This window comes from Arthrobacter sp. SLBN-83 (genome assembly GCF_006715285.1).
In the GTDB taxonomy this organism is placed as follows: domain Bacteria; phylum Actinomycetota; class Actinomycetes; order Actinomycetales; family Micrococcaceae; genus Arthrobacter.
Genome location: NZ_VFMX01000001.1, coordinates 229,123 through 285,891, shown reverse-complemented (window position 1 = coordinate 285,891; position 56,769 = coordinate 229,123). Strand labels below are relative to the sequence as shown.

Genomic DNA, 56,769 nt, shown 5'->3' with positions numbered 1-56,769 from the left:
CATTCAGCACGCAGGGCAATCGAGTGAATATTCTCTCTGCCATCTCGGCTGCGACTGCCTCCCTCGGTGTCGGTGGGCTGCGTCCGGTATCGGCTCGGAACCTCCGGAACGAGACCGTGCTTGCCGTTGCAGCGCCCCTACTCAATCTCGTGCGAAGCATGCCTACTTTCACCAAACGCACTAGCAGCCTGTCGAGGCGGGCACTTGCTGTGCGATCTGCTCTGCTCGACGCACGTGAACCCGATCGACTGTTGCTGGTCGAACTTCCGAGAGCCTGTGGGTTCGAAGCTGCGGAGTGGCAGAATCCAACGCCGGAGACCATTGCGAGGTTCAAGGAGGCCCTCCAGGCCTCCTTGGAGGAGCTGCGGGGTGCCTACGAGGGGCAACTTTTGGAGATCCGAGATCTTCTGGCTGTCGCTTTCGATCGGCCGGCGGACGTGTCGGCGTTGCGGAAGGCTCTCCAAGTTAGGTCCGAACCGCTGGAAGGTCGGGTGCTCAATCCTAAGCTGCAGGCCTTCATCTTCAACGCGGCGGACGAGTCCCCGGACGATGCAGGCTGGTTGGGCCGTATGGGGCTGACTTTGACTGGTAAGCCGGTCGAACTGTGGCTTGACGATGATCGGAAACGATTCCGGTCCCTTTTGACTGAGACGGTCGGTGCCTTTCACCGCGTTGAGGCACTCCACTTCGATGCGAAGGCCAGTTCGACGGAAGCTCCTTTCACTGCGAGGCGCTTGTCCTTTACTACTCCAGAGGGAGACGAGAATAGTCGTGTGGTGTTCTATGACGACGGTACGGCGGAAGCGCTCACCGGTCTTGTCGAGGAAGTATTGGCGCGCGCGGAGGAACTTGTAGGAGGTCCGCACGGACGGGATGGTCTGACGGCGCTCCTCGTCGAACGAGTCCTTCGAAGCACACCGGAGTTGAAAGCTAGTTTGGATCATGGTGTCGACAAGGCACTGGACAGGAAGGCTCAGAATGGCTACTGACAAGCTGAATATCACAAGCGCTACAGTCGACGAGGCTATGGCCGACGCCGGTGCTCGTCACGTTTTGGGTATCAGCGGCGGTAAGGACAGTGCGGCCCTCGCAATTTATCTCAAGGACCGAATCCCGAACCTAGAGTATTTTTTCACGGATACGGGCGCTGAGTTGCCGGAGACTTATGAGTACCTATCAGCTCTGGAGGCTGTGCTTGGCAAACCCATCGCGCGGCTCAACTCCGAGCGCGGTTTTGATCACTGGTTGAAGGTTTATGGTGGTGCGCTCCCCAGCCCTCAGATGCGCTGGTGTACGAAAATGCTCAAAATCAAGCCGCTTGAGGCCTGGCTAGGGGACTCGCCGACGTACACCTATATTGGGATTCGGGCTGATGAGAACCGAAGTGGATACATAAGCACTAAGTCGACCATCCGCCCGGTGTTCCCCTTCAAAGAAGACGGCATTAACAAGGAGCAGGTCTTCAAAATCCTCGACGACGCAGGCGTCGGATTGCCTGAGTACTATGAATGGCGTACACGCAGCGGCTGCTCGTTTTGTTTTTTCCAGCGTAAGTCGGAATGGATCGGTCTCTCAGAGCGCCATCCGGACTTGTACGAAGAGGCAATAGCTTATGAAAACAAGCAAGGCTTCGAAGACACGGCGATGAAGGACCGGCAATACACGTGGTCGCAGGGGGAGACTCTATCCGAGTTGCGGGATCGGGCTGATGAAATTAAGGAAAAGCATGCCGCTGCCATGGAAAAAGCTGCCCGCCGGCGGACAAACTTGCCGCTCGTTGACCTTCTCGATGACGTGCTAGCAGAGGACGGCGGGGACGATGCTTGCATGGTTTGCCATATCTAGAATGAATGTATTGATGAGTATCAGCGCACTTCGTCACGGCCATCAGACCTAATCGGGAAACCAGAAGGCCTTAAGCCGGTTGCAACCTTTACGTATGGAGGGGCGAATTTTGCCGTAGCCATAGAATTCGGTGCAGAGTCGCGGAGGATCCTACCCGCTTTATGGAGGAGTTAGAGGACGACTAATAGACGTCTACAGGCCTTTTCACGGTTTATCGAAGAATCACACTTCCGCGGTAGCTGAGAAGAGGCGCCTATGGAGACTGCAGCCAGGGGAGTGGCAATTACGCCGACCCCGGAGCAGCCACGAACTCGTGGCCACTCCCCCGGAAAGCCGGTCCACCGCGGGTCGGACCGTCTACGTGACGCCGTCACAGGGATATAGAAGTACCACGATGGCACCAGGCGTATATGGCCTGGAATTGGATCCCAAGGCGAGCGTGACTTGTTTTGCCTTTGCCCTTGGGCGCCCGCGGACGGCGGGCGCCCAAGGAACTTTTGGCGCCTACTCCTCGACTTCTAGGCCCACCCACGACGCAATGGAATCATGAGCAAGGCTCAACAAATTTTCAGAACGCAACTGCACGAAATCCGGGGTCCAGTCGATATCTACGGCACCGACGGATTTGAGCATGGGCAGAAACGTATTACCCTGGGCGGCTATGGCGGTGAGTGATTGCTTTTCCGCTTCGTTTAAAGCAACTGCTTCCAGGATGCTCGCGGCCTCCTCCTTGGTCTCTGCGCTGAGAGCCTTATACATGACACGCTTGGCCGACCAAGGTTTGTTGCTGAGGCTGGAGTTCAACTCACCTGGCAAAAGAGTCAAGTTCCCGATGCAATCGACAAGCCGGTTTTCGCTAAGACCACTTGCCCACGTAGTGCCATCGGCCTTCTGTGGATAGACGTGTTCAATGGTCTTGAAGTGGTTCGACATCCACGCGGACTTGTTGAATACTTCATGAACGCCATTCTTCGCTTTGCGGAGAAGTCCCGGAGCTGCGGCGTCACAGACTGCGTTATTAGAGGCCGCCAACAACAGAAATCGTGTCAATGGCTTGCTGGCGGAGTACGTCGGTACGTGGCTGGCCTGCGAGATCCAGCTATGACGGGCCAGCACGCCCAAAGCTTCCAGTTTGGACTGAAGTATTGTTTGCAATTCGCTAATGTCGGGCACATCAGTAATGCTGCTGTTTTTGAGCGAGAACGTTGACGATCCCATGACTTCTCGCCACACGGAATCTATGTTGTTCGTCCCAATCGAGGCCGCTCTGTATAGAGCGAAGAACCCGGCGCAAGCCTTGATTGCCAGTGCCAGTGCATGTTCCGCTTCCTCCTTGTCCTCCGCAAACCGGACAGCCGCGTGATAGCGAGAAAGCAGAGGTATAACAATTTCGTGGTTAGCTGTTGAGAGGAAGGCAAGACCGAGATCGGCATGCCCGCTGTCGGCCGTGGAATATCTCCACTGCACCTTACCGTCAGTCCAATAGCGGCCGTGGATTTGAGAGACCGAAGAAAGTAAGGCGAGGTATTCACGCTTTGCACCGATCTCCGGGGTTTCTTCGTAGGACTGGTGCAGGAATCTCCGTTGCTCACTGACGCGGGTGCCTAGCTTTTGCCCTTGCTGTGCGAGTGCAAAAGGAATTACGAGCTTGCTCGTTCGCTTTTGTCGTTCCACGCTTCCACTCTTTTGGCCAATGTAGCTTTCGATTTCCTCGAAGTATGACTTCGAGACCGACTGTGGCCATTCGTTTACCTTCTCCGCCAGAATTACTTTCGGTTTGAAGGTCTCCAGCACCGTTAGTGGTTCCCCAGTGGTATTTAGCGCTTCAAACATATCGAATCCGTACTGCTCGCGTTTTGCCGTTACGCGCGTGACTGTGACTCTTTTCATGAAATATGCTGCGTAGGCCATAAGGCTAAGCAGTTCAGCGTCAACTTTCTCGGTGATTACTCCAGCTGTCGTAGAGTCATCCATTTCACTCTGAAAAAGCGCAATCTGCATATGCTGTGATTTTACAACTTCATCGACTCCCACAATGCGCGTATCATCGTTGTTCTTTAGTAGAGTCCTCAGATGCTTGAACATATGTTCTCGGAGAGCGAGGAGGTGATTAGCATCATTTTCGTGAGCGGGACCCATATCCTTCAACACCATCTTGGTATCAAACTTTGCTTTAAGGTTGGTGTTGGCTCGCGAGTGTGATCCATACTGGAATAGTAGACTTGCAATTGGCGATTTGTACTGCGCCTGGCTGGAATGTCTCGACCACCCGTCGACGTAGGCGCGAATCATCCGTGGGTAGTATCGTAGTTCTCCGGTCCTCATGTCTAGGCTGAAGATCTCTTCTAGCTCTGCCATAAGAATCTCGGCCCGCGACTTGAGCCAAGCTGAAGCGGAACTGGTAGGTTTCACCTTAGCCAGGCGAGTTGAAATAGACTCATGAAGAACGGTAGCCAGCACGAGTAGCGTGCTCAATCGTTGTTGACCGTCGATAATGTGCACCACGCTCGGGGGTAGATGCTCTTTGAATTGCGGCTGAATTGTGCTCTGGTCATTGTCTTTCAGGGTGATGATCGAGCCGAGAAACTTGATGCTGTCGTCAGTCACCAGAAGCTGTTCAAGTCCTGCTGCAACGTCGTCAAGAAGGCGCTCTATTTTCTCTTTATCCCATGAATACGGTCGTTGGTAATTGGGAACGTACAGACCGAGTCCGGGCTCTATAAAAAGCTCAAATACGGAGTAAGGCTGAGCGCTAAATATTTCTTTGATTTCCAATGTTTTCCCCTGCTGGCCGTGAACACACCTGGAGCTCTTCCAGGCCTAATCCTTTGTTTCTTCAAGGAACTATCTCGCCTAGGATAAGCGCTCATTAGCCTGATTGCTGACTATGTCTATCGGCGATTCCATCGTGAAGTTGTCCATCGGCCGGGGTAGATGTTCGGAAGCATTGGTACGCATGAGCGACTGTGATTTGCCCTGAATGCGTTGGCTCTGCCGAGGTTGCGTTCGGGTCGTTCACTAACCAATGTGTGTTTCGATGCACTACCCCATGCCGGGAACCGGGGTGCAGCAAGACCGTCCGCCCACAATCGTGCTTGCGGTATCCGAAGCCACGTGCCATACCTGCGACCAGGTCATACTGCCCCTGGCGGTTCCGGGACAGTTGGGGTGTTGCCTGAGCATCCCGGCAACGGACCAGAAGACGCCGGTGGACCGCAAACGGCAGTTCGTTGTGCCGGCGCAACGCAGCAGCCGGAGTTTGATTTAACTGCGGCTGACAGCAAGGCATGCGCCAACGAGCCTTGAGTATCTGACGGGTCTGCAGTCGGCTCCGTGTGACCACTACCTAGATCCTCCTGTTTGTCATTCTCGTGGTGATGCTAGTCATCGCCATCGAATGGTCGCTGGGACGAAGGAACCGCAGCCACCTCAACCTGAACCCCCACGTCCCGAAACTTCTGCACTTGGCCCGGGTCGGCGCCGTCGTCTGTCACCAGCGTCCATGGCAGCGCGAGCCGCGCCCAGGCGTGGAAGGGCCGCAAACCAAGCTTTGAAAAGTCCGCCAGAACATAAACGGATCGGCCGCGCCGGGCCATGAGCTCCTTCAGCCGGGTCTGGGCGTGGTCGGCCTCGCAGATGCCGTCCTCGGCGGTGACGGCGTCGGCGCCCAGGAACACCCGGTCAAAGCTCATCCGCTCCACCGTCGCCTCGGGCGGTGGTCCCACAAGGCACTCTGACGGGCCCGGCTGCGGGCAGACCCTAAGCGACATGCGCGGGCTGTACGCGGGCTACCCGGAGGTGAAGGGCGCGTGGCGCCGCGTGGTCCTCTCGCTGGATGAGGAGTTCGCCCCGCACCTGGTGGCGACGCTGCTGGGGCACTTCTCGGTGGTTGAGCCTGTCGAAACCACGACGGCGGCACTCGCCGAAGCAGGTTCACTCACCTGACCCGGATGGCGGGACCATGGCCTCTACACCTCGGGTGCACGTTTCGCGAGGCTGGCGGCGATACCACGGGAAGCAGGGAGGTGGCGGGCCGTGGATCGCTGGGACTTGGGAATCGCCGGGCTGGGACTGCTCGCGGCGGATGTCAGTGGTCTTCGGCCTGGTGGCCCACTTAATCGTAGGTAGGGGCATATCACGCTGGCTGTGGCTCTATGCAGCGGCCGGGTACTTCGTGGCGAGGCCAGCGCCGGCCAGGTCGGCGCCTGGTTCACCGGGCGCAACGAGCTCCCGCACCGGACCTGGGAGACCCGGTCGCAGGTGGTGTCAGCCGCGCGCGGCTGCGAGTTCGCCTGGGTGGTCGGTGGGCGTTTTGTCCGTTGGGGGCTTCATCATGACCCCGGCAGATAACGGGACGACGCTGACCGAGACATGGGAATTCCTGCCGGACGGAATCGCGATGTTCGGGGAGAAATACGGCGACGAGGCAGACGCCCAAATCGCCGACCGCACCCAGCAGGCCCTCGACGGCATCCCGAAAAACACTCGCGGCGATCAAGCGGATCGCCGAATCCAACGTTCCAACCGAACCTGCCCGGCACTAGGACAGGAAATGCCCGGTGAAGGCGCCACCCTTTTCCGTGCCCGAGCGCCCGCTGTAGTGTCATGGGCGTGATCGTCCCCGATATCCCACAGGACGCCGTGGCGGTGGCGGACCACTATGACGACCTTGATCCCATTTACCGAAGTGTGTGGGGAGACCATGTCCACCACGGGCTGTGGGCCACAGGTCGGGAGACTCCCGGCGCAGCGGTCGAGGCGCTGGTGGACACCGTCGGGGACCGGCTGGGCCTGATGGCGGGCCAGGAGTGTGTGGACATCGGCTGCGGCTACGGCTCCACGGCAAGGCGGCTCGCGGTGACACGCAGCGTCCGGGTCACGGGGTTCACTCTTTCTGCTGAGCAGGCCCACTACGCCGCGGCGCATCCGGTACCCGGCGTGGGCATCCAGGTCCAGGACTGGCTCGCCAACAGCCTGCCCGACGCCTCGGCGGATGCCGCGTGGGCAATTGAGTCGAGCGAACATATGGTGGACAAGCCCGCGTTCTTCGCCGAAGCGCATCGCGTGCTGGCTCCGGGCGGCCGGTTCGTTGTCTGTGCATGGCTCGCCGAGACTAATGCCAGCCGGTGGAAGGTCCGCCACCTGCTCGAACCGATCTGCCGCGAGGGGCGCCTGCCCTCGATGGGCACGCGCGAGGACTATGAGGCCATGGCAACGGCGGCAGGCTTCACTGTCGCCGCCTACGAGGATGTCAGCCGCCGGGTGTCCCGCACCTGGCCCATCTGCGCCGTCCGGCTGCTGAAGGCCCTGCTCGTTGATCCCCGGACACGGCGCCTTGCCCTTGGCGCACGCAATCGCGGCGCCATTCTCAGCATTCCCCGCCTGATCCTGGCGTACCGCATCGGCGCGATGCGCTACGGGATCTTCACGCTGTCAAAGGCATAGCAGGTGCTGGGGAAATCCCGCGCCAGGGGAGCGGCTGGCTTCACCCGCGCTGAGAGAGGACGACGGCGGGAGGCACCTTCCGCCGTCGTCCTCCCATCATGCCCTCCCGGCCCGGAGGCGGGACGCAGCAGGGCGTGGTGTGCGCCTGACTTTTGACCCTTGTTTCTGTCTGTCGGTAGGGCCCTTACTGAGGGGAGGAGCGGAATCCTGCCGCCCCCATGTGCGCCCCGAGGGAGAAAGACCATGTTCGCCAGAATCAGCACCTACAGGACCGGCCCCGAGACCCGCAGGGACAACCCGGCCGACGACGTCGTGAACAGCGTGCTCCGGCTTCCGGGATGCAAGGGCGTCTACTACCTTAACGGGAGGGACACGGACAACGCCCTGTCCATCACGCTGTGGGACACCGAGGAAGCGATGGTGGACAGCCGCCAGGTAGCCAGCAGGATCCGGGAGGAGAGCAGCCAGGCGGACAGGACGCAGGTCGTCGCCGTGGAGGAATTTGAAGTCACGGCCAGCAGGCTTCAGGACTGAGCCGCAGACGGTCTGGCTGCACTGCCAGGTTCAAGGGCCGCGGCTTCAGTGCAAAACTGCGTGCAACAATGGCGCCATGACTCACGAGCCTCAGTCCATGGTGCCCGAACTGGACAGTGCCGACCTTCCTGCTTTCGAGGCCGCCTATCAGGCCGCGCAAAAGAGCCTAGCCGAAGGCGGCATCCCCATCGGTGCTGCGAGAGCCCGCGACGGCGCGGTGCTTGCCAGCGGACACAACGAGCGCGTCCAGAACGCTGATCCGATCGCGCACGGGGAAATGTCGGCCCTGCGCGCCGCGGGCCGACAAAGGAGCTACCGGGACACCACGCTGGCCCCATGTGCCATGTGCGCTGGGACCATCATCCAATTCAAGATCCCCCGCGTGGTGGTGGGGGGAGGCCCGGACGTTCGACGGCGAGCTGAAGCTGTTGAGGTCACGCGGAGTTGAAGTGGTGGTGCTGGACGATCAGCGTTGCGTGGACATGATGGTTGCATTCAAGGCAGACAAGCCGGAGCTGTGGGCGGAGGACATCGCCGAGTAACCCAGTCCAATGATGGTGAGCGGCGCCTACGGACGGACCGGTGTGGCGGCCTCGTTGCCCAACACCGTGGTCCACGGGCTGGCGGTCCACGACGTCACGACGCCGTTGAGGACGTAGGGGTCCGCGGCTGCAAAGGCTTTGGCGGCTTGGACTGGGTTTTCGCCGGTGAAGATCAGCAGCCCCTTGAACGGTCCTTCGCCAATGGCCCCGCCGAGCAGAAGCTCGCCGCGTTCGACTGACTCCCACCCCGCCCGAAGGTGGTCTGCGCGGTATTGTTCGCGGGACTCGAGGTAGTTGTCGGCGTAGGTGTATTCGAGCACGGCGTGCATACGTCTCTCCGTATCGTTCAGGGTTTCATTCGTTGTAGAAGTAGCCTACCCAGCGGAACCTACCCGGAAACCGCCGGCACCTCGACCTAGACCCCCGCGTCGCAGAACTTCTGTACCTGTCCGTGGTCCGCTTCGCAGATGCCGTCCTCGGCAGTAACTGTGTGGCCCCGACAACCCCATCGGAACATTCACCGTCAGGTGCTCCTGGCCGTCGTACATCAATTCCACTATGGCGCAGCACTCCGGGTTAGCCAAGAAGGACGATGCATGGGCCTAGATACTTGAGACCCTTACTATTCTCGTCTTTCTGCTTAATGCCCTTGGGCGCGACCTCGCTGCGATTTTGCTGTTCGGTGCGAAAATATCCTCCCGTAGATGTCCGCTCCTACTCCGAGAACTTCAATGTTCCAGTCGGCGTTGGGAAGCTTATCTACGGCGAGCTGTACAAGTTCTAGGTCGGCCTTGACGGCCGCATGCGCCTGATCACCGGATATTGTTTCAAATAGGAGGCCATGTGTAAGTCGGTTTCTGAGATCTCTCGCATTCTTTGTCCAAAGGCTGATCTTGTGACTTCCGGTGAACCTGAGTTCTCTAGCAACGTGGTTGACAACTCCAGGCCTTGCATTCTTTCCCCGCGTGAAGAGATTTTGGTTGTCCACGATGTCATTAGGACTGAGAGAGGAGATACGACTGGCCACGAGCCGTAGGGCAAGTTCGGCGAACCTTCCGCTGTCCAAGACTGCACCGTCATGATCCTGCAGGCATAACTTGGTGATACAAATCCTCATCAAGTCGGCAAGGTAGCGCTCTGCAGGACGAAGCGGGAGTTCCTCGGAATACTTTCTAAAGCGCTGCAGTTCATCAACGTCGATTAGCAGTCGTTTCGAGATTCGATCAGCTATATCTTGTCCATTTGGCGCTGCCGCCCCTACGGATTTTATAGTTACAGTATCAACAGCATTTATTTCATAAACTCGTATATGGCTCGGGAGAGTGCCCAAGGTAAGGGTATGAATGCCGTGGTCATGGCGGGCGAGACTATAGGCTCGAAGGATATCATTGGCATATTCAATACCGCGATTGAGCGCGCCAAGCGCATTAAGAGGTGTCGGTCGCAAGCCGAATACACACACAATGATGAAACAATGTCCTGTTCGTGCGGCTGAGCTTCCTGCGTAAAGGGTTGTCGAGAAGTTCAAAAATTGCACCATTCGGACTTCCTGTTTTTGAACAGAAATCCGGTTGCTGCTGTAGCCCGGAGGCAAAGGAACCAGGCTCTCATATGGAAATACAAAGGCCACGCCATTCTGAAGACCAAAGCCTGTTCCCATATCGTCGAACTGACGGAGCATGCTCTCGATTTGACTCTCGATATCGAAGTCATCGATCAACGCAGCCAGAGCGTCGATCACTTTCGCATGAATAATCTCGTCCTCAACGTGCATGTAGATGCCATAGCGCGTCATCCACTGCTGATTGGTCAACAGGTTGATGCCGGGATGTGGGGAGGTCACAACCAAACCCCGGGCTCATCGGGATGCTTCTCTTCTGCTGTTCCTCCTGGCGGTTGGCTCATAACCGCATCAATTCTCGCCATCCAAACTTCCTCGTAAGTCCTACCTTGCGCGTCCGCCCAAAGACGTGCGGCTTGCTGAGGTTTCCCAGTTAAGAGCAAAGCTGAGTCATCAGGCACGGAGAATAGGTAGTCCGCCAGGAATCTATTTTCTTTTTCATCGTCAGCAAGGACCTCAGCTTCGATAAGTCGTCGCCGGAGAGCTTTCCCGGGGCCACCCGTCTTATACCTGGGCACCGGCAGTCGCGAACCTTTGAAAACGACCAAGCCCTCGGGGCCGAAGTCTCCATGGGCCGTGGAACCAGGTCCGTTGACGAAGTATCCCCACGGCGTGGTACTTCCGGTGCCGGGTGGGAAGGGGCCGAAAATCGGCTCGAGTACAGGTTGACCGAGCGTAGCGAGGAGAACCGCGACTGTATCAAAATGAAGGTCACAAATAGCCGCAATCGTATCTGGAACGTTTCTTTTGGAGCCGTTGTCGGAATTTTCAATCGAGTAACGCTTCATCTTCCTGGCTGCCAGAATTGCCTCATGTTCCAAGTAAGTCACGTGGGTAGATGCCCAAGTGTCGTCGGTTGATATCGCTACGAGCGCCCGACTCCAAAAACTCTTGCCAGCTTCATGCTCACCTAGTCGACGGCGAGCGTTGTCTGTTTGTCCTATGTAGCAGCGAGGGAGCGACCCGGCCTTGTCAGCAATAAGAAAATACAAGGCCGGAGATTGGGAGCTTGGATTCGTTAGAAATAACCCTAATTGACTCCTCGGGATGTCATATACTGCGATGTTCTGTGTCGGAAACTTTGCACGTCGTAGGGACTTTGGATCACCCTGTGGCAAAAATATCTCAATTACCTGTGGTTGGAAACGGCTTGAGGTATCACGCATCTCCGGTCACTCTCGGGCTCCTACTAGTCAAAGGACCACTAATTCCGCCGCTTTTCGCTGGTCGGGCTGCACTCTCTGATAAGGATACTTTTGTCCGCCCATTCTGCCCGAGAAAATTCGAGATAGCCTGCCAAGTCATGAAGTGGCGGTCCCTGCTACCCACTGCGCTCGGCTGGTGCAGCCACCTCAACCAGCACTCCCGCGTCCCGGAACTTCTGCACCTGGGCGGGGTCGGCGCCGTCGTCCGTCACCAGCGTCCACGGCAGCGCCAAGCGCGCCCACGCGTGAAAGGGCCGAAGCCCGAGCTTGGACGAGTCAGCCAGGACGTAAACCAAACGCCCGCGCCGGGCCATGAGCTCCTTGAGCCGGGTCTGGGCGTGGTCGGCCTCGCAGATCCCGTCCTCGGCGGTGACGGCGTCGGCGCCGAGGAAGACCCGGTCAAAGCTCATCCGCTCCAGCGCCGCCTCGGCCAGCGGCCCCACGAAACTCTGCGAAACACCGCGGAGCCGCCCGCCCAGGCAGTCCACCTCGATGCCCTCCGAATCGGCCAGCTCCTGCAGGGTATTCAGGCCCGGCGTCGTCACGGACAGCTTCTCGAACCCGCGCAGTTCGTGGGCCAGGGCACCGGCGGTGGAGCCGGCGTCGAGCAGGATGTTCTCGCCGGGCTGGATCACGGACGCCGCCCACCGGGCGATCGCCTGCTTCTGCTCGAACGCCTCGCCGGTGCGCTGCCGCAGCGACGCCTCCGGGTGCGCGCCCAGCGCCATCGCCCCGCCGTACGTGCGGGCCAGTCGGCCCTGCGAATTCAGCAGCGCCAGGTCGCGGCGGATGGTGGAGGCCGTCACCTCGAACTTCGCGGAGAGCTCCTCCACGGAGGCCAGGCCGGTGGTCACGGCAAGGTGGTAGATCTCCTCGCGCCGCGCGTTTGCGCTGAGCATTCCCGGTCTCCTTCCCGCGGGCATGGCGGTGGCAGTGCTACCCATGCTAGTGCTCGCCAGGGACGGCAATGGCCGGCCAGCTTTGCTGACCGGCCGTCCGTCGTGAGGAGCTTACGCAGCCTCGTCCCGTGCCGGTGCCAGGTCCACTGCCTGCCGCAGTGCCTCGAGCAGCGACTCGTGGTCGGCAATGTTCTTGCCGGCGATGTCGAAGGCAGTGCCGTGGTCAACGGACGTTCGCACCACGGGGAGCCCCACGGTGATGTTGACGCCGTTCTCCAGGCCCAGGACCTTCACGGGGCCGTGGCCCTGGTCGTGGTACTGGGCCACCACCAGGTCGAAGTCGCCGCGGCCGGCCAGGAAGAACAGGGTGTCCGCCGGGAGGGGGCCGAAGGCGTTGATGCCGTCCGCCTGCGCCTTCTCGATGCCCGGCTGGATCTTCTCCGCCTCCTCGCCGTAGCCGAACAGCCCGTTCTCACCGGCATGCGGGTTGATGGCGCACACCGCGATCCGCGGGTTCTCAATCCCGGAGGTGCGCAGCAGCTCATACCCGCGCTTGATGGTCCGGTACACCAGGTCGCCGTTGATCTTGGCGATGGCATCGATGAGGCCGATGTGGGTGGTCACGTGGATGACGCGCATCTTCGGCGCCGTCAGCATCATGGACACCTCCTCGGTGCCGGTCAATTCGGCGAGGAGTTCGGTGTGGCCGGGGAACTTGTGCCCGGCCGCGTGCAGCGCCGCCTTGTTCAGCGGGCCCGTGCAGATGGCATCCACCTGGCGGTCCATCGCCAGCTGCACGGCCTTTTCGATGAACAGGTACGAACCGTGGCCGGCGGCGGCGGACAGCTCACCCCAGGCGAGGTCCTCCGGGATGCAGTCGATGTCCAGGACGTCGATGGTGCCTTCCTGGAACAGCGCTTCGGACGGTTCCGCCACCTTGCGCATGGCCAGCGGGCTGGACACGATGTCCGCGGCGAGCTGCAGCCGGCGGAGATCGCCGATGACCAGCATCCGCGCCTTGGACCGGAGTTCGTTGTCCGCCAGGGCCTTGACGATGATTTCCGGGCCAATGCCGGCGGCGTCACCCATGGTGATGGCTACGATCGGGCGTCCCATTACTTGGTACTCATTTCAGTCGTTGTGCTAGAGAAAAACTGTGTGGTCCTGGCCAGCGTGCCGGCATCGCCGAAAGCGCCGGCCTTGGTGACCAGGAGGGGGAGGGGCTCCGGCAGCCGGCTCATCACCACGCCGGGCTCCACCTCGCCCAGGACGGTGAAGCTCCCGGCGCCGAGCGCCTTCAGGACCGCCGTCGCCGTTTCGCCGCCCGTCAGGATCAGCGCCTCGCAGTTCCCAATGCCGGCGGCAGTGGCCCGCGCCAGCGCTTCGGCCACCACCAACGCCTGCGACTTGTCCACGGCGCCCATGGGATCCGGTGTCAGCACGACGTCGGTCCGCAGCATCGCGGCAGCCACCTTCCGGGCAACCGCCGGGTCCTCGAGCGCCCCGTGGTCCAGCGTGATGTGCTCCGCGCCTGCCGCGACCAATGCCTCGGTCTGCTGCCGGGCGAGGCCGGAATAGCTGCCGATCACGGTCAGGGTCCGCTTCACGTGCCGCGCGTGCTCATGAAGAACACTCCCTCCTTCTTCCCGTGCGGCAATGTGCCCGGCCAGCCCGCCGGAGCCCGCCAGGAGCGCGGGGAAGTCCAGCAGCGCAGCCGCGGCGGCGATCTGCCGAAGGTCATCGTCAGAGACCGCGTCAAGTACGACGGCGTCCGTCCCGCGGTCCTGCACGTTGCGCAGGTGCGCGGCCAGGTCCTCCGGGGTGCGGTGCGCTTCCCGGCCCACCAGTTCAGTCGAAAGGCCGCCGGCGGCAAGGGCTCCCGCGACGTCGCCGTCGAACCTTGTCTGCGCGTTCCGCGCACCGTTGACGTGGACGATGCCGCCCACGGTGGTCCGTCCCGTGGCCGGAAAGGCCGGAGCGACAAGGGCCAAACCCCGCCCGCGGCCGTCACTGACGGCAGCCAGCGCTGCGGCAACCTCGGCACCGACATTGCCGCGGAGCAGCGAGTCGATCTTTTTGAAGACCTGCCGGTCCTGATCCATTGCTCGCACGACGGCGGCAGTGACGGCCGCCGCTGAATCTTCGGCGGAAAGGTAGCGGCTCTCGGTGTTGACCGACAGGATGTCCGCTTCCGGCCATGCGGAGTCGAGGTCGAGGATCACGGAACTGCTGTGGGTGGGTCCGTAGGCTGCGGCCGCATCTGCCGCTCCCGTCAGGTCGTCGGCGATGATGGCCCAGCGCTTGGCTGCGGTGGTGTTCATACTGCTGGGGTTACCTCGCGGGTTTCCACGGGCTGCTTGGCTTTCAGGCGCTTAGCGTACCAAGCGACCATGAGCGGGCAGCCGATGGCGGTGACCACCACGGAGGCTGCCACCAAAACGGTGGCTGGGCCGGCGGCGGCGGAGTAGGCCGGGTTGGCTGCGGCCACCAGCATGGGGACGGTGGCTGCGTTGCCTGCGGTGGTGGCTGCTGCGAGCCCTGCGATGCCGGAACCGCCGGTCAGCTTGTCCGCGAAGAACAGGACGGCGCCGCCACCGATGAGCACGAACAGGCCCAGGGCCACGCCGAGCAGTCCGGCGTTGAGGACCTGGCCCAGGTTCAGGCCGAAGCCCAGGGCCAGGGCGAAGAAGGGAATCAGCACCGGTGCCGCGGAGGAGAGGAACTTGCGCATGGCCGGGTCCAGGGCGCCCAGGATGGCGCCGAGGAGCAGCGGGATGATGGCGCCCACCAGGGCCTGCCACGGGAAGGCTGACAAACCGGCGACGCCGAGGGTCACCATGGTCAGGAAGGGGCCGGATTCCAGCGTCATCACGGAGTAGGCGGCGACGTCCTTGGGCTTGCCGTACTGGCCCATAAGCGCCATGTACATGCCGCCGTTGGTGTCGTTGAGGGCGGCCAGGATGGCCAGGACGGAGAGGCCCGAGAGCAGCCCGCCGTCGATGGGAAGTTCACCCATGAACCGGCCGGCGACGACCCCGATGATGATGGCGAACAGGACCTTGCTGCCGAAGAGGACGCCGCCCTTTTTCAGGATGTAGGGGGTGGCCTTGATATCGATGCTCGCGCCCATGCAGACGTAGAACACCGCGAGGATGGTGGTGCCGCCGGTGAAGAGTGCGCCGGTGAAGGAGCCGAAGAACTTGGCGGAATCCGGTGCGAAGGTGCCAAGAATGGCGCCGATGAGCAGGGGGATCAGCATCATGCCGCCAGGAACCTTTTCCATGGTGGCCTTGATTGGGACAGACATAAAGCAACCTCATTGTTGTCTGGGGGAGGGGGAGGCCGAGCGCGCAGCTCGAAGCATGATCTAGATCATAGCTACTGCTGCGCGTTTAGCGCAAGCCATTCTGCGCAAAACGCGCAAGCGGGCTTTTTGCTCGCGCAACCTGCCGCCCGCCGTCGCATTGTCAGAGGGCTGTCCTACCTTGAGTCTGTGCCAAACTTTCCCGTTAGCCGTGCCTGCGCGAACCGGGCAGTTCCCGCCGGCCGGGTCGGCTACGACCTGAACGCCGACCGCCTCCTGCTTCACACCTTCCAGCCCGAGGAGGCGTTGGAGGAGCTCCTTTCCACCGGGCAGCTCATCCCGGATCCGAGCCGGGCGGAGCCGCTGTTCGCCGATGCCTACGACTGGATGCTCCGGGAGATGGACCGCCGCCTTCCCACCAGCGGCGACGGGGCTCTTTGGTTCTGGGCACGCATTACCCGTGAGTACCTGGTGGACAGCTGCAGGCAGCACCGCGGCGACGTCCTGCTGACCTGCCGGATCCCGCGGGAAAGGGTTCTGCTGTCCCACTTCTCGGACTGGCACCGCGCCCTGGGCGGCACACCCCACGTGCTTGAATTGCCGGGCGAGAGCGACGATGACTATGGGGCACGGCTGGACCGGATCTGGGACGAACTCAACGAGCGCAAGCGGGCGGCCGGTGTGCTCGGCAAGGGATTCCGGGAGTGGCCCGAGGATCTGCGCAGGGATCTCGAACGGAGCTGGGAGCAGTTCCTCGACCCGTCAACCTACGGCAGGTGGGACACCGTGCAGGCAACCGCGCACGTCCTCCGCGCCGAAGACGTCATCGAAGCTGTGCGAATCGGCTAGAGGCCGCCGAAAGCAACCTCAGTGCTGTCTGGGGAGGGGGTGGCCGGGAGGCTGCGCGAGTTGCGGCCGCCAGGCAGTAGCCGCCCGCTCCCGCCCGGGCTCAGTTGCGGGGTCAGTCGCGGGCCAGCGAGGGACTCTCTGACCCGGCCTTGACCTCTGCCGCCGCCCGGCGATGTGCAATGTGCCCTGTCACCGTGACTGCCGTAGCGATCACCGCTGCCAGTGCCAGTGCAAGTGCCAGGTGCACATGCAGTGCTGCCGCCCCTGCCAGCGCGCCCAGCATGATGAGCACGATGGCCAGTGCGCGCCGCTGCCAGAACGTGCCCTTGCCGCCTGCCAGCCGGGAGTCGGAGGCGAGTCCGGTGATGGTGGATGTGACCACTACGGTGGTGATCTCCGCAACCTTCAGGCGTTTCGCCGTGGCGGCCTGGGTTCCCATGAGCAGGGCGAGCGCGCTGGTGACCGTGCTCCCGAGGGCAGGATCGGCCTGCACCGGAGCCAGGAGCACGAAGACCGTCAGTACCCACAGGCCCAGCGATACCGCGAGCAGGGCTGCGGAGGTCTGCGGCGACCAGCCTTCGCCATTGCGCCGGAGGAGCCGCCCGGCCAAAGCTGCGCCCAGCATGAAGAAGGCCAGCGCCAGCGCCGGCCGAAGGATGGGGAGGCTGGTTCCGCCGGCCATGGCCATGCCCAGCAGCACCACGTTGCCGGTCATGTTCCCGGTGAAGACGCGGTCCAGGCCGAGGTAGCCCATTGCGTCCACCACGCCGGTGGAAAACGTCAGGGCCAACATCAGCACCAGGTGCAGCCGCTCAGCTGAACCAAAAAAATGTTTCCTCACCGTAAATTCTCCAATACACCCTTGAATCGAAACGTATACCAAGGATATGTTCGTTCAGCGATTGTATTCAATCTCACATTCCGTGCTCGATCATAGGACTTGTATGAGACTCCCGTTCCGCCCCCGGGCCCTTCCGGACGGCACTCCATTCCGGGCGAAAAACGTTGTTGTGGGCGGCGGCGTGGCCGCCCTGGCGCTGGCGATGACCGCCTGCGCCCCCATCCAGCCCCTGCCCGAGGCGGTAGTGCATAACGACGTGACGTCCGCCCCCATCGGCAACCAGAAAGTGGTGGAGGGCGGGGACCTGGTGATGGCCCTCTCGGCTGAACCCGACCGCCTGGACCCGACAACGTCGTCGTCCCTTTACACCCGGTACGTCATGCAGACGATGTGCCAGAAGCTTTACGACATCGACGCCCAGGGCAAGATCGTGCCGCAGCTCGCCACCAAGCTTCCCGAGGTGAGCAACAACGGGCAGACGGTGACCATCCAGGTGCGGGACGACGCCGTGTTCGCCGACGGCACCAAGTTCGACGCCGAGGCCGTCCGCGCCACCCTGGACCGGGACCTGACCATGAAAGGTTCCGCCCGCAAGAGCGAACTAGGGCCGATCAGCGGCATTACAGCCCCGAACCCCACCACCGTCCAGATCAGCTACAAGAAGCCGTTCGCCCCGCTGACCGCGGCGCTCGCGGACCGGGCCGGCATGATCCTCTCGCCCACCGCGGTTGCCGCGGCAGGGGATGCCTTCGGCGACCACCCCGTATGCGTTGGACCGTTCAAGTTCAAGCAGCGCATCCCGCAGACCTCCATCCAGGTGGAACGGGACCCGCTCTACTACGACGCCAAGAACGTCCACCTGGACACCGTGACGTACCGGATCATGACGGACTCCAACATCAGGACCGCCAACCTGCGCTCCGGCGACGTCCAGGTGGCCGACTCCATCGCACCCCAGGACGTGGACGCACTGGCAAAGGAACACGGGGTAGGGGTGCTCCAAGTGGGATCCCTGGGCTACCAGGGCCTGACCATCAACCTGGGCAACACCAACGGCGTGGGCAAGCCGGTGGGGGACCTCAACACGCCGCTGGCCAAGAACGCCACCATCCGCCAGGCGCTGTCCATGTCCATCGACCGCAAAGCCCTGGTGAGCACGCTCTTCAACAACTGGTACGAGCCCGCTTGTTCCCCGGTGGCACCCTCCAGCCCCTTCTCCTCCGACGCCAGCCAAGGCTGCCCGGACTACGATCCGGCGAAGGCGAAGCAGATGCTGAAGGACGCCGGGGTTCCGGTGCCCTTCCCCATCAAGGTCCAGGTCACCAACTCGCCGGACTCGCTGCGGTACGCGCAGGCGCTCCAGGCGTCGGCAGCGGACGGTGGATTCGCCCTGACCATCGCGCCGGTTGAATACTCAACGCTCCTGGACGTGCAGAGCCACGGCAGCTTCGAAGCCCTGCTGCTGGGCTGGTCCGGGCGCGTGGACCCGCACGGCAACATGTACAACTTCCTGGCCACCGGCGGCGGCAACAACTACTCCGGCTACAGCAACCCGGCCGTGGACAAGCTCCTCACCGACGCCTCCACCTCCACCGACCAGGCGGCCCGGGCGACCCTCTACGGGAAGGCCGTCCAGCAGGTGCAGGCGGACAACCCGATCATCTACCTCTACCGGATCCACAGCCTCACGGCCTACTCCAACACAGTGGCCGGAGTGGAAACGTTCGCCGATGGTGTGGTCCACCTCAGCAACGCGGCCTTCGTGAAGAAATAAGGACTCCACCATGATCCGATACCTCTCGACCCGTCTCTGGCACTCAGCCATCACCCTGGTGCTCGCCTCCGTGGTCATCTTCATTGGCATCCGCCAACTCCCCGGTGATCCGGCCATTGCCATGGCGGGGGAGGAAGCCAGCCCCGAACAGCTGGACGCCATCCGGTCCAAGCTCGGCCTGGACCAGCCCCTTCCCGTCCAGTACTTCTCCTTCATCGGCCGGTTGCTCCAAGGAGACCTGGGCAAGTCCACCCGCACCGGAACGCCCGTCACGGACCTGCTCGCCGGCACCCTGCCCGTGACGCTGTGGCTCGCCGCCTACGCAATCGTGGTGGCCGTCGTCGTCGGCGTCCTGCTCGGCGTGGTGGCAGAGCGGTTCCGCGGCCGCTGGCCGGAATGGCTCTCCAACGGCTTTGCCCTCATCGGCCTGTCCGTCCCCAGCTTCTGGCTTGGCCTGCTGGCCATCCTCTACCTGGCCGTCAACCTTGGCTGGTTCCCGGCGTCAGGCTATGTCGACGTCGGAACGAACCCCGTGCGCGGCCTCTACTACCTGACGCTCCCGGCGGTGATCCTGGGCACCGGCCTGGCCGCCGTCATCCTGCGGCAGACGCGGGCATCCATGATTGAGACCATGAGCACGGACTACGTCCGCACCGCCCGAGCCAAGGGCCTGGGCGGCGGCCGCATCCTGTTCCGCTACGGGCTCCGGAACTCCCTGATCGTGGTGGTCACCATCGTGGGCCTGCAACTGGGCGGACTGATCTCCGGCGCCGTGGTCACGGAGCGCATCTTCGCCCTGCCCGGCTTCGGCAAGCTCACCCTGGCCTCCGTCTTCACCCGCGACTACCCCGTGATCCAGGCCGTGGTGCTGGTCATCACCCTTGGGTACATCCTCATTAACCTTGCGGTGGACATCCTGTACTCCGTGATCAACCCGCGAATCCGAGTAGGAAGCAACTGATGGCCGTCACCGACATCCGCCCTGCAGCCCCGGGCGCAACCAGCCTGGGCTCCGGCCGCGGACGCATCTGGAAGTCGCTCCGGCGCAACCCCCTGGGCCTGGCCGGCGGAATCCTGCTGGCCCTCGTGGTCCTGGTGGCCCTGCTGGCACCGCTGCTGGCCCCGTACGATCCGGCGCAGGTCCACTTCGCCACCCCGTTCCAGAAACCCGGCACGGTGGGCTTCCTTCTGGGCACCGATGACCTGGGCCGGGACATCTTCTCCCGGCTGGTTTTCGGCATCCGGTCCTCCCTTGAGGTCGGGGTGCTGGCGGTCCTGCTCTCGGTGGTCATCGGCACGCCGCTGGGGCTGCTCGCCGGCTACTGGCGGTGGCTCGACGCCATCATTTCCCGGCTCAACGACGTGACCCTGGCCTTCCCGTTCCTGATCATCGCGGTGGGGCTCGTGGCCATCAGCGGCCCCAGCCTGGGCAACGCCGCGGTGGCGATCGGCATCGCGCACATCCCGGCAATGATCCGCATCATCCGCGGTGAAACCCTGCGGATCAAGGAAAGCGACTTCGTCATGGGCGCCAAGACCATGGATGCCTCCGGCGGGCGGATCATCTTCCAGCACATCCTGCCCAACACCGCCTCCGCACTCATCGTGCAGGCCACCGTGATCATGCCCGCGGCCGTCATCGGCGAAGCCGTGCTGTCCTTCCTGGGCCTGGGCATCCAGCCGCCCGCACCCAGCCTGGGCATCATGCTCTCCGACGCCCAGCAATACCTCTTCCGCTCACCCACAGCGGCCATCGTCCCCGGCCTCGGCATCGCCGCAATCTGCCTGGCCTTCAACCTGTTCGGCGACGCCCTGCGCGACGCCCTGGACCCCGCCGCCACCACCCGAAAGAAATAGACAATGACGTACACGCCTGCAGACAGCTTCACCACCCGCCCCACCCTCCAGGGCACGTTCGGCATGACCGCCTCCACCCACTGGCTCGCCACCGCCTCCGCCCAGGCGGTACTGGAACGCGGCGGCAACGCCTTCGACGCCGCCGTGGCCGGCGCCTTCGTCCTGCACGTGGTGGAACCCCACCTGAACGGCCCGGGCGGGGACATGACCGGCGTGTTCGTCACGGCGGAAAACCCGTCCGAACCTGTGGTGCTGATGGGCCAGGGCCCCGCCCCGGCCGCAGCCACCCGCGAGCACTACCTGGCCGAAGGACTGGAGCTCGTACCCGGCGCCGGCGCGCTCGCCGCCGCCGTGCCCGCCGCCGTCGACGCCTGGCTGCTGCTCCTCCGGGACCACGGCACCTGGGAGCTGGCGGACGTGCTGGCCTTCGCCATCGGCTATGCCCGCAACGGGCACCCGATCGTGGGCCGCGTGGGGACCACCATCGAAACCGTCGCCGACCTCTTCACCGAGCACTGGCCGACGTCGGCCGCCCTCTGGATGCCGGACGGGAAGATCCCCGCCGCCGGAGACATCGTCAAGAACCCTGCGTACGCCGACGTCCTGGACCGGCTCGTCGCCGCAGGGGAGTCGGAGGCCTCGCGGGAAGCACGCGTCGACGCGGCCCGCCGGGAGTGGGGCGAGGGATTTGTGGCCAAGGCAGCGGTCAAATTCCTCGCCACCCCCCACCGCCACTCGTCCGGCGCCGACCACGCCGGCGTCATGACCGAAGCGGACTTCGCCGGATTCTCCGCCGGCTACGAACCCGCCACCACCATCCAGTTCCGCGGCCACACCATCGCCAAGACCGGGCCCTGGGGGCAGGGGCCGGCACTGCTGCAGACCCTCGCCACCCTGGAAGGGTTCGACGACGACCGGCTGGACCCGTCCACGGCCATCGGAGCGCACACCATCCTTGAGGCGCAGAAGCTGGCCATCGCGGACCGCGAGGCCTACTACGGCGACGCCGAGGTGCCGATGGATTACCTGCTCAGCCCCGAGTACGCGGCGGAGCGCCGGAAACTGATCGGCGAAAAAGCCTCGCACGAGTTCCGGCCCGGCAACGTCCCCGGCCACGAACCCTTCGTTCCGCCGCTGCGCACGGAGTACCTCCCGCCGTCGCTCGCGGAAAACGGCGAGCTTGCCTTCGCCGGTGTGGGGGAACCAACCGTCATGCCCACGGGGGAAACCCGCGGTGATACCTGCCACATCGACGTCGTGGACCAATGGGGAAACATGGTGTCCGCAACGCCGTCCGGCGGGTGGCTCCAGTCCTCCCCGGCCATCCCCGAACTCGGCTTCTGCCTCGGTTCCAGGCTGCAGATGACCTGGCTGGAGGAGGGCGCACCGTCCACCTTGACCCCCGGAAAGCGCCCCCGGACCACCCTGACGCCCACGCTGGTGCTGAAGGACGGCAAAGCGGTAACCGCCCTCGGGTCCCCGGGCGGGGACCAGCAGGACCAATGGCAGCTGCTGTACCTGCTGCGGACCATTGTGGGCGGTTACGAGCCCCAGCAGGCCGTGGACGCACCCTCCCTCCACACCACCTCCATCCCGGGATCCTTCTGGCCCCGGACCTGGACGCCGGGTGGCGCAGTCGTTGAAGACCGCCTCGGCGAGGACGTGATCGCTGAACTGGAAGAGCGAGGCCACGTGGTCACCCGGGCCGGGGACTGGGCACTCGGCCGCCTGTCATCGGTGGTGAGCGACCCCGAAACAGGTGTCCTCAAGGCCGCCGCCAACCCGAGGGGAGCGCAGGGCTATGCTGCAGGACGCTAGGAACGACTCAAACATCCTGCTCTCCGTCCGCGAGCTGGAGGTCAGCTACGGCGGAACCCCGGTCCTGGACAAGGTCTCCTTCGACCTGAAGAAGGGCGAGCGGGTGGCGATCGTGGGCCAGTCGGGATCGGGCAAGTCCACCGTGGTGGGCGCCATCCTGGGCCTGCTGTCCGGCGCCGGCCGGGTCACCCACGGGTCCATCCTGCTCGACGGGGAAGACCTCGCGGATGCCACCCAAAAGGAACTGCGCGGCATCCGGGGCAAGTAGATCGGCTTGGTCCCCCAGGACCCCATGTCCAACCTCAACCCCTCCATGAAGGTGGGAGCGCAAATCGCCGACGCATTGGCCAGCAACGGCATGCGCGGCCGGGATGCCATCAAGCAGCGTGCCGTGGAACTCATGACCGAAGCCGGCATCCGGGACGCCGAACGCCGGTACAACCAGTACCCGCACGAGTTCTCCGGCGGCATGCGCCAGCGCGTGCTAATCGCCATCTCCCTGGCGGGGGAGCCGGACCTGCTGATCGCGGACGAGCCGACGTCGGCCCTGGACGTCACGGTCCAGCGGCAGATCCTGAACCACCTCCAGACCCTGGTAGACGCCCGCGGCACCTCGCTGCTGTTCGTCACGCACGACCTGGGGCTCGCAGGGGACCGCACCGACCGCATCATCGTCATGGCCGAAGGGCGGATTGTGGAGACCGGCACGCCGTGGGAGGTGCTGTTGAATCCGCAGGAGGACTACACGCGGCGGCTGGTGGCCGCGGCGCCGTCGTCGAGCCTTTCCGCCGACGCGCCTTCCGATCCGGTGCTTGCTGAACTTGACCGGCCCGCTCCCGTGCTCTCGGTCAAGAACCTGGCCAAGGAGTTCAAGCTGCGTGGCCAGGGCGGGCGCAGGATCCAGGCCGTGGACGACGTCTCGTTCGACGTGCACAGGGGAACCACCACAGCGGTGGTGGGTGAATCCGGCTCCGGCAAGTCAACGGTTGCGCGGATCATCCTGGGCCTGGAGACACCCACCTCGGGCTCGGCGCTGATCAAGGGCGAGAGCATCGCCACCAGCAATCCCCGGACGCGCCGCTCCTTGCGCCGCATCGCGCAGCCCGTCTTCCAGGACCCGTATGGGTCCCTGGACCCGACCTTCAGTATCGAGCGGTTGATCGATGAGCCACTGCGGATCTTCAAGATAGGGACGCGCGAGAGCCGGCGCGAACGCGTGGCCGAGCTGCTGGACCAGGTGGCGCTGCCGCGCATCGTGGCACAGCGCAGGCCCCATGAGCTGTCGGGCGGGCAGCGCCAGCGGGTGGCCATCGCCCGGGCCCTGGCGCTGGAACCGGAGTTGCTGATCCTGGACGAGGCCGTCTCAGCCCTGGATGTCCTGGTGCAGGAGCAGATCCTCACCCTGTTGGGGGACCTGCAGGATAGGCTGGGCCTGACCTACCTCTTCATCACGCATGACCTGGCCGTTGTCCGCCAGATCGCGCACAACGTGGTGGTCATGAAAACAGGAAAAGTGGTTGAAACCGGCAGCGTGGAGCAGGTCTTCATGGCACCGTCGGCCGACTACACCAGAGAACTACTTGGAGCGATACCCGGTGCAGCCTTCGCTAGCTAGCGGCGATCCCACCCCACGGGCCCGCGTCCAGGACGAGATCCGGCGGGACATCATCTTCGGGAAGCTCCCCGCGGGGACCCGGATCACGGAAGCGTCCCTGGCCGCGAAGTACGGGATCTCCCGGGTTCCGGTGCGGGAAGCGCTGCGGGCCCTTGAGGTGGAGGGCTTCGTTGAGTCGAAGCCTTTCGCCGGGTCCACGGTGTCAGAGATCCCTGTGGACGACGCCGATGACCTCTTCGCGGTGCGCGAGGCCTTGGAAGCTGCCACCGCCCGCCGGGCTGCCCGGCGGGCGGCCGCCCAGTTCTCCGCGGGCGGTCCCGATAACCAGTGGTGGGAGACGCGGCGGGAACTGGCCGCCATTCTGGACGAGGGCGATGAAGCGGTGGCAAACGGGCGCGTTGAACTCTTGCCCGAGCTGAATATCCGGTTCCATCTGGGGGTTGCTGAACTGAGCCGCAGCGCGTCCCTCACGGCGCTGCTCCGCCAGATTTCCGGCAAGATCGAGTGGCTCTACGCCTCCGACGTGGACTCCCGCGGCATCCGGTCCTGGGCCGAGCACCGCGGCATCATGGCAGCGATCGACGCCGGCAACGCCGAGGCCGCCGAGCAGGGGATGGCGGCACACGTCCACGGGTCCAGGTCGGGTTACCTGAGCCGGTTCACGGACGCTTCACCTGAAACGCCGGTGGCACCCTCAGGTGGCCACCCCGCGGATACCAGGAATTGATTCCGGGCCTGCCTCCTTCCGATGCCTCCGGGTGGCTTCACCGGGCCCCAAACCGCCGGATGGGTGACCGGCTCGCCGGAACGTTCCGGCGGTTTCGAGCCGTTCCGGCGTCTTCGCGAGGGCCAAGCTCTCCTACCTCGCGGTTGAGGTAGCGTCCGACCGGCCGCGGCATGCACATTCGTGCAAGGGGTTCGTGGGAAGCCGACCAAAGCCGGCCCGTGCAAAATTACCTACTCACCAGTAACAACTCTGTGCTCCGCGTCACAATCAGGTGGCGCCGGCCTTACCTCTCCGCACCCGTTTTTGCCGCACATCCGTGCAGTTCCGCTGCGAAGGAGCGGCAGCACTGCCAGCATGGGAAACCCCGGCCGGAACTGATGGACGCCCCCAAGACCATCAGCTCGGGCCGCCCCAAAGACAGACGAACAAAGAGGTTTCCATGTCATTCCTTTCCCGGGCCCTGTCCGTTGCCGCCGCCGCAGTCCTGGCCTCATCCTTGGTGGCAGTCCCCGCCCAAGCCGTCGACATATCGCCACCAGGTGCCAATGACTGGTCCTGCAAACCGTCAGCAGCGCATCCGTATCCCGTGGTCCTGGTGCCCGGAACGTTCGAGAGCATGGAGAAGAACTGGTCCACCCTGTCGCCATACCTCAAGAGCGAGGGGTACTGCGTCTTCGCCCTTAACTACGGCGAGACCAACGGCGTCTATGCCACGGCGCCCGTCAAAGACTCCGCCAAGGAACTCGCACCCTTCGTTGACGCCGTCCGGTCAGCCACCGGTGCCAAGCAGGTGGATCTGGTGGGACACAGCCAGGGCGGCATGATGCCCCGGTACTACATGGGCTTCCTTGGCGGAGCGAAGTATGTCCATCAGCTTGTCGGCATCGCCCCGTCCAACCATGGAACGGAGGGAGTGATCCTTCCGCCGCCGGACCTGGTGCCCACGCCCGATTACACCGCCGCAGGCTGTGCCGCCTGTGCAGACCAGCAGGCGGGATCGCCCTTCATGCAGGAACTGAACTCCATTGGCGGTACCGTTGCCGGCCCCGCCTACACCGTCATTTCCACCACCCACGACGAGGTGGTCATCCCGTACAACAGCCAGTTCCTCAACGGCTCTGCGCGGCAGGTCACCAACATCACCATCCAGGACAAGTGCCCGGCCGACGTGATCGAGCATGACCAGGCGCCCAACGATCCCGTGGTGCACCAACTCGTCGGCAACGCCCTGGCCCAGCCGTCCGGCCCCGCGGACCTTGCCTTCCAGCCCGTCTGCCTGTAGCGCCCGGACGCGGAAACATCAGCAGTACGACGGCGGGTGGCTGGCTTCGAAAAGCCAGCCACCCGCCGTCGTACTTCTAGAGCTTCTAAAGCGTCTCCGGCACCGGCCGCCCCGGGAACAGCGTGGCGTGCTGCTTCCGGTAAATCCGCCGTCCCACCAGCTTGTACGCGAGCCGGACCGGGGGAGGGATCTCCTTGAACAGCTCCTTCCGGTCCGCCGGGGGATTCGTGGCCAGCACCATGCCCAGGTACCCCACCATGAACTTCTTATCGAGTGCCTTGACTCCGTGCTGCCCCACCGCCGCGGCTTCCTTCCCGCTCATCACCCGGTCCGCCACGGGCATCAGCTCGGTGACCTCGCGCCGCAGGTGCACGTTGAGGACGGCGGCCAGGTCCTCGTAGCGGGCGGCCAGTTCCGACGCTGACTCCTCATCCGCTGTCGACATCCAGCGCATCCGCACCGGCTCAATGGCATCCAGCCGCTGCGTCACCTGCCGATGCTGCTCCAGCATCTGCCCCACATGCAGCGCACATGCCGGCGCCCGCTCCTTCAGTTGCGGGTACATCAGCAGGTCCTCGCCCTCGTGGTGGACGTGGAGCACCTTGTCGAAGTTCCCCAGCACTTCCCCCACATATGCGGCGCGGGCCGTGTCACCCGCCGCGGCCGAACGCACCAGTCCGGGCGCCTCGCCGTAGGCCCAGAGGAAGAAGCGGTGGATGCGCTGCATGGCAGCAGTCCCCGTGCACAGGACGGGTCCCGCCGGGAGGGGAGGCGCGGTTTCGCCGGGCTGCATGGTGAAGAAGTCGGTCATTGTGGGCCCCTATTTTTGCCAGTCAGTGAGACGAAGGACCCTCCCCGCGAGCATCGTAGCCCTGGCCCCCACGGCGCACAACGGCCTGTGGAAAGTACGACGGCGGCCCTTGGCCAGGTGCGCGGCGTCGCCCTGGTCAGGGAAACCGGGAGCCGGCCCGCACCAGCGCCTGGTCTTCGCGCACCCGCTCAATCCATTCGGCGAGGAAGGCCTGGACGAGCGCGGCCTGCTCGTGCAGCAGGGCGTGGCCGGCCCGGTCAAGCACGGCAAAGGTGCCGCGGGGGTAGTCCCGCGCCAGTGCCCACCCATCCGCGTAGCCGGCGGTGGCGTCCTGCCTACCCGCCAGAACCAGCACGGGGTGCGGATACCGCGCTGCCGATTCCGGCCGGTCCCGCAGTTCCCAGCGCGAAAAGATGCGGGCCAACCCCTGCTCGTCAACAAGGGCTGCCGCAGGAGCCACGAGCTGCTGGAACCTGTGCAGCGTTTCGTCCGTCTGGACCACGAAATAGCTGCGGAAACTCGCCTCGCTTTCCGCGTCGAGGCCGGCAGGACTTACCGACGACACGAGGACCTCATGCTTGGGCACGCTGCCGGCATGCGCGCCGACCGGGCAGACCAGGGCAAGCCCGGCTGCCTGGGGGTGCATGTGGGCTACCGCGCGGGCCAGATACCCGCCGTACGACTGGCCGATGAGAAGGAACGGTTCATCCCCGATCGTGCTGTCGATGAAGCCGAGCAGGAGGTCCAGCACGTCGTCGTTGCTGTTGAGCGACGCGTGAGCCGGAGTGCGGCCCATCCCCGGCAGGTCCGGATACAGGCGGCGGAACCCGGGGATGCTGCCGAACACCGGTTCCAGGCCGCCGGCAATCTCCCGGTGGTCCACGCCCGCGCCGTGCAGCGCAAGGACGGGTGTTCCGCTGCCATGCTCAACGAAATGGACGGGCACGCCGCTGACCACCGCTTCCATCCCGCCAGTGTAAATTCGGCCGGGACTGTGGGGCCAGGGTCCTCGTTGCCCGGAAGAGGAGCATGTTGGGTGCTCCTGCCCCTACCGCGTCCCGGCCCGTGGGGCCAAGATGGCCCGCATGAGAAAACTCTTTACCGCGGGCTTCACCGCAGCACTGCTGGTGCTCGGCCCCGTCCCGCTTGCCCTTCCCGCCAATGCTGCAGGAGGCACGTCACCTCAGCCCGGGCACGTCCTCGTAAAGTTTTACGACGACGGCGCTGCCGCCGGTTCGCTGCACAGGCGCGGCTTGGAGGGCGTGGACGTCGGCGGTACGGGCGCCAGGTTGGTCAGCGTGCCTGCCGGCAGCGAGGACCGGCTCATCGAGGCACTCAGCCGGGACCCCGCCGTCGAATACGCCGAAGCGGACCAGCCCGTGTCCGCCTTCACCTCCGACCAGTACTTCCCGCGCCAGTACGCGCTGCAGAACGATGGGCAGTCGTTCACCAACACCGCAGGCGATCTCACCATCCCTGCCGGCACGCCTGATGCGGACGTGGACGCCGTTGAAGCCTGGAACGTGACCACCGGCAACGGCATCAAGGTGGCGGTGCTGGATTCCGGTGTGGCCAGTGACAACCCGGACATCGCCCCCAAGGTGGTGGCCCGCGCCAATTTCAGCGGCTCGGCCACCAAGGCAGGGGACCCCGTGGCCGAGGACTACTACGGCCACGGCACCCACGTGGCCGGCAGCGTCGCCGCCACCACCGACAACACCATTGGTGTGGCAGGGGTCTGCCCGGGCTGCACCATCCTGGCCGGAAAGGTCCTGGACGACAACGGTGTCGGCTCCAGCTCGGCCCTTGCCAACGGAATCAACTGGGCGGTCAGCAACGGCGCCAAGGTGATCAACATGAGCTTGGGCGTGCGGGCGTCGCGGACCCTGGAAACCGCGGTCAACAACGCCTGGAGCAAGGGCGTGGTGCTGGTGGCAGCTGCCGGCAACGGCGGGAACCAGACCAAGATCTACCCGGGCGCGTACACCCATGTCATAGCCGTAGGTGCCACCGACAACAACGACGCCAAAGCATCGTTCTCCACGTATGGCGCGAGCTGGGTGGATATCGCTGCTCCCGGCGTGAACGTCTACTCCACCTTCCCCAACCACCCCTTCGTGCTGGGCTCCCAGAACAACCGGTCCCAGGGCTACGACGTGGGCAACGGAAGCTCGATGTCCGCAGCCATCGTCTCAGGAGCGGCGGCGCTCGCGTGGAGCTCGCATCCGGGCGCCACGAACACCTCCATCCGGGCAGACGTGGAATCCACCGCGGACAAAGTCGACGGCACCGGCACGTACTGGGCCTACGGCCGGGTCAACGCTGCCGGCGCTGCTAAGTAGCCTCAGTTAGCCCCGCTCGGCGGCCGGTGCCCTACCCGGCCGGCTTCAGGGCGACCTGCCAGGCGGCAACTGCACGCGCACCACTCAGGGTCCAGGTAGCTGTTCCGCCGGTTCCGGCGGTTGCCTGCACCTTGTCCGCGAGTTCGGCGATCTGGCCCCCGGCGGCCTGCCACTGCTGGGTCCAGCCGGCCGGAGCGGAGGAAACCACCGGGGCCGCGCAGTCACATCCCACGCCACCGACCAGCATGGCGCCGTTGGTGGCGGTTGTGACGCTCGGGGCGGTGATGCTGGTGGCGTTGTAGGTGGCGTCCACGGCTGTGGCTACAGAGGAATCAAGCGGCGTGGTGTTGTTCACGCCCCGATAGCCCGTGATGCCGCCGCCCCACTTCACGGCGGTGCTGAGGGTCCACGCGTAGCTGGCAGGATCCGAGGCGCCCACCACGTGGTAGTAGGCAAAGACCCTGGCACCGGAGGTGGAGGTGCTGTTGATGCCCAGGCCGTTGACCAGCGGAGTCCAGCCCGCCGGGACGGAGGCCATGGTGGGGTTCAGGTCCGTGGTGATGGAGGCGACCAGCACGTCGCCTGCCGCGGTGCCGGCGGGGGCACCGATGGAGACTGCGGAAGCGGCCGTTCCCGCATAGGTGGTTGAGGAGCCGACGACGCCCACCCCTGTGGCCGGCGGCGGTGTGGAGGAGGAGCTGACGGTGATCGTGGTGCTGGCCGAGCTGGACCCGCCGCTGTTCGTGGCCGTGAGTTTGGCGGTGTACGTGCCGGCCGCCGCGTAGCTGTGGGCGGGGTTCTGCGCGGTGGAGGTGCCGCCGTCGCCGAAGTCCCAGGCCCAGGATGTGGGAGTGCCGGTGGACGTGTCAGTGAAGGCGACGTTCAGCGGCGCCGTGCCGGAGGTGGGGGAGGCCGTGAAGGAAGCCACCGGTGCTGCGACGGCAGGGCCCAGCGGACGGTCCGAGTACCAGTAGCGCTTGGCCACGTCGTCACTGGCCATGACCACGATGCCCGTGGAACTGTCCACGCCCTGCTTGGTGGTGGTCACATTGTTCATGTTGGACGACGACGCGCTCTGGATGACGGGGGTCCCGCGCCCGCTGCCGAACGCGGGGTTGTCCATGGACGCCGTCTTCTCGTAGATGCTGCCGGCAACCCCGGAGTAGGCGCAGCCACTCACGGACGTGGGCGGGGCGGTCTGGAACGCGTGGACCAGGTTGTTCTGGGTGTCCAGGACTATCTGCGGCCTGCTGACGCAGTCGCCGGTGGTGGAGATGGTCGATTGCGTGAAGGATCCCGTGCCCGGCTTGAAGACGAGCAGCAGCAGCTGCGGCAGCGTGGGGTCACTGGAGACGTCGTTCAGGCTGGTCTTCACCGCGGCGAAGACGCGGCCGCTGGTATCTGACTGCAGGGACTTGATGTTCAGGTGGTCGTCGGCCTGCCCTTGGCCCCGGATGGCCGGCTGGAAGTTCCAGGACGATGAAGCCGTGGGGGAGGTCCCGTCCGTGCGCGAGGCCCACCATACCGAGCCGGTGAGCTGGTCGCTCCACATCACGCCGATCTTGTTCTTGTTGTAGGACACCACGGCGGAGATGTCGTCCGGTGCAGGGTGCGGGTTGGAGACCGGGAGGACGAACGGCGCAGCCCAGCTGGAGCCGCCGGGCGCCGAGTTGTTGACGTAGACGGTGTTGGTGAAACCGCTGGTGCTGTTGCCCGCCACCTGCGTCCACGTTGCCCAGATGGCGCCGGTGCTGTCCTCGTCGATGGTCATCGATTCGCTGCTGTTGTTGGCAATCACCGTGGGGAACCCGGAGTCGAGCGTGTACTTGCCGCCGGAGTAGCTGTAGCGGTAAAGGTAGGCGGGCTGTCCGGCGACCGAGGGTTTCGGGTTTGCATCGGTGGAGATGGTCACCACGTGCGAGGCGATGTAGAGGTGGCTGCCGTCCCACATGGTGTCTGCCAGGGTGCTGCCGCGGCTGTCATTGACCACGCCCGTGTTTACCCACGTGGCGCTGGGCCGGTCCAGCCGGTAGATGCTCCAGCCGCTGCCGCTGGTCCACATGTCCGCCCACCAGGAGCCGTCGTTCCACCAGAGCTTGCTCTGCGGCTTGTCCGACGTGGGCGGATTGGCGACGCCGGAGTAGGCGATGCTCTGGGTCCCGTAGACGGGATCTGCGGAAGCCGGTGGGGCTCCCACAAGGGCGGCGGCCGCTATCAGGGCCAGCACCAATGCCTGCCGTAACCAAGCTGGGAAAACTTCGATCTTCATGGCCGGCTCCTGGGACCTGATGCCGCAGTGGCATATTTATTTGCCGGAGTCCTGCCGCCGGCCCAGCCCGACGCAACCCCTAGGGGACTTAGGGTAGGCCCCTAATTGATCCCCTAACAAGAGCCCCTGGTACCTGTTTTTGTTGCCTAGGGCTACGGGTTTGTTCAAGTGCTGGACTCCGCGCGCTGCCGCCACAGGAGATAAGCCACCAGCTGCCCGAAGAGCGACACCGCCAGGAGCAGCCAGCGCCGGCGGACCGCCCTTGCAGATTGTCGTTGTCCGGACATAGCCGCCAAATTGCCATGGGACCCCCGGCACCAGAAGTGCCGAGGGTCCCACTGGCCCGCCGCGGAAGGTCAGGCGCGTGCCTGAAGCCCCGGGACGCCGTCGCGGATCTCGAAGGAGGCCTTGGTGGCAACCGGGGCGCCCGGCGTCGTGACGTGGTCCAGCACGCGGAAGTCGGCCGTCATCGCGTCGCGGGTGATGCGGGTGTTCACGTAGCCGCGGTTGTCGTTGTAGAACTTCAGGTGCGGGTTCCAGGCCGTGGTGGCGTCCGTGGTGGAGCCGCTGCCGTCGCCGGTGGAGGTGATGGACGTGCACACCAGCTCCGAGCCCACCACGGGGGAGGCGGGATCCTTGTAGTCCACCTTGACGTCGTTGGCCCAGTGCCGGTGCACATCGCCGGTGAGGACGACGGCGTTGCGGACGTTCGCGTCCACCCAGCCCTGGGTGATGCGGCGGCGAGAGGCCGCGTAGCCGTCCCAGCCGTCCATGGAGACGTCGTCGATCTCCGGCGCCTTGTTGCGGTCCCGCTCGGCGAAGAAGACCTGCTGGCCCAGGATGTCCCAGCGCTGCATGGAGTTGCGGAAGCCGTCCAGCAGCCACCTTTCCTGCTCGGCGCCGGTGATGGTCCGGTCCTCCGCCAGCCGCTCGGTGACGTTCTCCTTCCACCCGTCGCCGGCCAGCTGGTCGTCGCGGTACTGCCGGGTGTCCATCATGTGGAAGTTGGCCAGCTGGCCCCACTGGATCCTGCGGTAGATCTTCATGTCCGGGCCGGCCGGCAGCGACGACGGGCGCAGCGGCATGTTCTCGTAGTAGGCCTGGAATGCGGCGGCGCGGCGCTGCCGGAAGTGCTCCACGCTGTCGTTGAGCTGCCCGGCGTCCTTGTTCTCGGGCACGTCGTCCGCCCAGTTGTTGTCCACCTCGTGGTCATCCCACACCACTGCCCACGGTGCGATGGCATGCGCAGCCTGCAGGTCGGCGTCGGCCTTGTACTGCGCGTGCCGCTGCCGGTAGCTCTCCAGCGTGACGGTCTCCGGGCCCTCGTGGTCGCGCGGGTTGCCGCCACCGATCACGTAGCTGTCCTTCTTGTATTCGTACAGGTAGTCGCCCAGGTGCAGCACCAGGTCCGGGTGGTCCTCGGCCAGGTGGCGGTAGGCGGTGAAGTAGCCGTGCTCATACTGGGCGCAGCTGGCGAACGCCATGGCCAGCGCGGCGGGCGTCTCGTGCAGGGCCGGGCTGGTCAGGGTGCGGCCCACCGGGCTCAGGTGCTTGCCGGCGCGGAAACGATAGAAGTACTCGCGGCCGGCCTTCAGCCCGCGCAGCTCCACGTGCACCGAATGCGCGGCCTCAGGACGGGCCTGCTCAACCCCGCGGGCCACCACCTTCCGCATGCTTTCGTCCTCGGCCACCTCCCACTGCACCGCCACGGGACGGGACGGCATGCCGCCCAACCCGTCCTCCGCCACGGGGTTCAGTGCGAGGCGTGTCCAGAGGACGAAGCCGTCGGGCCACGGCTCGCCTGAGGCGACGCCGAGCATGAAGGGATCCGCCCGGAGGCCGGCGTCATCAGCGGTGGAAACCGCGACGGCGGCGCTCGGCAGTGCGGCGACCAGGCCGGCGCCGAGGCCGGCGGAGATAAGGGTTCTGCGGGAGATATTGTCCATGGCTCCCAAGCTATTTCCAGCTTCTGTACAGGCTTTGAGGAGGATATGAACACCGCGTTAATGGCATGACAAGAACTGTCGTGCTGAATCGGCCCTGTGCAATAAGTGATTGTTGAGTCCGGGCAAGGGCCGGGTCCAGAATCCACCCACCATCCGCCACGGTGGCGGAGGCTGTGTTCAAAGGAAGAAAGCCATGGAATCCGAAGAAGCAGGGCACAAAACGCCGGCGGCATCGACCGGGGCAGCGCACGTTTCGGCGAAGGAACTGGCCGGAGCCGAGGATGCCCGCCGCATCCTGCTGCCCATGATCAGCGCCATGTCATCCCTCGCGGCAAATCCCGCCGCGGCTGCCAAGTTCGCCGAAGGCATCCACACGCAGAACAATGAGCTGGTGCGGGCCGCCCTCCGGGAAGTGCACACTGACCTGGCCGTGGAAGTGGGGCCGGGGCCGGACGATGGGCAGGTTACGGACCGGGCCATCGCGCGCACCACCAGCGTTTCGATCCACATCAGCTGGAACCACGGCTTGAGCATCGATGTCAAGGTCACCAAGAAGAAGTAGCGCGGCCGCCACTAAGCCCGGGCAGCAGTAGGACTGGGCTCAACACGCGGCCCGGGCGTGGAACGTCAGGTACCGCGGATCGCTGCGCCCCACCAGCCGGCCCAGTGCCTCGACGGCCAGCGAATCGGCCGAACCCATGTCCGTGGACAGCCAGCGCGCCACCAGCCCGGCATCCCCGCTGGCCCGAACGGCCGATCCAACGGCCATGTCCAGCTGGTCCCGGAGCAGCTGCACCGTGAGGGCTCCGGACCGGCTGAGCAGGGGAGCGCGGTACGCCTCCAGCGCCTCGGCAATCTTGCCATCGCGCAGGAGGCGCAGCACGCCCGCCGCGTCCGAGCGGCCCGCCAACCCGGGAGCCAGCCGGTAAGGGTTGGACTCCACCGCCCCGCCCAGCACCGAGCGCACCCGGAACATCTCGGTCCGGATGGCCTGGGGCGTCCCGGCGTCGCCATGCAGTTCATACGCCAGCTCCTCCGCTGACCAGCCCTGCGACCGCGAATCCAGCAGCGCCAGGATCTCCGCCCGGCGCAGCGTCAGGGACAAACGGCTCCCATCGGCGAACATCGCCGCGGGCTTCTCGCCCAGCAGTTCCAGCGACTCCACGGCCGCGGCCGGCCGGACAACGCGGGCCGCAGGCTGCCGGGACGCACCCACGGAAGACGAGGCTCCCAAGGAGGTGCCGCCGTCGGACGTTCCCAGCAAAGCCTCCGCCACTCGCACGGCGCACCGCACCATCCGCAACGTGTCCGCGCTGAGGGTGTCCAAGGGTCCGGACACGTCCAGGACCCCGAGCAACTGCCCGGTGGCCGGATCCGTAATGGGCGCCGCGGTGCAGGCCCACTCGTGGTGCGTGCGGACCAGGTGTTCGGCGGAGAACAGCTGCACGGGGCCGCCGGTGACCAGGGCCTCGCTGATGGCGTTGGTGCCGATGCCGGCCTCGGACCAGTCGGCACCTTCCAGGAATTCAAGGTGGTCGGCCCGGCGGAGGACCGAAGGGCTGCCCACCCGCCACAGGATCTCGCCGCTGGCATCGGTGAGCACCAGCAGGTGGCGGCCGGAGCGGGAATCGTCGGCCAGGAGGTCGTGCAGCGCAGGCATCACCTGCTGCAGCCGGTGCTCCCGCCGCAGCTCCAGCACCTCGGCCACCTCGTGCAGGTGCCGCGGGCTGTGCTGGTCCGGGCTGATGCCCAAAGCCATGGAACGGTGCCAGGAATCGATCAGGCTGGTGGGGATCTCGGGCCGTGGGACGCCGGAAATGACTAGCTCGTGCGCGCGCCGCAGCGTCCGTGCATACGTTGCCGGGTCCGAAAACCTCAGGCCGTGGTCCACCGTTTCCTCCTCACAGCCGGCGCCCTTGCCGGATCCGTGTAACGCCGCTGTTACCCCCGCCGGGTTCCACTAGTGATGCAGCTCAAGCCCGCCCCAGCATATCGGGCAGGCGGAGCCCAAGGAACAGCACAAAGGAGTGGAAATGACCCAAACACCCACCGCTGCCGCGCAGGCCTGGCTTTCCGGCCTGGATGACGCGCTGCAGCGGCGCGACGTGGACGCCGCGCTGGAACTCTTCGAGGACGGAACCTACTGGCGGGACTTCGTGGCGTTCACCTGGAACCTCAAAACCCTGGAAGGCAAGGCGGACATCCGCCGCATGCTCGAGGCCACGCTGGACCGGGTGCAGCCGTCCAACTGGGCGCTCGCTGAGGATGCCACCGGGGACGCGCAGAATGTGGAAGCCTGGATCACGTTCGAAACCGGCGCTGCCCGCGGCTACGGCCACCTCCGGCTCCGGAACGGCAAATGCTGGACGCTGCTGACCACCATGCAGGAGCTGAAGGGCTTCGAGGAGAAGAAGGGCCCGCGGCGCGAGCAGGGCGTGGCGCACCAGATCGTCCGCGGACGCAAATCCTGGAAGGAGCTCAAGGAGGAGCAGGAGGCCCGGCTGGGCTACGAGGAGCAGCCCTATTGCGTGATCATCGGCGGCGGGCAGGGCGGAATTGGCCTCGCTGCCCGGCTGAAGCGGCTGGGCGTGCCGACCATCATCGTGGAAAAGAACCAGAACCCCGGCGACTCCTGGCGCAACCGCTACAAGTCCCTGCACCTGCACGACCCCGTCTGGTACGACCACCTGCCCTACCTGAAGTTCCCGGACGACTGGCCCGTTTTCGCCGCCAAGGACAAGATCGGCGACTGGCTGGAGCACTACACCCGCATCATGGAGCTCAACTACTGGTCCGGCACCGAGTGCGTCAAGGCAGCGTACGACGACGGCACGCAGGAATGGGAGGTCAACGTCCTTCGCAACGGCGAACCAGTGACGCTCCGGCCCAAGCAGCTCATTTTCGCTTTAGGCGTCTCCGGCTACCCGAACATTCCAAAGTTCGACGGCGCCGAGACCTTCCTGGGCGAGCAGCGGCATTCGTCCCAGCACCCCGGCGGCGGGGACTGGACGGGCAGGAAGGCCGTGGTGATCGGCTCCAACAACTCCGCCCACGACATCTGCGCGGACCTGTGGGAGCACGGCGCCGACGTCACCATGGTCCAGCGCTCCTCCACCCACATCGCCCGCAGCGAATCCCTCATGGACCTGGCGCTGGGGGACCTGTACTCGGAGCGGGCGCTCGCGGCCGGCGTGACTACTGAGAAGGCGGACCTGCTGTTCGCCTCGCTGCCCATGCGCGTCCTGCCGGAAGCCCAGGTGCCGGTGTACCAGGAGATGGCCAAGCGGGATGCGGAGTTCTATTCGCAGCTGGAGGCCGCCGGGTTCGACCTGGACTTCGGCGTGGACGGGTCCGGCCTGTTCGTGAAGTACCTGCGGCGCGGCTCCGGCTACTACATCGACGTAGGCGCCTCCCAGCTGATCATCGACGGCCGGGTGAAGCTCAAGTCCGGGCAGGTCGCCAAGATCACCGGCAACGCCGTGGTCATGGACGACGGCACTGAGCTGGAGGCGGACCTGATTGTCTATGCCACCGGCTACGGCTCCATGAACGGGTGGCTGGCCGACCTGGTCTCGCCCGAAATCGCGGACCGCGTGGGCAAGTGCTGGGGATACGGTTCAGACACGCCAAAAGACCCTGGCCCGTGGGAGGGGGAGCTGCGCAATATGTGGAAGCCCACCAACGTGCCCAACCTCTGGATCCACGGCGGCAACCTGCACCAGAGCCGGCATTACTCCGCCTACCTGGCGCTGCAGCTGAAGGCCCGGACGGAAGGACTCGACACCCCCGTCTACGAACTGCAGCCCAGCCACCACACCCGCTAAGGAGAACCCATCATGAAGGCAGCACGTTTCCACGCCCGCAAGGACATCCGGATCGAGGACATCCCGGAGCCGGAGCTGCGGGCGGGGGCGGTGAAGATCGACGTCGCCTGGTGCGGCATCTGCGGCACCGACCTGCACGAGTACCTGGAGGGGCCCATCTTCTGCCCCGCGCCGGGGCATCCGCACCCGCTGTCCCACGAGGAGTCCCCGGTGACCCTGGGGCACGAATTCTCCGGGACTGTGGCTGAGGTTGGCGAAGGCGTGGAGGGGCTGGCAGTGGGTGACAACGTCGTCGTCGAACCCTACTTTGTGGACGGCGACTGCGATATGTGCCAGGCGGGCAGCTACCACCTGTGCCGGCAGATGGGCTTCATCGGGCTTTCCGGCGGCGGGGGAGGGCTGAGCGAGAAGATCGTGGTGGACCAGCGCTGGGTGCACCCCATCGGGGACATCCCGCTGGACGAGGCCGCCCTGATAGAACCGCTGTCCGTGGCCCATCATGCGGTGGCGCGCAGTGGCGTCAAGGAAGGCGACGTTGCCCTGGTGGGCGGGTCCGGGCCCATCGGCCTGCTCACCGCGGCCGTCCTGAAGGGCATGGGCGTGACCACGATCATCAGCGAGCTCACCCAGGCCCGGAAGGAAAAGGCCACCTCCAGCGGCGTCGCGGACCATGTGCTGGATCCCAGCCAGGAGGACGTCCCGGAGCGTGTGCGCGAGCTGACCGGCGGCACCGGGGCGGACGTCGCGTTCGAGTGCGCGGGTGTGAATGCCGTGCTGGACACCATGCTCGACGCCGTGCGGCCCGGCGCCGTGGTGGTCAACGTGTCCATCTGGGGCGCGCCGGCCACGGTGGACATGCAAAAGATCGTGCTCAAGGAGATCGACCTGCGCGGCACCATCGCCTACGTCCGCGACCACCCGGCCGTCATCAAGATGGTGCAGGAGGGCAAGGTGGACCTGAAGCCGTTCATCACCGGCCGGATCGCCCTGGAGGACCTGGTGGAGCAGGGCTTCGACACCCTGATCAACCACAAAGACACCGCAGTGAAGGTGCTGGTGCATCCGTAGCCCGGTGTGGGCGGACTTAAGTCCCTGTTTCCCCATAAACCTCAGGCGTAGCTTGAATGTGGGTCCCCCAACCGCGGGGCCCACATTCAAGGGGGGGCATCATGACCAGGCCCAGGCATACGGCACTCAGCGTTCTCGGGCTCAGCGCGCTGTTGCTCCTCACCGGGTGCTTCGGCCCGCCCAGCCCGTCGCCGACCACCAGTTCGGCGGCACCGTCGGCAAGCCCCACCACCAGCGCCAGTCCAAGTACGACGGCGACCGCCACCGCAACGGCAACCCCGACGTCGCCGCCCAGCACCTCAGCCGCGCCCACCACCGCGGCCGCCCCTCCGCCGTCGTCCGCCCCGGCCGGCCCGCCACCGACCCAGGAGCCCCAGCCGACGCAGGAACCCCAGCCCACCGGCCTCCCGGAACAAACCGGCCCGCTGACCATCTACTACGTGGCCGTGGACGACAACGGAGTCTCCGGCCCCCGGATTGGCTGCGGCGACAGCCTGGTGGCCACCACCACGGGGCCGGTCCGCTTTACCGACCAGGTGCGGCCCAGCGTGGAGACACTGCTCGCCAACAAGAAGCGCGACGTGGGGATGTCCGGGCTGATCAACGTGCTGTACCAGTCCAGCCTGACGTACCTGGGCGGCGAGCTGAACGGCAGCACCATCAGCATCTGGCTTTCCGGGCAGTTCATGCTGGGCGGGGTCTGCGACATCCCCAGGGCCAAAGCGCAGCTGGAGTACACCGCCATGGCCGCCTCGGGAGCCACCAGTGCGCTGGTGTACGTCAACGGCCGGCCGATTGACGATGTACTGAGTCTTAAGTAGTGCGTCCGATCAGCCCTCCTTCCGCGCGGCGCCAGGTGGCGGCCGCAGTCCTGCCGGCAGTGGTGCCCGCGGTAATGCTGGCCGTCTTCCGCCAAGCCGTTCGCATGTTCGGTGACCGGCGCGGCTACCAGGCAGGGTTTGCCGCATACTGGGCAATGTGCTGGGGCCTGGCGCTCGCAGTGGCCGGCCTGCCCCGGCTGGCCGGTCTTTGGCGGACATCCGGTTCACCGGGGCGGCACGAGCGAAGGTTGTTCTGGAGCGTTCTGCTGCTGCCGCCGGCCGGTGCCATCACCACCGAATTGATCCCCAACGCCAGGAAAGCAGGCGCGACGGCGGCACTCGCCGCCGTCGGCATCGGCGTCACCAATGCCATGGCTGAAGAGGCGCTGTGGCGGGGCGTACCAATGGCTGTCTTCCCCGGCCGGAAAGTCCTTGGCTGGCTGTGGCCTTCGGCGGGATTCATCGCCTGGCACCTGGTTCCGCTCTCCGTCCGGCCCCATCCCAGGGGCCGCTGGCCCGTGCTGCTCGGTGCGGGGCTGATAGGGCTGGGATACGGATGGGCGGCCCAAATGAGCGGTTCACTCCTGGCAGTGTCCATCGCGCACGCCGCCACCGATTCCTGCGGCGTCCGGGCAGCACGCACCATCTGGTTGCCTTCGGGTGGGGAGGCAACTGGATGAACAGCCTCCAGCACCCGCTGTTCGCCCGTGCCTTCGCGCGCGCTGTCGGCGGCATGGACCGGCGCGGGGCAGCCGAACACCGCCGCCGCATCCTGGCCGGGCTGCACGGATCGGTGATTGAGATTGGGGCGGGTGCGGGATCGTCCTTTGCGCTTTACCCCTCCACAGTCAGCCGCGTCCTGGCCCTGGAACCTGATCACTATCTAAGGGGCGTGGCACAGCAGGCCGCTGCTTCCGCGAGCGTTCCGGTGACCGTTGTCGATGCCGCCGCGGAGCAGATTCCCGCGGAAACCGGCAGCGCCGACGCCGTGGTGGCCAGCCTTGTCCTTTGCAGCGTCAAGGACCAGGCAGGAGTGCTCGCAGAGATCCGCCGGGTCCTGCGCCCCGGTGGCACCCTTGCCTTTTACGAGCACGTCCGCTCCGCCCATCCTCTCCTGGCGAGGGTGGAAGACGTGCTGACCCCGGTGTGGGGCCGGTTCATGGGCGGCTGCCACCTTAACCGGGACACCCTTGCCGCCATCACCGCCGCAGGCTTTAGCGTGCAGGACAACGAGCGGTTCGGCTTCGCCGTGCAGCGGTTGAATCCTTCCCTCGCCCACATCCTGGGCCATGCGGTCAGTCCCGGGCCACCCGGCTGAGAACCGACCGGCCCGGCTCCAGTGCACGCAGGGACGACTTGTCAGAGACGAGTCGTACCCTAGTGCGGTAAAGGCAATATCCCAGTCCAACGTGTCTGAACGGATCCGGCATGACAGACCTGAACGTCCTGGAGTCCAGCCCCCTCCAATTGCCGATCACCGACGCCGCGAGCCTGACGGCCGAAGAGGCCCTGACTCGCCTGGGATCCGGTCCAGGCGGCCTCAGTGAGGAGGAGGCGGGTGCGCGGCTGGAGCAGCTCGGCCCCAACGCAGTCCGAACCCACCGGGCCAACGTCTGGGCCGTGCTGGGCCGGCAGTTCGCCAGCCCCATCCTCATCCTCCTGATCATCACCGCAGGCTTGTCCCTGTTCCTGGGCGACGCCACCAACTCGATCGTCATCGGCGTAATCCTGCTGGTCAGCGTGGGCCTGGGTTTCATCAACGAGTACCGCGCCGAGCTCGCCTCGGAGGCCCTGCACTCCCGGGTGACCCACCAGGCCGCCGTCCAGCGCGGCGGCGCCACAAGGGAAGTGGACGTTACCACGTTGGTGCCGGGCGACGTCGTGCATCTCTCCCTGGGTTCCATCGTCCCGGCCGACATCCGCCTCCTCACCACGAACAACCTGCATTGCGATGAAAGCATCCTCACGGGGGAATCCCAGCCCGCTGCCAAGGACCCTGTCCCCGTGGCCTCCGGCGCAGCCCTTGCCGACCTCGCCTCCTGCGTGTTCATGGGCACCGTGGTCCAGGCCGGCGGCTGCAGCGGCGTGGTGGTTGCCACCGGCGGCCGGGCGGAGTTCGGCCGGATTGCGCTGGGCCTGGGCGAACGGCAGCCACAAACCGAGTTCCAGCTGGGACTCAAACGGTTCTCCTTTCTGCTGCTGCAGGTGGCCGTGGTGCTGACCTCGCTGATCTTCGTGGCCAACCTGCTGCTGGACCGCCCGCTGCTGGAATCTCTCCTGTTCTCCCTGGCCATCGCGGTGGGCATCACGCCGCAGCTGCTGCCCGCCGTCGTCAGCACCAGCCTGGCCACCGGCACCCGCCAGCTGGCCAAGCGGAAGGTGCTGGTGAAGCGGCTGGTGTGCATCGAGGACCTGGGGGACATGGACATCCTGGTCACGGACAAGACCGGCACCTTGACCGAGGGAAGGATCAGCTTCACCCGTGCGCTTCCGGCCGGCGATGGAACGTCCGACGGCGGCCTGCTCACCCTTGGCCTGCTGGCCACCGAGGCGGACTATGCCGGCGCGAAGGCTTCCTCCGCGGGCCAGAACCCGCTGGATGCGGCGCTGTGGGAGAGCCCTGGTGCGGCTGCGTTCGAACCGCGGCGGTTCGAGCGGCTGGACCTGATTGGCTTCGACCACCAGCGCCGCCGCACCACCGTGCTGGTCCGCGACGCGGACGGCCCCGCGCAGCTGGTCACCAAAGGAGCACCGGAGGATGTGCTGGCGCTTTGCGGCCCCACGACGCCGGCCGTGCAGGCCATGCTGGATGAACAGTTCGACGCCGGTGCCAGGGTGGTGGCGGTGGCCACCCGCCCAGCCGCGGGGCTGGGAAAGCTGACCCCGGCTGACGAGCACGGCCTCACCCTGGCCGGTTTCCTGGTGTTCCTGGACCGGCCCAAGGCCAATGCGCGCCAGTCGCTGGACCGGCTGGAGGCCCTGGGCATCTCGGTGAAACTCGCCACCGGGGACAACGCGAAGGTGGCCGAAAAGGTGTGCACGGACCTGGACGTCATCTCCGGCGGCACGCTCACAGGTGCCCAGGTGGAGGGCATGTCCGACGCCGACCTCGCTGCGGCCGCGCGCACCGCCACGATCTTCGCCCGCGTCTCCCCGGAACAGAAGGCGCGCATCATCACCCTCCTGCGGCAAAGCGGCGGCGCGGTGGGCTTCATGGGCGACGGCGTCAACGATGCCCTGGCACTGCACAAGGCGGACATCGGCATTTCCGTCGATACCGCAACGGACGTTGCCAAAGACGCGGCCGACGTCGTCCTTTTGGACAAGGACCTCGGTGTCCTGGCGGACGGTGTGATGGAGGGCCGGCGGATTTTCGCCAACACCATCAAGTACGTGCTGATGGGAACGTCCAGCAACTTCGGCAACATGTTCAGCGCGGCCACGGCTTCCGTGGTGCTGAGCTTCCTGCCCATGCTGCCGGGCCAGATCCTGCTGAACAACCTGCTCTACGATTCCGGGCAGCTGGCCATCCCGGGGGACCGGGTGGACAAGGAACAGCTGCGTGCGCCCTCGCACTGGAACATCGCCTTCATCCGCCGTTTCATGCTCCTCTTCGGCCCCATCAGCTCGCTGTTCGACTTCGCCACGTTCGCCCTCATGTTGTTCGTCTTCACCGCAGCGCCCGGGGAATTCCGGGCCGGCTGGTTCATCGAATCCATCGCCACCCAGACGCTGATCATTTTCGCCATCCGTACCCGGCGGGTGCCGTTCCTGCGCAGCCGGCCGTCCGCGGGCCTGCTCGCCGCGTCCCTGGGTGTAGTGGCCCTGGGTGTGTTCCTGCCGCTTTCACCCCTGGCCGGCGTGCTGGGTTTCGACCCCCTGCCGGTGCCCTTCTTCCTCGCGCTGCTGGGCATGGTGGTGGTGTACCTGGTGCTGGTGGAGCTGGCCAAGCAGTGGTTCTTCACCCGCGGCGCGCAGCAGCTGCCGGCTCAGCCGCCGCCAGTCCAGCGCCGGCACGCCACGCACCACATCTCCCGGCGGGCCTTCCGGTTCAGCATTCCGGTCAGGGTTCCCCCGTTGAGGGCACCTGTTGCCGGGCGGAGGGTTCGGCGGAAACGTTCCGTCCGTAATCTTTAGCCCACGCAGCGCTGCAGGTTGTTAGCATGGTGGGAGAGACGCTGGGGCTCGTCTTTATGTATTCGAAGGTGATGCAGTCCGCCGTGAATGCGTTCAGTCTGGAGCGTTTTTACAATGTGGCGAGAACCAATTAGACGGCGTACCCGTGAGCTTCTGCGGGAATTTGTAGACCGGGCAGATGAACTTGTCCGGACCCAGGAACATGTTGAAGGCCTGCTCGGGGCGGTCGTTTCCCTTACCGAGGACCTGAGCCTGGAGGCTGTGCTTGACCGCGTGGTGCAGTCCGCCTGCGAGCTTGTGGGGGCGCGGTACGGGGCTTTGGGCGTCATTGGTGACGACCAGCAGCTCAGCCATTTCATCACTGTTGGCATCGATGAAGACGGTGCCCGCGTCATCGGTGACCTTCCCACTGGCCACGGAGTGCTGGGCGAGCTGATCCGGGAGCCCAAGCCCTTGCGGCTCCATGATTTGGGTGAACAGCCCATAGCGGTGGGGTTTCCCGCGAATCACCCGCCCATGGGCACCTTCCTGGGCGTCCCCGTAAGGGTCCGGGAAGAGGTCTTTGGAAACCTGTACCTGACGGAGAAGACCGACGGCCAGGATTTCACGGCCGAGGACGAGGACCTCGCAGTTGCCCTGGCCTCTGCCGCCGGCGTGGCCATCCAGAACGCGCGCTTGTATGAGGACAGCAACAGCCGCCAGCGGTGGCTGGAAGCGGGAATGGAAGTCAGCGACCGGCTGAAAGCCCGTCCGGGTTCGGACACCGAAAACCTGGACATGATCGCGGAACGGGCTTTGCATGCTTCCGCATCGGCCTTGTCCCTGATTGCCTCGGTAGCGGGGGACGGAACCTTGCGGTGCCGGACTTCCCTGGGGGTTCAATCAATTCCTGCGGGACAGGAACTTCCGGCGGGTGAAGCGTTGGCCCGGGTGCTTGCAACCGGCGAGTCGGCGGCCCTTACCGATGCGCTGCAGTTGTTCGATGCCGAGTCCGCTGAAAAGCTGGGGCCTGTCCTGGTGGCAGCCTTGGGAAGCGACAGTGATGGCAAGCGGCAAAGCGTGTTGATCCTGGCCAGGTCTGCCGGCGCGACTCGCTACACCGACGTGGATGTTGAACAAAGTGCTGTGTTTGCGTCCCGCATAGGCCTGACGTTGGACCTTCTCAAGGCAAATCAGTTGCGGGAGGAGCACGCGTTGTTCATCGACCGGGAACGGATCGCCGCGGATCTGCACGACCTGGTGATCCAGCGGCTCTTCGCCGCGGGACTGAGCATTCAGGGCCTGCGCCGCTACACCTCGGACCCGTCTGCCCACGAGCGCCGAATCGCGGGGATCACGGCGGAACTGGACGACTGCATCCACCAACTGCGCGACACCATTTACTCCCTGCAAGCACGGGAGCCCGACAAGGAGCTCCTCAGCGGGCGCGTGCTGCGCGCCGTCCAGGAAGCAGCCAACGCTGCCGGCTTCCTTCCCAGGATCCAGCTCTCGGGCCCGGTGGATGATGCCGTGGGCGATGAGGTGGCCGAACAGTTGCTGCGGGTCCTTCATGAGAGCGTCAGTAATGCGGTCAGGCACTCCGGATCGGCGGACATTTCCGTCTTGCTGGCAGCCCAGGAACGTGACGTGGTCCTCACGGTCCGCGACAACGGTTGCGGTTTCACGGACCCCACACGGGTGAGCGGGTTGAACAACATGAAGAACCGGGCCGAGCGCCTTGGTGGCAGCTGCACCATCGACAGTGCCCCTGGCAAAGGCACCAGCGTGACCTGGACGGCGCCCACTGCAAGTTGAGCAGCGGCTCTCTGCGCACGCTCGAGCGGCGCCTTGGCACGACGTCAGTGCAGTAGCTGCCAGGCCCGGGGGATAGGGACGGGAAGGAGCTGCCCGCGCCGCCGGAAGCCCAACTTTTGGAGTACCGAGGATACACAGCCGGCAACGGCGGCATCCGGCAGCATCATTTCCTGCCCAATCTGGCGGTTGGTCAGTCCGCGCGCCATGAGGGCCAGCGCCCTTCGCTCCGTCTGCGTCATGGCTTTCAGCCAGGGAGCCGAAGCTGTCGCATACAGATTCCCGGCCACCCTTTCCCTGACGTCCCGCCCGATCGGGGGTATTCCTGCCGCTGTGCTGCGAATGCAATCGAGCAGATAGTTGTGGTCCCCGACCCGCTTGATCACGTAGCCTGAGGCCCCCGCCAATACCGCTGCCCGCACGGCATGCTGCTCATCCCAACTGGTCAGGATCAGGCACTTCACGTCGGGGGCGGCGGAGCGGAGCTCTCGGCACACTTCGATGCCCGTACCATCCGGCAGCCTGTCGTCCAGCACCGCGATGTCCGGCTGCAGGATGTGGATGAGATGGATGGCTTCGGCTGCTGATCCGCTGTCGCCCACCATCTCGAACCCATGATGTTCAAGCAGATCGCTGAGGCCCTGCCGGACCATTTTATGGTCGTTCAGGATGAAGACGCGGATGGGAAGGGCAGGGGACCGGGCCCCGTCCGCAAATGCTGCTGGTGTATCCATGAAGACGCTCTCATCGAATAGATGCCCTCCCCGGCTGCCACTTTGTGCTGCCGCCCCGTTCGAAAGGAACTCCAGTAAATCATCCGGCACTTAGGGCCACTCAATTCCCAGTGCCGTTCCGGCAGAAGCGGGAATCTCCCGCGTTATGCCGCAGACCGGACACGTGGTGCTGTGGTCCGGTCCCTTCACCCACCGGTGGGACTCCTCCAGCCGGTACTCATACCGGCCGCCAAGCTGCTGGAGCCGGTTAAGCGCCACGCTTGCTGTCTCCCATGAACTCCACCGCCCCACCACGGCGCCGTTGTCCTTGGAAATGACATTGCATCCGCCGTCGCCGAGCTCGCTGTCGTAGCCCTCCGGCGGTTCGTCGCCGTGTACTGCTTTGTATTCGTCTGCGCTGGCCATCGCCTTCATCTCCCATCGCGCCGGCTCAGGCAGCCCTCTGCTGCGGGCGGAGGAAGTCTTCCAGCGCCTCGAAGGTGGCCACCCCGTCCTCGAAGGCAGGGTTCCGGTGCGGGTGGAGGCGGTGCAACAGCCCGCCGTTGTATTGCGGGCGGCGCCGCGCCGTGCTTACTGCACGGCCGGCGTACTCAAGGTCTCCCGGATGGCGCGGCAACGCCTTGGTGACGCACTGGATGGAGGTCAAGGCGACAGCAAGGATGTTGGCGTCCATCTGCCGCCCCAGGGTTCGGTGGTTCCGCAGTTCGCTGGCGTACCCGTCCCACACCTCACGGGCGGCGATGCGCGCTACCTCGGTGCGGGCCTCCTGTTCCGACAGTCCCCGCTCCATGAGGTCCTCGTAGAGGCATTCAAACCGGTTGCGAAGATCCTGGGCCTTCCCGGACGCCTCGCTTCCGGCAGTCGTCGCTGCGGACTTGAAGTTGGAAGGGTGCAGGAGCATCGCCCTGCGGCGCGCGGCTTCGACCTGCGACAGGGGAATGGAACGGAAGGTGAGGATGTCAGCGGACATGCCGGTCCTTTCAAAATCCAGCCAGCGTGCAGGGTGTGCCTGCGCAACGGGGCAACGACTTTGCCGCCACCGAACGGTGCTCACTGGGGTCTTCTGGGGGATGCCGTTCCGGCCTCGCTGCGTGAGGACCCGGATGGCGCTTTTACAAGCATGCCAAGCAACCTGAATCCGGCTATAGGGCTGAAAGTCCTGACTCCGGCAGGACGTGCCGCTTTCTGCAGGCAGGAGAGAGGCGGGGGCTTTGTGCCCTGTTTCCGGTTCCAGCCCGGTCCTAGCCTGAACCTATGAAGCGCGGCGTGCGGCTGCGTGCGGATTCGGGAGGCACACGGTGAAATCGGCAAACGCAAGCATCATTGCCGGGGTTGTCCTCATTGCGCTGGGTGTCCTGCTGCTGCTGGACAGGCTGGGCGTTATGGACACCGCCGCTTTTGTGGCCCCGCTCATCTTCGCGGCCGTCGGGGTCCTGTTCCTGTCCCTGTTCGTCCGCCGCCGGGAGAACTGGTGGGCGGCCATCCCCGGGTCTGTGTTCCTGGGCCTGTCGGCGGTCATCATCACTACCCAGCTCACGGGCGGCGCCTGGGGCGCGGCCTTCCTGTTCCTCTTCATGGGGGCCGGGTTTGCAGCCGTGTTCCTGCGGGAGCCGGGTAACTGGTGGGCCCTGATCCCGTCGGGCGTCATGTTCACCCTGGCGGCCATTGTGGCCCTCCCGCAGGAACTGCAGGGCACCCCTACTGCCGCCATCCTCTTCCTGGGCCTGGCGGCCACCTTCGGGGTGCTTTCACTGGTTCCCGTGCGCGTCGATGAGGCCAGCGACCATACCGAAAGGATGAAATGGCCGCTGATCCCGGCCGGGATCCTCACGGTGATGGGGCTGATCTTTGTCCTCCAGGCCACGGCCCTGCTGATTCCTGCCGACTTTGCTTTCCCCGCCGTGATGATCCTGGCCGGAGCCGCGCTGGTGGTGTACGCCTACCTCGCCCACCGCGACGGGCGGCAGAAGTCGCACGGCCCCGGACCCCGGGCAAGCTGAAGGACCCCCAGGCCAAGCGGCACCGCCTCCATCCCGCGAGATGGCAGTTACCGGCAATCCCGCGGGCCGATACTGCCGTTAAGTGCCACTTCGCGGCAGGGACGAAGCCAGCAGCGTGCCCCACAGGTGCCAGAGCATCCCGGCGAACGTGGCCAGGAAGGCCGCGACCGCCAGCCACAGTTCGATCCGGCCAATGGCTGCCACCAGCGGCAGCTGGTCCGCGCGGCCCAGGTAGATCCCCGCGACGGCGTACATGCCCAGGGGAAAGATGACGCTCCACAGTCCCGGCTCGTAGGACAACGGCACCTTGTGCACCACGTGCCGCCACCAGCCGGCGGCGAGCAGCACAGGGAAGAGCCACGAGGCGAAGGACCAGAACACCACGGAGGCGCCGGCCACCAGCCCCCGCGTGGCATCCACCATGGGCGCGCCGGCCATTTCCACGATCCGGGCTCCGGCCAGCACGCTGATGGCCATGGCGCCCATGGCAACGAAGTATTGCGGGCGCAGATCCTGCGGCCGGATGGGGTAGGTCATCAGCCGGAGTGAGACGAAGATTCCCACTGCGGCATACAGGATGAGCCCTACGGACCAGGCCACGACGGCGACGAGGGCCAGGGCGGCGCGCCAGTCCGGGGCGGCGAGGGGCTCTATGGACGCGGCCGCCACCGCGACGGACTGGCTGGCCACGCACCAAATGAACCATGAGCCGTTCGCGTCCTTGACCACCGGCCGCTCGGACCTGCCCAGCACCGCCGTCCACGGCACGACGTAGCCGAGCACCACCCAGGCGAGCACCGCAACCACCAGGAGGACCGCCGTCGTGCCCTGCCATCCCGCCATGCCCAGACGCGTCCCCAGCACGTTGGTCCCGGCGATGAACGTGAAGAAGCCAAAGGCCCGGCCGGGATCCAGGAAGTCGCCGCGCATGTCCTCCGGGAACCGGGCCAGGCGGACAAGGCTGAGCACGAGGATCACCAGGTAGGAGAGCACGCACACCGCCAGCAGGGCCAGTGAGAGGACGTGGAACCCTTCGAGTTCAAGCCCCACGGAGATAATGCCGCTGGCCATGGTGAGCGCGAAGTAGCCCGGAGTCAGGGTGCGTACCGCCTGGAGCGCGCGGGATCCGAAGGAGTGCCGGGCGTCTGTGGCGGTGTCCATGGACCAAGCTTAGGACCGGCAAATCCTCCGGTGTGGAGGGCGGCTCAGCGTGCCCCGGCCTGTGCTTCCGCCTTCGCCTTGATCCCGGCCAGTTCTTCTGCCTGGCTGCGCTCCGACAGCTTAATGACCAGGGCGTCCACGGCGGCGTCGGCTATATTCCGGGGAACCACATCGGAGCGCATGCTGAGCCGGGTCCCGCCGTCCTCCGGCGCCACCTCGATCTTGAAGACGGGACCCAGCGCCGCCTTGGACGTGAAGTACTTGTTGGCTACGTACTCGGTGTATTCGTGCGTGGTCTTCAAGGGTATGCCAAAGACTTTCCACGCCGCGTGGAAGGTGGTCCCCACGCCCTCGGGGGTGGTCTTGAGTTCGGAGATCTGCACGTTAGGGCCCAGCCAGACCCGGGGATCCTTCACGACGTCGAACACCACGTCCACGGGCGCGGCGATCATGATGCTGTCTTTCCACGTCAACGTCTGGCTGAACTTTGCCTCGCTTGCCTCCGGGACCGTCTTTTTCCCGGTCTCCACCATGCTCTTGACGTTGGCCACCATGCCCTGGATGTCGTCTTCGGTCAGCCGCACGAACAGTGCTTGGGCGGGGACCCGCACCAGGGGCGCTTCGATCTCCAGGGCGGACTCAACGGTCAGTTCGGTTCCGCTGCCGCTGAGCGGTTCCAGGGAGAAAGTGATGACCGGTCCCACGGACGCTTTGGAGACGATGCGCTTGTTGGGCACTACGTCCCGGTATTCGTGGGTGACATGCATGGGGACGGCCCACACCCTGGCGGACCAGCGTGCCGACGTGCCCACGCCGTCGGGTTTGATGTCCAGTTGGGTGACGTCGCTGTCTCCCGGGAAAGCCTTCATCCAGTTCGTGGGGTCGCTGAGGAAGGTGAACACGGTGTCCACCGGGGCTTTGATCACGGTGCTTTGAAGGATGTTCCTGGTCATGATGTCTCTCCTTTCCGCCGTGCGCGGGTTCCTGCGCTGGCAGTTCCAGTGCAGTCCGCGGACGGATACCGAACCAGAGGATAAGGTCCCAGCCGGGAGTCAGGGGCCCCCGTCACCCCGGGCCCAGTGCTCCCTCAGCAGCGCCGCGACCCGCTCCGGTTCCGCCCGGTGCGGAGGATCGAAGTGGTGGCGGTCCGGGAAGACTTCAAGCCGGAAGTCGGGGAACACACGGGAAAGCCGGGCCGCGTTGTCGCCCTGTTCGTCGGGGATGCTCATGCCGCCCAGCACAAACAGCACGGGTTTGGCGAAGGCAGCCAGGCTTTCCCGGGCAAGGTCATACCGGTTGAAGCCCTGCAGGAAGGCGCTGATCCCTGCCGGGCGCTTGGCCATCCACGATGGCGGCGGGCCGGGCGGGGGAGACGGCAGGACGGCGTCGGGCTTCACCTGCAGCCTGGTAAAGGACCGCATGAAGTCGTCCGGCGGGAGGCCCTGCAATTCCCCGTATCGCTGCCACAACCTGGTGTGCTCCGGGCTCCAGTCCCAGTTTCCTGCCCACGCCGGCTCCAGGAGGGCCAGGCTCCGGAGCCGCTCCGGGTGCGTGGCGGTGAGCGCCAGAGCAGCGGCGCCGCCGCCGGAGTACCCGAGCAGGTGGAAGGTGTCCCAGCCGCGGGCATCGGCCTCGCGAAGCACGCCGTCCGCCTCGGTGTCCAGGCTCCAGTCCGGCGGCGGGGCGTCCGTGGCGTAGAGCTCCAGGTCCTTGGCGACGGCGTCCACATCCGGGGCCAGAACCTCCAGCAGCCTGCCGTATGCCGGCCCGGCAGGGAGGACGCTGCCCGGCAGCAGGACCACTCGGAACGGTGTCACGGCGAAGCCTTGCGGGCCCTAGGCTCCTTGGGCTCTTTGGCCGGCAGGGAGGCGACGTAAGCCAAGGCCTTCTCCGCCCACGCCCGCGCCCGGGTTTCGTCGCCGTCGCCTTCTTCATTCCAGACCTCAGGCAACCCCGTGTACCCGCCCATGGGGCGTTCGGCCGGCCCGAACGGCACGGTCCGCTCCGATGACTCCAGCAGTTCCTTGTCCTCCCGGGAGAGCTTCACTCCAATGGTGGGACCGAACAGGCCGGCGAACATGTTGCCGTTGACGAACGCGCCGAGGTTGCCGAACATCGGTTTCACCACCACACCCGGATGGTCCGGGACCACGCGCCGGAACCGCTCTTTTTCTTCCTCGGTCGCCTTGGGCATCTCCATGGCTTCATCTCCCGGTGGCAGGGTTTTTGGCAGGATCTGGATGCAGGATATGCCCGTTTGCCGGTGCGGTCGAGGGACGGTTCGGCATAGCTGGACTGCGCAATTGATGCCCGTCTGAGCAGGTCAAACTTGCCGGGCGGGTGCTATACCTGACCATAGGCAACTAAATCTTTTGGCTGCCTGCACAGGGCGGATTCCGAGGATCCCGGGATTTCCCGGAGGCTGGAGGCAACGGTGCTGAACACGCCAGCCCCGGCTGCCAGCTTCCCGGCCCGGGCCGCCAAACTCCTGTCCCTCGCCGTCCTTAGCCTCGCTGTCCTGACCGGCTGCAGCGGGGGCGCCAGCCAGTCCGTGTCCACGGCTGTGAAGGACAGCTCCTCCGCGGTCGCCACGGCCCGGATCGTCCTGCGGCAGGACATGGACGGAAAACTGACGAAGGCCGCCGCCTCCACCAGCCTTGAGGATGAGCTCAAGGAGGTTCAGACCAGCCGGAGCACGGTCCTGAAGCTGTCGCCGGCCTCGCAGGAGGACCGTGACCTGCAAAAGCAGGTGCTGGATGTGCTGGACCAGTGCGCGGCCGGTTTCGCCACGGCGCGCGCAGCATTGGCAGCGAACGACGGCGGCACCCCCTCCCTTTCCCACGGTGACAAGGCGCTCGCGGACGCGCAGGACGCCCTCAAGCAGCTCGGAGACAAGGTGGGGTCAAAGTGAAGCGGCTCCTCGGCGTCGCGCTTGGGATCCTGACCGCCATCGGCGGATTTGTGGACATCGGGGACCTGGTGACCAACGCGGTGGTGGGTTCCCGCTTTGGCCTGTCGTTGGTGTGGGTCGTGGTGGTTGGCGTGGTGGGGATCGTCCTCTTCGCCAACATGTCCGGCCGGGTGGCGGCGGTGTCCGGCCGGGCCACGTTTGAGGTGATCCGTGAGCGGCTGGGTCCGCGGGCCGGGCTGGCCAACCTGTCGGCGTCGTTCCTCATCAACTTGATGACGGTGACTGCCGAGATCGGTGGCGTTGCCCTGGCCTTGCAGCTTGCCAGCAGCGTGTACTACCTGCTGTGGATTCCCGTGGCCGCGGTGGCGGTGTGGCTGGTGATCTGGCGGGTTCGGTTCTCCATCATGGAGAACGTCACGGGCCTGCTGGGGCTGACCCTCGTCATTTTCGCGGTGGCGGTGTTCCTGCTCAAACCGGACTGGGGGTCACTGGCGGGGCAGGTCCTTGCGCCCAGCGTGCCGCAGCAGGAAACCGTGTGGTCCTACAGTTACTACGCCATTGCGCTGTTCGGGGCGGCCATGACGCCGTACGAGGTGTTCTTCTTTTCCTCCGGCGCCGTGGAGGAAAAGTGGGGTGTGAAAGACCTGGCCCAGTCCCGGATCAACGTCCTGATCGGGTTCCCGCTGGGTGGCCTGCTGTCCATCTCCATTGCTGTCTGCGCTGCCTTGGTTTTACTGCCCGCCGGGATCTCGGTGACCTCGCTTTCCCAGGTGATCCTGCCCGTGGCCGAGGGCGCCGGGAAACTCGGGCTGGCCTTCGTCCTGGTGGGCATCGTGGCCGCGACCTTCGGCGCCGCCCTGGAAACCACGCTCTCCAGCGGCTACACCCTGGCCCAGTTCTTCGGCTGGTCCTGGGGCAAATTCCGCCGCCCGGCAGAGGCGGCCCGGTTCCACCTGTCCATGATTGTGTGCCTGCTGGTCGGCATCGGCGTGCTGGCCACTGGCGTCGACCCCGTCCTGGTGACCGAATACTCCGTGGTGTTCTCCGCGATCGCCCTGCCCCTGACCTATCTGCCCATCCTCATCGTGGCCAACGATCCCCAGTACATGCGCGAGCACGTGAACGGGCGGGCTGTGAACGCGCTGGGGATGGTCTACCTGGTAATCATCCTGGTGGCCTCGATCGCCGCCATTCCCCTCATGATCGTGACAGGAGCAGGCTCATGACGTCCGCGCCCGCCCCGCTGCCCAAGGTCCCGCACGTGGCCGGCCGCATCCTGGATGCCCAGCTGCACCTCATGGACCGCCAAGTGTTGGATCACGACGGCGTCCCGGTCACCACCGTGGATGACCTTGAGGTGAGCGGGCCTGCTTTGGATGAGGACATAGAGCCGGGGTCTCCTGCTCCGGTCCTCAACGCCCTGCTGACGGGATCGGTCCTGGGGACGCGCATCTTCGGCGGCAGGCCGCCGTCGTCCCGGCTGATCCGCATCCCGTGGAAGGACGTGGCGGAGGTGGGCGTCGTGGTGAAGCTTGGCGTCAAGGGTGAGCCGCTGGACGCCAGCTGGGTGGAGCGGTGGGTCCGGGACAAGATCATCGCGCGCATCCCGGGAGGCCGCCATGATCCTCGGTGACCTGCTGGGCACCCCGGTGCTGGATGCCGACGGCGGGCGGCTGGGCCGCGTTGCCGACGTCCGGTTTGTGCTGGCCGGGACGCCGCACCAGCTGATGGCCGAGCCGCGGCTGCTGGGACTGATCGTGGGCCCGCACAGCGCAGCGTCCTTCCTGGGCTACGAACGGAACGGCCTCACCCGGCCGCACCTGATTGCCCGGTTCCTCCGGTGGCGGCACCGTGGGTCCTTTCTGGTCCTGTGGGAGGACGTTGCCCAGGTGGGCGCCCGCTCCGTGCGGCTCCGTCCCGGATTCACCCGTTACAGCGCGGCCCTTGAAAACGGCGAGCAGGCGTAATCCGGGCCTGAACAGGTATGCAATTAGGGATGTGCGCAATCTCCTGTAGTGTTGAACCTGTTGTTGTGTTTATGCAGTTGGTAGTTCAGGCAGTACGCGCGGTCGAAAGTCCGTGTTCTTCTGAAGTAGCGGTTTTTGAACACCCCACGCCGGAGGGCCCGAAAGTCGGGACATCCCCTCCACCTTCACGAAGGACAAAATAAATGGCTACTGGTACCGTCAAATGGTTTAACGCTGAAAAGGGCTTCGGCTTCATCTCCCCGGACGACTCCTCGCAGGACGTGTTCGCACACTACTCCGCGATCAACTCCTCCGGCTTCCGCTCCCTCGAAGAGAACCAGAAGGTTTCCTTCGACACCGAGCAGGGCCCCAAGGGTCCCCAGGCCACCAACATCCAGGCTCTCTAATTTCCTAGGGATCCGGGACCGTTAGGTTTCTCAAAAGCAGGGCTTGCCGAATTTCGGCAGGTCCTGCTTTTTGTTAACCCACGTGTGCTGGAAGTTCCGGGTTTCCGTGCCCGGTTGGAGCGTTTGCTCCAACCGGGCACGCCGGCACTGGCAGCCTTCCGGTGCGGACAGGCCTAGGCGCCGGCCGGCTCCCCGGGCTGACCTGCTGCGGACGACCGGCCCGGGTGGGGATGGCCCAGTGCGCTCGATCCGGAAGCCGGAGAGAGGCCCAGGCGCCTGACAACCTCGGCGGCTTCCTCAGCGGGAGTCCGCCCCACGTCCACCACGATGGTGTTTTCATCCGGTCCCGGCGGCTCAAGGGTGGCGATCTGCGAATCCAGCAGTGACGGGGGCATGTAGTGGTCCATCCGTGCCGTCAGCCGCCGGCCGATCTGTTCCTTGGAGCCGGACAAATGCACGAAAACGACGTTCTTCTCGCGGAGCCGGTCCCTGTAGATCTTCTTCAGCGCAGAGCAGGTGATGATGCCCGGTATTCCAGCCATCGTATGCTCAATGATCCACGAGGCGATGGTGTCCAGCCAGGGCCAGCGGTCTTCGTCCGTCAGGGGGATCCCGGAGGCCATCTTTGCCACGTTTTCCGCTGGGTGCAGGTCGTCGCCTTCCTCCAGATCCCAGCCGAGCTGGCCCGCAAGGATGCCTGCCACCGTCGACTTGCCTGACCCGGACACGCCCATGATGACGAGAACCGGCTGCTGGACGGACTCGGGGGTGGGTGCGGCGTCCATCAAGGGATCACCACTGAGAGGATCATGACCAGGGCGAATCCGACCACGGAGATGAGGGTTTCCATGACGGACCACGTTTTGAATGTCTGGCCTACGCTCAGGCCAAAGAGTTCCTTGACCAGCCAGAAACCGGCGTCGTTCACGTGGGAGAGGAACAAGGAACCGGCGCCGACAGCGAGGACCAGCAGGCCTGCGTGGCCGGGGGAGAGGCTTGCCGCCAGGGGCGCAACAATGCCTGCCGCCGTCACCGTTGCCACGGTGGCTGAACCGGTTGCGAGCCGGATTGCGACCGCGATGAGGAAGCCCAGGACCAGGACGGAGATGTTGGCTCCGGTGGCCCACTTGGCAACGGCATCGCCCACTCCGGCTCCGATGAGGGTCTGCTTGAAACCGCCACCTGCACCCACGATCAGGATCACCGCGGCGATGGGGCCCACCGACGCGCCGATCTTGCTTCCGATCTTGGTGCCGGTGAAGCCGACGGCGTAGCCGAACGTCACCAGGGCCAGCAGGACTGCGAGGGTCATGGCCACCAGCGGTTCCCCGATGAAGTCAAAGAAGACGCGGGCCGCGCTGGGGTTCTTGGAGTTGGGGTCAACGATGTCCACTACCGCCTTGAGGAGCATCAGCACCACAGGGAAGACGATGGTCAGCAGTGTCACGAGGAAGGTCGGCTGGCGCTTAACGTCGGGGTCGGCCTGGGTATGTTCGGTGTCGATGCCGCCGGCCACCTTGGGTGCATCCACCGGCACCCAGCGCGCGGCGTAGATGGCGAACAGTGGACCGCAGATGATGACGGTGGGGATTGCGATCAGGAGTCCGAGGGCCAGGGTGATGCCCAGCGGGGCGTTGAGGCTGGAGATGGCCACGAGCGGACCGGGGTGCGGCGGGACCAGGCCGTGCAGGACCGAGAGGCCTGCGAGGGCGGGAATGGCAACGCGCATCAGCTTCCGGCCGGAGCGCTGGGCCACCAGGACGATGACAGGAAGCAGCAGCACAAGGCCGATTTCGAAGAACATCGGCAAACCGATGATGACGGCCACCAGTGCCATGGCCCAGGGCAGGACTTTCGGGGAGACTTTGCCAAGCAGGGTGTCCACCACCCGGTTGGCGCCCCCGGAGTCTGCCAACAGTTTGCCCAGCATGGCGCCGAGCGCGATCAGCAGGCCAACTTCTTTCAGCGTGCCACCGACGCCGTCTTCGAAGTTGCTGATGACCTTGCCCAGTTCGACCCCGGAGGCGAGGCCAACAAACGCCGATCCAAGGACCAGCGACAGGAACGGGTGGAGTTTGAGTTTGACGATCAGGAAAACGATCAGCGCAATGCCGATGGCAGCGACCACGACCAGTTGCGTATCGTGTCCGTTCCACGGCTCTGTGGCGGCGGGAAGGAGAAGGGATTGCATGTTGCTTCCTCGATGTGGGGTACGGCCGCCAACGAAACTGGTGGCGTGCCGTAATAAGTATGACGTATGACACCACCGTACTGAATATGTCCTACTTATATGAAGTCCGCGTCACGCTGGAGCTGCTCCCGCGCCAGCTGGAAGACGAACTGCGGGCGCCGTGACGGGGCGGCTGTGGGAACACTGGCCGCCCCGCCGTCGTTATGCCCCATGGTGCGCCACGCCGGTGCG

General features: G+C 65.2%; 52 protein-coding genes and 3 pseudogenes (1 of these 55 only partly in view). 30 read left to right on the top strand and 25 right to left on the bottom strand.

Annotated features, from left to right (window positions below; genetic code table 11):
• Together FBY30_RS01215 and FBY30_RS01210 are read left to right on the top strand one after the other, a co-directional pair.
• Nucleotides 1–989, top strand: partial view of a hypothetical protein gene (locus FBY30_RS01215; protein WP_142130804.1) — the final stretch only. It extends 2,548 nt beyond the left edge of the window; 989 of the gene's 3,537 nt are visible here — the last part of the coding sequence; its start codon lies off the left edge, out of view; its stop codon occupies nt 987–989.
• On the top strand, nt 979–1,845 hold the full coding sequence (locus FBY30_RS01210) for a phosphoadenosine phosphosulfate reductase family protein (protein ID WP_200830610.1): 867 nt from the start codon (nt 979–981) through the stop codon (nt 1,843–1,845). The genes FBY30_RS01215 and FBY30_RS01210 overlap by 11 nt, the downstream gene beginning before the upstream one ends.
• Before the next feature lie 504 nt (nt 1,846–2,349).
• On the opposite strand, the gene FBY30_RS01205 is transcribed toward FBY30_RS01210, so the two are convergent.
• Nucleotides 2,350–4,620, bottom strand: a complete 2,271-nt coding sequence (locus FBY30_RS01205) for a DUF262 domain-containing protein (RefSeq protein WP_142130803.1) — start codon at nt 4,618–4,620, stop codon at nt 2,350–2,352.
• 605 nt (nt 4,621–5,225) lie between these two features.
• Nucleotides 5,226–5,582 (bottom strand): annotated as a pseudogene (locus FBY30_RS01200) (DeoR/GlpR family DNA-binding transcription regulator); the annotation flags it as partial.
• Nucleotides 5,583–5,613: 31 nt separating this feature from the next.
• Between FBY30_RS01200 and FBY30_RS01195 the strand changes: the two are divergent.
• The 5 genes and pseudogenes from FBY30_RS01195 (at nt 5,614) to FBY30_RS01175 (ending at nt 8,366) form a co-directional block, all read left to right on the top strand.
• Nucleotides 5,614–5,790 (top strand): hypothetical protein, encoded by a 177-nt coding sequence (locus FBY30_RS01195; RefSeq protein ID WP_200830609.1) that lies wholly within the window; start codon nt 5,614–5,616, stop codon nt 5,788–5,790.
• Between the two features lie 388 nt (nt 5,791–6,178).
• Entirely contained in the window at nt 6,179–6,460 is a 282-nt protein-coding gene (locus FBY30_RS20885; RefSeq protein ID WP_235009287.1) for a hypothetical protein, read from the top strand.
• On the top strand, nt 6,451–7,290 hold the full coding sequence (locus tag FBY30_RS01185) for a class I SAM-dependent methyltransferase (RefSeq protein ID WP_235009286.1): 840 nt from the start codon (nt 6,451–6,453) through the stop codon (nt 7,288–7,290). Before FBY30_RS20885 ends, FBY30_RS01185 begins: the two co-directional genes overlap by 10 nt.
• Nucleotides 7,291–7,533: 243 nt before the next feature.
• Nucleotides 7,534–7,824 (top strand): hypothetical protein, encoded by a 291-nt coding sequence (locus FBY30_RS01180; protein WP_142130801.1) that lies wholly within the window; start codon nt 7,534–7,536, stop codon nt 7,822–7,824.
• Between the two features lie 76 nt (nt 7,825–7,900).
• A pseudogene (locus FBY30_RS01175) lies at nt 7,901–8,366 on the top strand (nucleoside deaminase).
• 26 nt (nt 8,367–8,392) lie between these two features.
• Here the strand turns inward: FBY30_RS01175 and FBY30_RS01170 are convergent.
• The 7 genes from FBY30_RS01170 to FBY30_RS01140 all read right to left on the bottom strand — a co-directional run bounded on the left by FBY30_RS01170 (nt 8,393) and on the right by FBY30_RS01140 (nt 15,398).
• On the bottom strand, nt 8,393–8,695 hold the full coding sequence (locus FBY30_RS01170; protein WP_142130800.1) for a YciI-like protein: 303 nt from the start codon (nt 8,693–8,695) through the stop codon (nt 8,393–8,395).
• Nucleotides 8,696–9,006: 311 nt separating this feature from the next.
• Nucleotides 9,007–10,209, bottom strand: coding sequence for a hypothetical protein (locus FBY30_RS01165; RefSeq protein WP_142130799.1), 1,203 nt, complete (start codon nt 10,207–10,209; stop codon nt 9,007–9,009).
• Entirely contained in the window at nt 10,206–10,817 is a 612-nt protein-coding gene (locus FBY30_RS01160) for a DUF4357 domain-containing protein (RefSeq protein ID WP_142130798.1), read from the bottom strand. The genes FBY30_RS01165 and FBY30_RS01160 overlap by 4 nt, the downstream gene beginning before the upstream one ends.
• 491 nt (nt 10,818–11,308) lie before the next feature.
• Nucleotides 11,309–12,091 carry a DeoR/GlpR family DNA-binding transcription regulator gene (locus FBY30_RS01155; protein ID WP_142130797.1) on the bottom strand — a complete coding sequence of 261 codons (783 nt, stop codon included), beginning with the start codon at nt 12,089–12,091 and terminating at the stop codon, nt 11,309–11,311.
• A gap of 111 nt (nt 12,092–12,202) precedes the next feature.
• On the bottom strand, nt 12,203–13,207 hold the full coding sequence (pdxA, locus tag FBY30_RS01150; protein ID WP_142130796.1) for a 4-hydroxythreonine-4-phosphate dehydrogenase PdxA: 1,005 nt from the start codon (nt 13,205–13,207) through the stop codon (nt 12,203–12,205).
• On the bottom strand, nt 13,207–14,412 hold the full coding sequence (locus tag FBY30_RS01145) for a four-carbon acid sugar kinase family protein (RefSeq protein WP_142130795.1): 1,206 nt from the start codon (nt 14,410–14,412) through the stop codon (nt 13,207–13,209). Before FBY30_RS01145 ends, pdxA begins: the two co-directional genes overlap by 1 nt.
• Entirely contained in the window at nt 14,409–15,398 is a 990-nt protein-coding gene (locus FBY30_RS01140) for a 2-keto-3-deoxygluconate permease (RefSeq protein ID WP_142130794.1), read from the bottom strand. Before FBY30_RS01140 ends, FBY30_RS01145 begins: the two co-directional genes overlap by 4 nt.
• A 186-nt stretch (nt 15,399–15,584) precedes the next feature.
• On the opposite strand from FBY30_RS01140, the gene FBY30_RS01135 reads away from it, so the two are divergent.
• Nucleotides 15,585–16,244 (top strand): DUF3841 domain-containing protein, encoded by a 660-nt coding sequence (locus FBY30_RS01135; protein WP_160141441.1) that lies wholly within the window; start codon nt 15,585–15,587, stop codon nt 16,242–16,244.
• 112 nt (nt 16,245–16,356) lie between these two features.
• On the opposite strand, the gene FBY30_RS01130 is transcribed toward FBY30_RS01135, so the two are convergent.
• Nucleotides 16,357–17,085 (bottom strand): YoaK family protein, encoded by a 729-nt coding sequence (locus FBY30_RS01130; RefSeq protein WP_235009285.1) that lies wholly within the window; start codon nt 17,083–17,085, stop codon nt 16,357–16,359.
• A 103-nt stretch (nt 17,086–17,188) separates the two neighbouring features.
• Here FBY30_RS01130 and FBY30_RS01125 point away from each other — a divergent pair, with 103 nt between their 5' ends.
• The 7 genes and pseudogenes from FBY30_RS01125 to FBY30_RS01095 all read left to right on the top strand — a co-directional run bounded on the left by FBY30_RS01125 (nt 17,189) and on the right by FBY30_RS01095 (nt 26,158).
• Complete coding sequence (locus FBY30_RS01125) at nt 17,189–18,859, top strand: ABC transporter substrate-binding protein (RefSeq protein WP_142130792.1); 1,671 nt, start codon at nt 17,189–17,191, stop codon at nt 18,857–18,859.
• Between the two features lie 10 nt (nt 18,860–18,869).
• A complete protein-coding gene (locus FBY30_RS01120; RefSeq protein ID WP_142130791.1) occupies nt 18,870–19,820 on the top strand; it encodes an ABC transporter permease in 951 nt (316 codons plus the stop codon).
• Entirely contained in the window at nt 19,820–20,716 is an 897-nt protein-coding gene (locus FBY30_RS01115; RefSeq protein WP_142130790.1) for an ABC transporter permease, read from the top strand. Before FBY30_RS01120 ends, FBY30_RS01115 begins: the two co-directional genes overlap by 1 nt.
• A 3-nt stretch (nt 20,717–20,719) precedes the next feature.
• Nucleotides 20,720–22,534, top strand: coding sequence for a gamma-glutamyltransferase family protein (locus FBY30_RS01110; RefSeq protein WP_142130789.1), 1,815 nt, complete (start codon nt 20,720–20,722; stop codon nt 22,532–22,534).
• Nucleotides 22,518–24,149 (top strand): annotated as a pseudogene (locus FBY30_RS01105) (dipeptide ABC transporter ATP-binding protein). The gene FBY30_RS01110 and the pseudogene FBY30_RS01105 overlap by 17 nt, the downstream one beginning before the upstream one ends.
• Complete coding sequence (locus FBY30_RS01100) at nt 24,130–24,876, top strand: GntR family transcriptional regulator (protein ID WP_142130788.1); 747 nt, start codon at nt 24,130–24,132, stop codon at nt 24,874–24,876. The pseudogene FBY30_RS01105 and the gene FBY30_RS01100 overlap by 20 nt, the downstream one beginning before the upstream one ends.
• Nucleotides 24,877–25,315: 439 nt before the next feature.
• The gene (locus FBY30_RS01095) at nt 25,316–26,158 is read left to right on the top strand and encodes an esterase/lipase family protein (protein WP_142130787.1); all 843 of its coding nucleotides are present in this window, start codon (nt 25,316–25,318) and stop codon (nt 26,156–26,158) included.
• 85 nt (nt 26,159–26,243) lie between these two features.
• On the opposite strand, the gene FBY30_RS01090 is transcribed toward FBY30_RS01095, so the two are convergent.
• The gene (locus FBY30_RS01090) at nt 26,244–26,969 is read right to left on the bottom strand and encodes a hemerythrin domain-containing protein (protein ID WP_142130786.1); all 726 of its coding nucleotides are present in this window, start codon (nt 26,967–26,969) and stop codon (nt 26,244–26,246) included.
• A 136-nt stretch (nt 26,970–27,105) separates the two neighbouring features.
• Nucleotides 27,106–27,936, bottom strand: coding sequence for an alpha/beta fold hydrolase (locus tag FBY30_RS01085; RefSeq protein WP_142130785.1), 831 nt, complete (start codon nt 27,934–27,936; stop codon nt 27,106–27,108).
• 118 nt (nt 27,937–28,054) lie between these two features.
• Here FBY30_RS01085 and FBY30_RS01080 point away from each other — a divergent pair, with 118 nt between their 5' ends.
• On the top strand, nt 28,055–29,311 hold the full coding sequence (locus tag FBY30_RS01080; RefSeq protein ID WP_142130784.1) for a S8 family serine peptidase: 1,257 nt from the start codon (nt 28,055–28,057) through the stop codon (nt 29,309–29,311).
• A gap of 31 nt (nt 29,312–29,342) precedes the next feature.
• Here the strand turns inward: FBY30_RS01080 and FBY30_RS21105 are convergent, their stop codons facing one another.
• From FBY30_RS21105 to FBY30_RS01070, 3 genes are all read right to left on the bottom strand, one after another.
• Complete coding sequence (locus FBY30_RS21105) at nt 29,343–31,580, bottom strand: PKD domain-containing protein (protein WP_200830608.1); 2,238 nt, start codon at nt 31,578–31,580, stop codon at nt 29,343–29,345.
• Between the two features lie 164 nt (nt 31,581–31,744).
• The gene (locus FBY30_RS21100; RefSeq protein ID WP_268815680.1) at nt 31,745–31,867 is read right to left on the bottom strand and encodes a hypothetical protein; all 123 of its coding nucleotides are present in this window, start codon (nt 31,865–31,867) and stop codon (nt 31,745–31,747) included.
• Nucleotides 31,868–31,936: 69 nt separating this feature from the next.
• Nucleotides 31,937–33,526, bottom strand: coding sequence for an alkaline phosphatase D family protein (locus FBY30_RS01070; protein ID WP_142130783.1), 1,590 nt, complete (start codon nt 33,524–33,526; stop codon nt 31,937–31,939).
• A 193-nt stretch (nt 33,527–33,719) separates the two neighbouring features.
• On the opposite strand from FBY30_RS01070, the gene FBY30_RS01065 reads away from it, so the two are divergent.
• Nucleotides 33,720–34,088, top strand: coding sequence for a hypothetical protein (locus tag FBY30_RS01065; RefSeq protein ID WP_142130782.1), 369 nt, complete (start codon nt 33,720–33,722; stop codon nt 34,086–34,088).
• Between the two features lie 39 nt (nt 34,089–34,127).
• Here FBY30_RS01065 and FBY30_RS01060 read toward each other — a convergent pair whose 3' ends face one another.
• Entirely contained in the window at nt 34,128–35,417 is a 1,290-nt protein-coding gene (locus FBY30_RS01060; RefSeq protein ID WP_142130781.1) for a GAF domain-containing protein, read from the bottom strand.
• Between the two features lie 142 nt (nt 35,418–35,559).
• Between FBY30_RS01060 and FBY30_RS01055 the strand changes: the two genes are divergently transcribed.
• From FBY30_RS01055 to FBY30_RS01025, 7 genes are all read left to right on the top strand, one after another.
• Entirely contained in the window at nt 35,560–37,350 is a 1,791-nt protein-coding gene (locus tag FBY30_RS01055; protein WP_142130780.1) for an NAD(P)/FAD-dependent oxidoreductase, read from the top strand.
• A 12-nt stretch (nt 37,351–37,362) separates the two neighbouring features.
• Nucleotides 37,363–38,418: a 2,3-butanediol dehydrogenase gene (locus FBY30_RS01050; RefSeq protein ID WP_142130779.1), complete on the top strand. Its 1,056-nt coding sequence runs from the start codon at nt 37,363–37,365 to the stop codon at nt 38,416–38,418.
• 101 nt (nt 38,419–38,519) lie between these two features.
• On the top strand, nt 38,520–39,239 hold the full coding sequence (locus tag FBY30_RS20755; RefSeq protein WP_200830607.1) for a hypothetical protein: 720 nt from the start codon (nt 38,520–38,522) through the stop codon (nt 39,237–39,239).
• Entirely contained in the window at nt 39,239–39,919 is a 681-nt protein-coding gene (locus tag FBY30_RS01040; RefSeq protein WP_142130778.1) for a CPBP family glutamic-type intramembrane protease, read from the top strand. The genes FBY30_RS20755 and FBY30_RS01040 overlap by 1 nt, the downstream gene beginning before the upstream one ends.
• Nucleotides 39,916–40,557, top strand: a complete 642-nt coding sequence (locus FBY30_RS01035; RefSeq protein WP_142130777.1) for a class I SAM-dependent methyltransferase — start codon at nt 39,916–39,918, stop codon at nt 40,555–40,557. Before FBY30_RS01040 ends, FBY30_RS01035 begins: the two co-directional genes overlap by 4 nt.
• 110 nt (nt 40,558–40,667) lie before the next feature.
• The gene (gene mgtA / locus FBY30_RS01030; RefSeq protein ID WP_142130776.1) at nt 40,668–43,376 is read left to right on the top strand and encodes a magnesium-translocating P-type ATPase; all 2,709 of its coding nucleotides are present in this window, start codon (nt 40,668–40,670) and stop codon (nt 43,374–43,376) included.
• Between the two features lie 114 nt (nt 43,377–43,490).
• Nucleotides 43,491–45,170 (top strand): GAF domain-containing sensor histidine kinase, encoded by a 1,680-nt coding sequence (locus FBY30_RS01025; RefSeq protein ID WP_142130775.1) that lies wholly within the window; start codon nt 43,491–43,493, stop codon nt 45,168–45,170.
• A 44-nt stretch (nt 45,171–45,214) separates the two neighbouring features.
• Here the strand turns inward: FBY30_RS01025 and FBY30_RS01020 are convergent, their stop codons facing one another.
• The 3 genes from FBY30_RS01020 to FBY30_RS01010 all read right to left on the bottom strand — a co-directional run bounded on the left by FBY30_RS01020 (nt 45,215) and on the right by FBY30_RS01010 (nt 46,871).
• On the bottom strand, nt 45,215–45,901 hold the full coding sequence (locus tag FBY30_RS01020; protein ID WP_142130774.1) for a response regulator transcription factor: 687 nt from the start codon (nt 45,899–45,901) through the stop codon (nt 45,215–45,217).
• 90 nt (nt 45,902–45,991) lie between these two features.
• Entirely contained in the window at nt 45,992–46,306 is a 315-nt protein-coding gene (locus FBY30_RS01015; protein WP_142130773.1) for a hypothetical protein, read from the bottom strand.
• A 25-nt stretch (nt 46,307–46,331) separates the two neighbouring features.
• Complete coding sequence (locus tag FBY30_RS01010; protein ID WP_142130772.1) at nt 46,332–46,871, bottom strand: hypothetical protein; 540 nt, start codon at nt 46,869–46,871, stop codon at nt 46,332–46,334.
• Nucleotides 46,872–47,199: 328 nt separating this feature from the next.
• Here FBY30_RS01010 and FBY30_RS01005 point away from each other — a divergent pair, with 328 nt between their 5' ends.
• Nucleotides 47,200–47,901 carry a hypothetical protein gene (locus tag FBY30_RS01005; RefSeq protein ID WP_142130771.1) on the top strand — a complete coding sequence of 234 codons (702 nt, stop codon included), beginning with the start codon at nt 47,200–47,202 and terminating at the stop codon, nt 47,899–47,901.
• Nucleotides 47,902–47,979: 78 nt separating this feature from the next.
• Here FBY30_RS01005 and FBY30_RS01000 read toward each other — a convergent pair whose 3' ends face one another.
• The 4 genes from FBY30_RS01000 to FBY30_RS00985 form a co-directional block, all read right to left on the bottom strand.
• Entirely contained in the window at nt 47,980–49,062 is a 1,083-nt protein-coding gene (locus FBY30_RS01000; protein ID WP_142130770.1) for a tellurite resistance/C4-dicarboxylate transporter family protein, read from the bottom strand.
• Between the two features lie 44 nt (nt 49,063–49,106).
• A complete protein-coding gene (locus tag FBY30_RS00995) occupies nt 49,107–50,015 on the bottom strand; it encodes an SRPBCC family protein (protein WP_142130769.1) in 909 nt (302 codons plus the stop codon).
• A 99-nt stretch (nt 50,016–50,114) separates the two neighbouring features.
• Nucleotides 50,115–50,879, bottom strand: a complete 765-nt coding sequence (locus FBY30_RS00990; protein ID WP_142130768.1) for an alpha/beta fold hydrolase — start codon at nt 50,877–50,879, stop codon at nt 50,115–50,117.
• Nucleotides 50,876–51,262, bottom strand: coding sequence for a TfoX/Sxy family protein (locus FBY30_RS00985; RefSeq protein WP_142130767.1), 387 nt, complete (start codon nt 51,260–51,262; stop codon nt 50,876–50,878). Before FBY30_RS00985 ends, FBY30_RS00990 begins: the two co-directional genes overlap by 4 nt.
• 234 nt (nt 51,263–51,496) lie before the next feature.
• Between FBY30_RS00985 and FBY30_RS00980 the strand changes: the two genes are divergently transcribed.
• The 5 genes from FBY30_RS00980 to FBY30_RS00960 all read left to right on the top strand — a co-directional run bounded on the left by FBY30_RS00980 (nt 51,497) and on the right by FBY30_RS00960 (nt 54,347).
• Entirely contained in the window at nt 51,497–51,973 is a 477-nt protein-coding gene (locus tag FBY30_RS00980; RefSeq protein ID WP_142130766.1) for a hypothetical protein, read from the top strand.
• Complete coding sequence (locus FBY30_RS00975; protein WP_142130765.1) at nt 51,970–53,199, top strand: Nramp family divalent metal transporter; 1,230 nt, start codon at nt 51,970–51,972, stop codon at nt 53,197–53,199. The genes FBY30_RS00980 and FBY30_RS00975 overlap by 4 nt, the downstream gene beginning before the upstream one ends.
• A complete protein-coding gene (locus FBY30_RS00970; RefSeq protein WP_142130764.1) occupies nt 53,196–53,606 on the top strand; it encodes a hypothetical protein in 411 nt (136 codons plus the stop codon). The genes FBY30_RS00975 and FBY30_RS00970 overlap by 4 nt, the downstream gene beginning before the upstream one ends.
• Nucleotides 53,593–53,940, top strand: coding sequence for a PRC-barrel domain-containing protein (locus FBY30_RS00965; protein WP_142130763.1), 348 nt, complete (start codon nt 53,593–53,595; stop codon nt 53,938–53,940). Before FBY30_RS00970 ends, FBY30_RS00965 begins: the two co-directional genes overlap by 14 nt.
• A gap of 203 nt (nt 53,941–54,143) precedes the next feature.
• Nucleotides 54,144–54,347: a cold-shock protein gene (locus FBY30_RS00960; RefSeq protein WP_015936345.1), complete on the top strand. Its 204-nt coding sequence runs from the start codon at nt 54,144–54,146 to the stop codon at nt 54,345–54,347.
• Between the two features lie 173 nt (nt 54,348–54,520).
• On the opposite strand, the gene FBY30_RS00955 is transcribed toward FBY30_RS00960, so the two are convergent.
• Nucleotides 54,521–55,132, bottom strand: coding sequence for a gluconokinase (locus tag FBY30_RS00955; protein WP_142130762.1), 612 nt, complete (start codon nt 55,130–55,132; stop codon nt 54,521–54,523).
• Complete coding sequence (locus FBY30_RS00950) at nt 55,132–56,538, bottom strand: GntT/GntP/DsdX family permease (RefSeq protein ID WP_142130761.1); 1,407 nt, start codon at nt 56,536–56,538, stop codon at nt 55,132–55,134. The genes FBY30_RS00955 and FBY30_RS00950 overlap by 1 nt, the downstream gene beginning before the upstream one ends.
• Nucleotides 56,539–56,769 lie beyond the last annotated feature (231 nt).

Coding starts and splice junctions, on each gene's coding strand:
- FBY30_RS01210 (WP_200830610.1), top strand. CDS start 979: ATGGCTACTGACAAGCTGAATATCACAAGCGCTACAGTCGACGAGGCT.
- FBY30_RS01195 (WP_200830609.1), top strand. CDS start 5,614: ATGCGCGGGCTGTACGCGGGCTACCCGGAGGTGAAGGGCGCGTGGCGC.
- FBY30_RS20885 (WP_235009287.1), top strand. CDS start 6,179: ATGACCCCGGCAGATAACGGGACGACGCTGACCGAGACATGGGAATTC.
- FBY30_RS01185 (WP_235009286.1), top strand. CDS start 6,451: ATGGGCGTGATCGTCCCCGATATCCCACAGGACGCCGTGGCGGTGGCG.
- FBY30_RS01180 (WP_142130801.1), top strand. CDS start 7,534: ATGTTCGCCAGAATCAGCACCTACAGGACCGGCCCCGAGACCCGCAGG.
- FBY30_RS01170 (WP_142130800.1), bottom strand. CDS start 8,695: ATGCACGCCGTGCTCGAATACACCTACGCCGACAACTACCTCGAGTCC.
- FBY30_RS01155 (WP_142130797.1), bottom strand. CDS start 12,091: ATGCTCAGCGCAAACGCGCGGCGCGAGGAGATCTACCACCTTGCCGTG.
- pdxA (WP_142130796.1), bottom strand. CDS start 13,207: ATGGGACGCCCGATCGTAGCCATCACCATGGGTGACGCCGCCGGCATT.
- FBY30_RS01145 (WP_142130795.1), bottom strand. CDS start 14,412: ATGAACACCACCGCAGCCAAGCGCTGGGCCATCATCGCCGACGACCTG.
- FBY30_RS01140 (WP_142130794.1), bottom strand. CDS start 15,398: ATGTCTGTCCCAATCAAGGCCACCATGGAAAAGGTTCCTGGCGGCATG.
- FBY30_RS01125 (WP_142130792.1), top strand. CDS start 17,189: ATGAGACTCCCGTTCCGCCCCCGGGCCCTTCCGGACGGCACTCCATTC.
- FBY30_RS01120 (WP_142130791.1), top strand. CDS start 18,870: ATGATCCGATACCTCTCGACCCGTCTCTGGCACTCAGCCATCACCCTG.
- FBY30_RS01115 (WP_142130790.1), top strand. CDS start 19,820: ATGGCCGTCACCGACATCCGCCCTGCAGCCCCGGGCGCAACCAGCCTG.
- FBY30_RS01110 (WP_142130789.1), top strand. CDS start 20,720: ATGACGTACACGCCTGCAGACAGCTTCACCACCCGCCCCACCCTCCAG.
- FBY30_RS01095 (WP_142130787.1), top strand. CDS start 25,316: ATGTCATTCCTTTCCCGGGCCCTGTCCGTTGCCGCCGCCGCAGTCCTG.
- FBY30_RS01090 (WP_142130786.1), bottom strand. CDS start 26,969: ATGACCGACTTCTTCACCATGCAGCCCGGCGAAACCGCGCCTCCCCTC.
- FBY30_RS01085 (WP_142130785.1), bottom strand. CDS start 27,936: ATGGAAGCGGTGGTCAGCGGCGTGCCCGTCCATTTCGTTGAGCATGGC.
- FBY30_RS01080 (WP_142130784.1), top strand. CDS start 28,055: ATGAGAAAACTCTTTACCGCGGGCTTCACCGCAGCACTGCTGGTGCTC.
- FBY30_RS21105 (WP_200830608.1), bottom strand. CDS start 31,580: ATGAAGATCGAAGTTTTCCCAGCTTGGTTACGGCAGGCATTGGTGCTG.
- FBY30_RS21100 (WP_268815680.1), bottom strand. CDS start 31,867: ATGTCCGGACAACGACAATCTGCAAGGGCGGTCCGCCGGCGCTGGCTG.
- FBY30_RS01070 (WP_142130783.1), bottom strand. CDS start 33,526: ATGGACAATATCTCCCGCAGAACCCTTATCTCCGCCGGCCTCGGCGCC.
- FBY30_RS01065 (WP_142130782.1), top strand. CDS start 33,720: ATGGAATCCGAAGAAGCAGGGCACAAAACGCCGGCGGCATCGACCGGG.
- FBY30_RS01055 (WP_142130780.1), top strand. CDS start 35,560: ATGACCCAAACACCCACCGCTGCCGCGCAGGCCTGGCTTTCCGGCCTG.
- FBY30_RS01050 (WP_142130779.1), top strand. CDS start 37,363: ATGAAGGCAGCACGTTTCCACGCCCGCAAGGACATCCGGATCGAGGAC.
- FBY30_RS20755 (WP_200830607.1), top strand. CDS start 38,520: ATGACCAGGCCCAGGCATACGGCACTCAGCGTTCTCGGGCTCAGCGCG.
- FBY30_RS01035 (WP_142130777.1), top strand. CDS start 39,916: ATGAACAGCCTCCAGCACCCGCTGTTCGCCCGTGCCTTCGCGCGCGCT.
- mgtA (WP_142130776.1), top strand. CDS start 40,668: ATGACAGACCTGAACGTCCTGGAGTCCAGCCCCCTCCAATTGCCGATC.
- FBY30_RS01025 (WP_142130775.1), top strand. CDS start 43,491: ATGTGGCGAGAACCAATTAGACGGCGTACCCGTGAGCTTCTGCGGGAA.
- FBY30_RS01020 (WP_142130774.1), bottom strand. CDS start 45,901: ATGGATACACCAGCAGCATTTGCGGACGGGGCCCGGTCCCCTGCCCTT.
- FBY30_RS01015 (WP_142130773.1), bottom strand. CDS start 46,306: ATGGCCAGCGCAGACGAATACAAAGCAGTACACGGCGACGAACCGCCG.
- FBY30_RS01010 (WP_142130772.1), bottom strand. CDS start 46,871: ATGTCCGCTGACATCCTCACCTTCCGTTCCATTCCCCTGTCGCAGGTC.
- FBY30_RS01000 (WP_142130770.1), bottom strand. CDS start 49,062: ATGGACACCGCCACAGACGCCCGGCACTCCTTCGGATCCCGCGCGCTC.
- FBY30_RS00995 (WP_142130769.1), bottom strand. CDS start 50,015: ATGACCAGGAACATCCTTCAAAGCACCGTGATCAAAGCCCCGGTGGAC.
- FBY30_RS00985 (WP_142130767.1), bottom strand. CDS start 51,262: ATGGAGATGCCCAAGGCGACCGAGGAAGAAAAAGAGCGGTTCCGGCGC.
- FBY30_RS00970 (WP_142130764.1), top strand. CDS start 53,196: ATGACGTCCGCGCCCGCCCCGCTGCCCAAGGTCCCGCACGTGGCCGGC.
- FBY30_RS00965 (WP_142130763.1), top strand. CDS start 53,593: ATGATCCTCGGTGACCTGCTGGGCACCCCGGTGCTGGATGCCGACGGC.
- FBY30_RS00960 (WP_015936345.1), top strand. CDS start 54,144: ATGGCTACTGGTACCGTCAAATGGTTTAACGCTGAAAAGGGCTTCGGC.
- FBY30_RS00955 (WP_142130762.1), bottom strand. CDS start 55,132: ATGGACGCCGCACCCACCCCCGAGTCCGTCCAGCAGCCGGTTCTCGTC.
- FBY30_RS00950 (WP_142130761.1), bottom strand. CDS start 56,538: ATGCAATCCCTTCTCCTTCCCGCCGCCACAGAGCCGTGGAACGGACAC.